Genomic DNA, 56,132 nt, shown 5'->3' with positions numbered 1-56,132 from the left:
ATCGCCGATCCGCCGCTCACCACCGTCCATCAGCCCATAGAGGCTCTCGGACGGGAGATGGCGCGCATGCTCGTCGCGCTCGTCAACGGGCAGGACCCCACCCCGCTGGTCCTCCCCACCCGCCTGGCCGTCCGGGCCAGCGCCTGACTCCACACTGTCCGGGAGGGGCGGGCCCCGGTCCGGACGGGTTGCTCCCGGACGCGGCGCGGGGTGTCCGGGGAGTCGGCCAGGGTGGTCGGGGTCCAGCAGCGGAAGCAGCGACTGCCGTTCGATCCGATGGCTTGGGTACGGGTTGCAGCCCGCCCCTTTTCTTGCTGATGCCGGTCGCGGTGCCGGGTTCACCAGGACGGTCGCGGCCGGCACGCTCAGGACGGATGCCCGGCGAAGACCGAGCTGTTTCAGCGGGCTCATGGTTCTCCTGGTCGGGGCGGGGGTCGGGCGGTGCGGTCGATGGATCGGTTCAGGGTGTGGACACCTCGAACCGCGTGACGCGGACCGCGCCGCCGAGGGCCTGAGTGGCGTGGTTGAAGAGGGCGAACCGGTAGCCCATGAAGAACCGCCAGTCGTTGCCCATGGAGAAGGCGGGTCCGAGACGGGTGAACGTGATGCCGTCGGTGCTGTAGGAGAAGGTCCCGGGGCGCGGTGCACCGGGGCGGATGTCCGCGTTCGCGCGCAGCCAGATGCGGCCGCCGGAAACGGGCGCGCTCGCGGTCTCGGTGCCGGTGCCGGTGGTGTTCCAGTTGCTGTCCATGGTCAGCCCGGTGACCATCACCACCCGTGCCGCACCGCCGTCGCGCTTGAGGCCGATCCAGGCGGAGGAGTCACGCAGCAGCGCAAGCCCGGCCCGGTCGCCGTCCCGCATCGCGGAGTGGTCGAGCTGGACCGTGGCGGTGGAGGTGGGGCCCTGGATGCGGTGCGTGAGGGTGTTGCGGGCCCAGTAGAGGTCGTGGGTGACGGTCGCGGTCCGCAGCGTCAGGCCGTTGCCGACCGACCACTTGGTGTTGTCGGGGTTGTGGTTCCACTCCCATCTCGGCTTCAGGGTCGTACCGTCGAAGGTGTCGACGCCGGTCATCGGGGTGACCTGGCGGGACGGAGTGGGTACGGCCGGACTGGGATACGTGCTGCCCCACGCGCCGTTGACGAGCTGGACGACGGGCCAGCCGTCCGCGGTCCAGGTGACCGGTGCCAGTGCGGGCATGCGGCCGCCGGGGTAGGCGTCGACGAAGGCCATGTAGTACCAGGCGCCGCTCTGCGTCCGCACCAGCCCGCCCTGGTGGGGGACGCCGCCGCCGGGGATCGGTCCGCGCAGGTCGAGGAGGACCTGCCGCATCGTGTACGGGCCGAAGGGGCCGCTCGAGGACTTGAGGATGTACTGGCCGTTCGCGGGGCGGGTCAGGAAGATGTAGTACTGCCCGTTGATCTTGTAGAATCGGGCGCCCTCCAGGGTGCCGACGCTGGACGGTGTCCTGAACACCTCCTGCGTACGGACCTGGTTGTGGCCGTCGGGCGAGAGCTGGGCCACGCTGATGGTGGTGTTGCCGTACGCCACGTAGAGGGTGTCGTCGGTGTCGACGAGCAGGCCGGCGTCGTAGTAGGGGGTGCCGATCGTGGTCAGCCTGTTCCACGGCCCCTCCACCGCGGTGGCGGTGTAGAGGTACGTCCGGGCGAAGTCGATCTGGCCGAGCCAGTAGAAGGTCCTGTTGCTGGGCCGGTAGGCCAGTGACGATGCCCAGATTCCTCTGACATAGCCGCGGGCGCCGTTCAGGTCGTACTTGGAGCCGAAGTCGAGGACGGGTACCGAATGGCCGGCGATCTCCCAGTTCACCAGGTCGTACGACCGCAGAACGGGCGCGCCCGGCGAGTAGTGCATCGTCGAGGCCGAGGCGTAGTAGGTGTCGCCGACGCGAATGATGTCGATGTCCGCGAAGTCCTGCCAGATCACCGGGTTCGTGTACTGCGCCGCGGTCGCGAGGGCGGGCCCAGGGGAGAGGAGGGCGCCGGCGGCCAGGCCGGCGGCGGCCGCGAGCGTGCGGCGACGAGTGAGAAATTGATGCGAACATGACAGATCCATGGAGGTGTTCACCTCGAGTTCATCGGTCGGAGTAGCTCTGCCGCATTCGAAATGTCGAACATGGTGCGACTTGCCGAGCATTCTGGATGATAGGAGGTCGGCGTACCCCGTCAACCCTTCTCGCACAAGTCGTGCGCCGCTTCGAAATGTTCGAAGCGCCTGGTGCGGAGTCGGTGCGCCTCGGCCCTGCTCCCTTGCTGATCACGCGACAAGTCCTGCTGTCCGAGGAGGTGTTGACATGGCCGGTCGCCTCTCTAGTATCCGTGGGGCATCTGAAGTTTCCGAACGGCGATCGAAATTTCGAACCCTCTTCTCTCTTCCCTGCCGAAGGAGTCCCGGTGCCCAGACGATTATGCGGACGACTGTTCCGCCTCATCACGGCCGCCGCGCTGACGGTGACCGCGTCCGTGACGGCCTCGGCGCAGTCCACCGCCACGGCCGCGCCGGGCAGTCCGGCGCTCACCCCACCGCTGGGCTGGAACAGCTGGAACAGCTTCGGGTGCGGGATCACCGAGGCCCAGGTCCGCCAGGCCGCCGACGCGATGGTGTCCTCGGGCATGCGGGATGCCGGCTACCGGTACGTGGTGGTCGACGACTGCTGGTTCGACCCGCAGCGTGACGCGCAGGGCAACCTGCGGGCCAACCCGACGAAGTTCCCGAGCGGGATGAAGGCCCTCGGGGACTACATCCACAGCAAGGGCCTGAAGTTCGGCATCTACCAGGTGCCGGGCGAGCGCACCTGCGCGCAGACCGTGGGCACTTACCCGGGCTCTACGGGCAGCAGGGGCCACGAGGTCCAGGACGCCGCCGCGTTCGCCACGTGGGGGGTCGACTACCTCAAGTACGACTGGTGTTCCTCGAGCGGCACGCGTGACGAGCAGGTCGCGCGGTTCAAGCTGATGCGTGATGCCCTGCGCGCCACCGGTCGGCCGATCGTCTACAGCATCAACCCCAACAGCTTCCACGCCATCACGGGGTCCACGTACAACTGGGGCGAGGTCGCCGACCTGTGGCGGACGACCGAGGACCTGCTCGACATCTGGCAGAACGGCAACACCAACAGCTACCCGATGGGCGTCGGCAACGTCCTGGACGTCAATGCGCCGCTGGCCGCACAGTCCGGTCCGGGGCACTGGAACGACCCCGACATGCTGGTCGTCGGCCGCCCCGGCCTGTCGCTGACCGAGTCCCGCTCCCACTTCGCCCTGTGGGCGCTGATGAGTGCCCCGCTGATGGCCGGCAACGACATCCGCACGATGTCCGCCGACGTCAGCGCGATCCTGCGCAACCCGCGCCTGCTGGCGGTGAACCAGGACTCCCAGGGCGCGGGCGGGCGCAGGGTGCGCGATGACGGCAACACCGAGGTGTTCGCCAAGCCACTGGCGGACGGTTCGGTCGCGGTGGGGCTGTTCAACCGGGGCGAGAGCGCAGCGACGGTCACCACGACGGCCGCCCAGATCGGCCTGAGCGGAGGACCGTTCACCCTCACCGACCTGTGGACCGGCGGCACGTCGAGCACGTCCGGGCAGATCTCGGCGAGCGTCCCCGCGCACGGCGTCGCCGCGTACCGGGTGAGCGGCGGCAGCCCGCTGGCCGCCACCACCTCACGCCTGCGGGGCAACGCCTCCGGCCGCTGCGTGGACGTGGACAACGCCTCCACGGCCGCCGGCGCCGCGACTCTGCTGTGGGACTGCCACACGGCCGCCAACCAGCTGTGGACCACATGGGCGGGCGGCGAGATCCGCGTCTACGGCGACAAGTGCCTGGACGCCTACAACCAGGGCACCACCAACGGCACCCGTGTCATCACCTGGCCCTGCAACGGCCAGAACAACCAGAGGTGGACCGTCGGCTCCGACGGCTCGATCCGCAACGTCCGCTCCGGGCTGTGCCTCGACGCCAACGGGGCCGACACCGCCAACGGGACCCCGCTGGTGCTGTGGGCCTGCAACGGCCAGGCCAACCAGAAGTGGACCCGCGCGTGAGCGACACGGCACTGGGTCATGGCCAGAGCGACAACACCCCGGCCACGGCCTCCCGCACGGCTGCCGCATCCGCCGGCACGGCCGCCCCCGGCTGCGGCGGGACCCCGGGCGTCGGTACATCGGCTTCCAGGCCGGCCACCCACACCGGCAACACCCCCCGGCCGAGCACCTGCACCCTGCACGGCACCGCCTGCGGCTGAGTGCCGTGCCCGCCCGGGAGATCTCCGGGCGGGCACGGTCCCGGCTCGGGACGTCGTGCCCGTCACCGTGGTTCCCGACGCGGTGAGGCAGTGCGTCGTCACAGCGCGGTGAAGCAGGAAGCCCCGGAAGGGTCAGCCGACCCAGGCCGGAATCCCCGGCCTTCAGGCCAGGGAGCACGTCAACCCGCTCCGGCGCATGCCTCCGCCTCTGCCAGGTACCGCGCCACCGGGCCCAGGGTCAGCATTCCGCTAGCGGCGCCGGCGTGTTCTGCACGGGCATCACGCAGGGCAGCCGCAGAGTGTGCGGCGATTCCGCGCTCGCCGAGGCGTACGGCGGCGCGGGCGGTCAGGCACCACATGGCCTCCTGCATGTGGTCACGCGGTGGTTCGGGCACCGCGGCGAGGGCGGTACGGGCCTCCTCGCCCCGGTCCTGGGCGAGCAGCACGAGGGGTCGCGCCCAGGGCCTGTACGGGCCCCAGTCGAGGTGCGGGTCGGTGGGCGCTGGCCGGTCGTGCAGCAGGCGCAGTCCCAGTAGGGCGAGCGGGAACAGGCCGCGGTGCAGCCCCGGCATTCCGGCCGTCCGGAGGGCGTCCTCGGCACAGCGGTAGTGCGCTGCTGCCGTGGCGGCGGTCGGTCCGCCAGGTTCGGCACTGCGGGCGGCTGTGGCCCGGGCCCTAAACCACCCGGTGAGGACGGAGACGAGGGGCGCCTCGGTGGTGGCGGCGAGCTGGTCGGCTGCATGGGCGTGCGAGGTCGCGGCGTCGAGGTCACCGAGGGCCGAGGCGGATTGCAGGCGGACGAGTCGGCCGAGTAGGGCGAAGTTCGGCAGCTCGTGCCGGGTGGCCAGGTCGAGGATCTCGGCGCCGGTCCTGTCCCGTGCCGCCGCGAGCCCGGGGCGGGTGAAGGACTGCAGGAACACCCCGTTGAGGGCGAAGGCCAGTAGGGCGGGATCGGCCAGGTGCCGTGCCAACTCCTGCGCCTGTCGCGCCGCCTGCTGCGCGTGCTTCAGCCCGGTCCCGGACAGATCGGCGCTGCGGCTCTCGACGGCGACCGTGGCCAGGAGGCGGGCGCGCAGGTCGGCGGGGCCGTCTGGGCCAAGCCCGGTGAGCGTGCGCTCGGCAGCCGCGATGACGGCGCGGGACTGCTCGGGGTCGTCGGCACGGCTCCAGAGGGCGGGCACGTCGTAGGCGCCGATGGTCCGGGCGGTCAGAGAGAGGTCTCCCGTGCGTTCCGCCGCATGGATGGCGGCGAGGCGGTCGCGCCGGGAGCGGACGAGGGCGTTGCCACCCGCCAGCGCGAGGGTGCGGGCCAGATCCATGGTGGTGCGCGGGCCGAGCCGGACACCATGGCCGGTCCATGGGGTACGTGCTCCTTCTGGGGGCGCGGCCCCGTTGAGGATGTCCGTCTCCAGGCGCTGAAGGCCGGCGCCGGGGTCGAGTCCGAGTTGGTCAACGAGCATCGCGCGGGCGCGGCGGAGGACGGCCAGTGCGTCGGCCTGGCGGCCCGCGCGGTACAGCGCGCGGGCAAGCAGCTCCCAGGCCGGCTCGCGCCACGGGTGTTCGGCGACATGGGCACCCAGTTCGGCGACGAGACCGGCCCCTTCCCCCGAATCGAGGAGGATGCGGGCGCGCAGTTCCACCCCCTCCAACCTCAATTCCTCCAGTCGGGTCCGCTCGCGCTGCGCCCATGCGGAGCCGGTCACGTCGGCGTAGGCGGGTCCGCGCCAGGTCGCGAGTGCCGCGCTGAGGTCGGTCACCGCGTCGGGGTTGCGGCGGGCTCGGGCGAGGGTGTCCTGGAACCGATGGACGTCCACGTCATCGCGCGGCAGGCGCAGCGCGTAGCCGGGACCTTCGGTGACGATTACGCGCGGCGGATTGCGGGGCGGCCGGTCGGGTTCGAGGGCGCGGCGCAGCGCGGCGACGAACGTACGCAAAGCACCCACGGCGCGGGCTGGCGGATCGGTCCACAGGTCATCGACAAGGGTGTCGGTGGTGACCATCCGTGCCTCGGCGGCGACGAGCCGGGCGAGTACCTCACGATGGCGGGGTCCGCCCAGGTCAACCGGGCTGCTGTCGTCGCGGAGGGCCCGCACCACACCGAGCACGTCGATTCGCATGCCCCCATCCTCCGTGCCAGGGGCCGGTTGCGCCCAACCGTACTGATCGGCTGCTGATTGCCGTCGCCCAAGCTGATCCGGTCAAGTCCCCGGCCCGAAAGGGTGGTCCCTTGTGACGCTCGCTATTCCCGGCTTCGATCACGTCCGTCTGCCCGGTGCGGACGGTGTGGAGCTGGCTGCGGCTGTCGGCGGCAGTGGCAGCCCGGTCGTGCTGTTGCACGGTTTTCCGCAGACCCACCTGATGTGGCGACACGTCGCCGAGCGGCTCGCTGACGAGCATACGGTGATCTGCCCTGACCTGCGGGGTTACGGCGCCAGCAACAAGCCGACGGCCACCGACCCCGACGTGTATGCCAAGCGCACCATGGCCGCCGATGTCGTGACCCTGGCGGCGGCGCTCGGCCACGAGCGCTTTGCCCTCGTCGGCCACGACCGAGGCGCCCTGGTCGCCTTCCGGGCGGGGCTGGACCACCCGGAGACCATCACCCACCTGGGCATCCTCGACATCGTGCCGACGCTCGACATGTGGAACGTCCTGCATGGCGCCTCGGCGGCGGTCGGCTACCACCTCTTCCTCATGGCGCAGCCGCCGGGCCTGCCGGAGGCGATGATCGCAGGCAGCGCGGACGCGTTCTTCGGCTCGTTCCTCGACGCCTGGGCCAACGACCCAACCGCTGTGCCCGAGGATGTGCGTGCCGAGTACTTGCGCGCGAGCGCCGCGGCGGTGACGTCGATCGTCGCGGACTACCGGGCTTCGGCGGGCATCGACGTCCTGCACGACCAGGCGGACCTGGACGCCGGGTCGCAATTGGCCATGCCCGTGACTGTCGTCCAGCAGGACTGGGGCGCGCAGCTGGGCTACGACGCTGCCGGGGTGTGGAAGGCGTGGGCGCCGGACCTGGACCACCGGCTGACCCGCGCCGGGCACTTCATGGCCGAAGAGGCACCCGACGAGATCGCGGCGGCGATCCAGGGCCTGCTGGCCCGCTGAGGCGTTGTCACGTTGTTGGGTGCGTGAGTGTCCGATGGCGCGTCGGGGCGTGGTGGGCCCGCGGCCCGGGCCTGTGTGCAGGCCGTGGTGGGCCGGCCGGCGCCGGTGACCTGCTCCCGGACAGCGAAGCGGAGGGTCATCTCGACGCGGTGGCCGGAGGCTGTCATCAGGTGGCGGCGGGGCCGGAAGTGCGGTGAGATGCCGCTGAACGCGGGCAGGAACCGCTGCGCCCGCCGGCCGAGCAAAAGCCCTCCATCGCGCGTTCCCGCTGCCGGGCGGGCCGGTGGCTGTTCTCCGCCCGGTTGTCGAGGTACTTCGACTGCCGGTGCTCGACGGAGGGCATGACCTCGCGGTGGGCGGCTCGGCAGGAGCGGAGCTCGTCGGTGACGATCACCCGGGGCACCGTGCGCGTCCTCTCGAGCAGCTTACGGAGGAAGCGGCGGGCAGCGGCCCCGTCCCGCCGGTTCTGTATGAGGACGTCGAGCACGCCGCCGTCGGCGTCGACGGCCCGCCGCAGGTCCTTCCGCTCTCCGCCGATCTTGATGAAGACCTCGTCCAGGTGCCATGTGCCGCCGGGCCGGGGCCGCCGTCGGCGCAGGCCGTTCGCGCAGCCCGGCCCGCACTTCGCGCACCAGCGGCGTCATCGTCTCGTGGGAGACGATGACGCCGCGCTCGGGCATCGGTTCCTCGGCCTCGCGGAAGCCGAGCGGGAAGCGGTGGTACAGCCGCACGCAGTGGGAGATGATCTCCACCGGGTACCGGTGGCCCTTGTACGACGGCGCCGCGGACGACACGAGCGAACCCCTCCCCGGCACGATCAACTCCAAGATCACCCCAGGCCGGTCAGCCAACGTGACAACGCCCGACCGGCAAATGGAGGGCGGCGGCGGACGACGGGGGCTGATTATTCGCCCGTCCACCGGTTGCGGTCATGTTCTAATCGCCGGATGACGAAGATCGAATCAGAGCTGATACGACGTTGGCTGAACGGCTGGACCGTGGCTCGCTCCCTGTCCGAGGCCGAGCCGGTCGAGTCCGCCGGGGACGGCCTGCGGTCCAAGTGCGACCAACCCGGCCGCGAGGTCGAGGTGTTCGCGCTCCGTGCGGACGAGGAGCCCGAGTCCTTGGCACGGCTGGCGGCGGCCGTCGCCGCCGCGAGGCAGACCACTTGGCTCACCGTACCTACGCTGCGCCCAGGCACCGTCGAAGCCGTCGTTGGCGCCGCCGGACTGGAGTTGCTCCACCGGTCCGAGTGGTTCATGACGACCGATCTGACCGAGCACCCGCAGCACGCGCCCGCCGCGCCGTACGAGCGCGAGGTTCGCACGGAGGGACCAGTCACGGTCGTCTCCCTCCATGACTCCTCCGGAGATGTAGCGGCGCGCGGCACCATCGCCGTGGTCGGCGCCGATGCGATCGCCGATCGCATCGAGACGGACGCGGCGCATCGGCGACGCGGCCTGGGCCGCGCCATGATGAGCGCTCTGGCAGAGGCCGCCGTGGCCCAGGGCGCCCGTACCGGTCTTCTCATCGCCAGTGAGGAAGGCCAGCGCCTCTACTCCTCCCTCGGCTGGCGCTACGAAGCCCACGTCCTGATCGCCGGGGGCCGGTGGTTCCCTCCAACCGGTAGGACTGGCTCACGCCGGCCGATCCGCCCTTACGCACGGCGCACTCCTGCGGATCCACCGAGCGAAGATGCCCGTACTTACTGCGACTGCCTGTTCCGGCTGTGTTCCGGTTGGCCGTCAATCTCGGCTGCCCCTGCCAGAGACCATCCGCAGGAAGGCGAAGCGTGCTGTCGTACGGGCCGGGCGGTATAGGGAGGATGGCGGTGTCGTAGCCGCCGGAGCGGAGCACGTTGTCCCTGCGGTGCGGGCTGAGCGCGGCGATGTCGTCGGGGTTCACCCCCAGCCTTGGGCGGCCATCTCGCGAAGTGTGCCGGTCATGTCGACGGTGGTGGAGAAGATGATGCTGTTGGCCGCCAAGTCGAGGAACTTGACGACCTTGTCCTGGAGTTCGGGATCGCGGGAGCGCAGGTAGCCGTCTCCGCCGAAGTGCGGCCATTGCGTGTCCCCGTTGTATGCCTCGGCCTTGTTCGTCGCCCTGGTGATCTGCTCGCGCAGCCGCGGGTCCGACAGGTAGCGGAGCAGGACGATCGTCCGGACGGCGCGGCCGACGCGGCCACCTGCGCCGACGGTGTCTTCCCCACCCAGAAGACGGCATCCCCCAGACCGTCCACCCTCTCAATCCGTTCCGCATGCGCCCTGAGACGCCGTTTCCTTTGGTTTGCGTGATGCTGCTGACCGAGGCAGATGTTTGTCAGTGCGGCGTGAGAGCCTCCAGCTATGAGCTACGACTTGGCTGTCTGGGAAGGTGAGCGGCCGGCGGATGACAGGGCCGCCGGGCGGGTCTGGAGGGGCCTGTAGGAGCGCTGTCTCGACAGTGACGACAGTGAGGCTGAGGAGCCTCCGTCCGAACGCATCGCTGCCTACGTTGCCGCGCTTCTTGAGCGGTGGTGCGACATCACGGAGGATGAGGCAGCGTCCTCACCCTGGTCGAGCGGTCCTCTGATCCGCAATGCAAGTGGCCCGGTCATCTACTTCGGGATGAGCTGGAGCATGGCCGAGGAAGCGTCGGCCTACGCGGCAGACCTGGCGAACTCAATGGGGCTGGCCTGTTTCGATGTGCAGCAGAACGGGCTCAGGCCTTGAGCGGGGCGCCCAGTCGGCGGTAGGTGATGAGGGCTGCGGCTATGCCGACGAAGGCGAGGAAGTGTTCGGCCTTGCGTTCGTAGCGGCGGTGCAGGCGGCGGCATCCGGCCAGCCAGGACACTGTCCGTCCGACGACCCAGCGGTGTCGGCCGAGCCGGGTGGACGACTCGATTCCCTTGCGGGCGATCCGGTGGCGGATGCGACGCTCGCGAAGCCATTTCCGCAGGTGGTCGTAGTCGTATCCCTTGTCGGCCTGGAGCTTGGCCGGACGTCGACGGCGGGGTCCGCGGCGGGAGCGGTGGGGGGAGAGGGGAGCGGTGGCGGCCGGGCTGGGCAGGCTGGTCTCGGTGTAGGCGATGCGCTGGCGCAGGCTGAGCCCGAGGTCGTCCACGCTCAGGTAGACGGCATTGTCCCGGATCTGGGTGATGCGCCCCGGCCGGCCGAGCTGCTCACCACGCCGGCCTCCGGGCAGTGGTCGGAGGAACGCTCCTCGACCAAGACCTTCACCGACCCCCGGCTCTGCGCAGCCATCGTCGACCGGCTCACCCCCAACGGCACGGTCATCGAAACCGGCACCGACTCCTAATTCCTTGCTAACGGGCCGGGAAAGCCAGGGTGCTGCCCCAGTCCGCTCGAATGCTTGAACAGCCATTTGGCACGCGGTTGCGGCACTCGTAGAGGAGGTGGCGTCTTCGAGACCCCACGACGGACAACACCACGGGCCTGATCCCTCGTTGGTGTTGGTGGCGCGAGCCCGCCGCATGGTGACCTCTCGTCAAGCCCGAGCCGTCTGAGCTCCGGCAATAGACCGAGGCCCGTGGGGCGCGCTGGTGCCACGAACGGCTAGTGAGGTGGCGGACCGGCCCGCTGGTTGAGTCCTGGGATTAGGTCGCTGCGTGGCCCGCATGTGCTCGTGACCAGCGCAAACACTGGAACATCCGAGGGGGGACATCTTGATTTACTGCGGAATCGACTGGGCAGAACGGACCCACGACGTCGCCCTGGTCGACGGCACCGGCACGCTGGTGGCCAAGCGCCATATCACCGACGATGCGGCCGGCTACCGGCTGCTGCTGGAACTGCTCGCCGAGCACGGCGGCACCGAGGAAAACCCGATCCCTGTGGCGATCGAGACCTCCCGAGGGCTATTGGCAGCTGTGCTGCGGACCGGCAAGCGGAAGGTGTTCGCGAGCAATCCGATGGCCGCGGCCCGCTACCGAGACCGGCATTCGGTTTCGCGCAAGAGGAGCGACCCTGGCGACGCCCTGGTCTTGGCGAACATCCTTCGCACCGACATGCACGCCCACCGAGCACTGCCCAATGACTCCGATCTCGGCCGGGCCATCGCTGTCCTCGCTCGCGCCCAGCAGGACGCCTTGTGGAACCGGCAGCAGATCGCAAACCAGCTCCGCTCCTTATTGCGGGAGTACTATCCGGCCGCCTTGGAGGCCGTCGCCAAGCGGGAGAGCGGTCTGTGCCGTCCCGAGGCGCGCGAGCTGTTGAAGGCGGCCCCGACGCCTTCCCGGGCCGCGCGGCTGACTCGCACGCAGCTGCAGGCCGTCCTGAAGAGGGCGGGCCGCAAGCGCGGCATCGAGGCGGAGGCCAACCGAATGCGTGACGTCCTTCGCGACGAGTGGGTCCACCAGGCACCGCAGATCGAGGACGCGCCGGGCATGCAGATGTTCGCCCTTCTCGTCCAACTAGAGGCGGCCTGCACCGCCACCGACGACCTTGCCAAGGCGGTGGAAGAGACATTTCCTCAGCACCCGGACGCGGAGGTTCTGCTGAGCTTCCCCGGGCTCGGCGTTCAGCTCGCCGCCCGGCTCTTGGCCGGGATCGGGGACGACCGCAGCCGCTTCGCCGACGCCCGTGGGCTGAAGGCCTATGCGGGCTCCTCACCCATCACGAGGGCCTCTGGCAAGAAGTCGGCCATCACGCGGCGGTGGGTGAAGAACGACCGGCTCAACCACACCGGTTACCTCTGGGCCTTCGCATCACTGCGGGCGTCTGCGGGTGCCAACACCCACTACCGGCGACGACGCGAGCACGGCGACTGGCATGCCGCGGCCCAGCGCAACCTCTTCAACCGCATGCTCGGACAGCTTTACTACTGCCTTCAGCGACGCCGGCGCTATGACGAGAGCCTGGCCTTCCCGACCTTGCTCGAAGCCACAGTTTCAGCCGCCGCATAGATCACCGCTGGCCGGGTCCCAGTCAGGGATGACCAGCCCACGGGCACGCAACTGCGGCAGGCAGACCTTCAAGCAGGCTTCCACCGAAGCGGCATCAGTACGCACGAGCAGGTCTTCGTGGAGGGGGAGACCGTTCGCGACGAAGGTCCATGGCCTCACTCCGTCACGCATGCGTTCCGCATCCGCTTTGAACAGCACCGTGACGCCCTGCTCGGCCAGCGCCTCCATGACACGCACCACGTCGACCAACGTTCCACCCCGCCTGTTCGACGAACAGGCGAACCACGCTACACGGCTTCTGCGGTCCCCGACTTGACGGCATGGCAACGTGAGGTGCCTACCGCCTTGCCCAGTCCCGAGCCAGAGCCGAACAGGCAGCCGTGGCCTGAGCCGGCGTTCACACGCCGGGGTGACTCACGCTGCGGCCGCTGCTCCTTGCAGGGCGGCCGCCGCGCCATCGGTGATCGGATCACCGTGCCCGAAGAGCACGGTCTCGACGTCCAGCTCGGCGAGGCGATGCAGGGACTCGACGGCCCGGGGACGGTCGGTGTTGAAGACACCCAGCATGGTCCGGCCGACGTTGGCGACCGCATCACCGGTGAACAGCACCCTCGGCCCGGGCAAGTGCAGGGCGATCGACCCGTCCGTGTGACCTGGCACCGCGACCACCACCGCACCGCCACCGAACGCCAGCACGTCCCCGTCCTCCACCTCCCGGTCCACCCGGCACGGGGGAGCAGGGGGAAGCGGCGGAAGCGCCGCCCGGATCGGCACCTCAAAATCCTCCAGTACCGGCGGCGCCCCGGCCACGTTTCCCCGGATCACCGGCGCCTCCAGCCGATGCGCCACCACCTCCGCCCCGTGCCGGGCAGCCAGTTCGGCGGCTGAGCCCGTGTGGTCCTCGTGCCAGTGCGTCAGCACGATCCGCCGCAGTTCGCCGTCCACCACCCCCTCGATCTGCGCGGCACGGTCCGCCGTCCCGGTGTCGATCAAAGTCAGCCCGTCGTCGTCCCGCCACAGATAAGCCGCCCCCACCGGGAAGCGGAGCATGAACAGCCTCGGCAGTACCTCGATCACATCCATGCCCCCAGCCTGCGCGATCACCCTGACAGCCATACGGCCGTTCGCTGACGGCTCACAACGGTCAAGCCCGCCGACAGGCACCCTGCAGCCGACCGCGGTACAGCCTCCCGCCGACCCTGCGGCGTTGCCGGGACTCACCGACATCTCTGCGACCGAGCACCCCCAGACGTTCCCGCAACGCACCGTCACGCGTTGCCGCTTCCCCTCGACACAATCACTGGCTGCGTCCGCCGGGGCGGTGCGTCAGATCACGGCGAGCCGGTCCACCAGCAGCTTCACCCTGCGCTCGGTGTCCTCCGGCGGGAGCCGTCGTGCCCGGGTCAGGGTGGCCAGTCCGTGCAGGGCCGCCCAGAACACCTCGGTGAACAGTCCCGGGTGGACGCCGTCCCCGGCGACCTCCGCAAGGCTTTCCAGCAGGGCGGCGAAGGCGTCCTTCAGCGGTTCGGGGGTGTCCTCCCTCGCGAACGCCAGACCGCCGTCGAGCTGGAACATGGCGTCGTAGACCGCCGGGTTGCGTTCGGCGAAGTCGAGGTAGGCGCGGGCAAGGGCGATGACCCGGGCGCGCGGGCTGTCCGCGGCGCGGGCCGCGGTCCTCAGCATCACGGCCATCTCGGCGGCGCCTTCGAGAGCGACGGCGCCGATGATCTCGCGCTTGCCGCGGAAGTGGCTGTAGAGGACGGGCTGGCTGTATTCGATGCGTTCGGCGAGCCGGCGGGTGGTGACCGCGTCCCAGCCCTGCTGCTCGGCGAGCTCGCGGGCTGTCGCCACGATGAGGCGTTCGCGCTCCGCCCGTTCGCGTTGCTTGCGTTCCTGTACCGACATGGCCCGATCCTAGCATCGCTAGACAACAGAGCACTGACAGGTCTAGCGTTGCTTTATCGGCTAGCAATGCTAGATCCCAGGAGGGGCATCATGTTCGACGCACTCGAGGTGTTCACCACCGTGGTCGTCGGTGTGATGGTGGGGGTGGAGTTCTCCGTCGCCTTCGTCATCAACCCGATCCTCAACGCACTCCCCGATGACAGTGGCCAACTCGGCCGTGCCCACGGGGGCCGGATGCTCGGCGCCGTGATGCCGGTCTGGTACATCACCTCACTCGTCCTCGTCGCGGTCTGGGCCGTCGCCGGATGGCACCACCACGGCACCGGCCTCGTCGTCACCGCCGGCGCGCTGCTGATTCTCAGCGTGATCATGTCGCTTCTGCTGCTCGTCCCGATCAACAACCGGGGCAAGACGTGGACCCCCGAGAACCGGCCCGAGGACTGGAAGGAGCAGATGAACCGCTGGGACCGCTTCCACTACGTCCGCGTCGCCGTCATCATGGTCGCCTTCGCCCTGCTGGTCGCCGCCCTCGCCTGAGCCCGCGGGCCGACACCGCGCTGGTGGCGCCCGAGTCCCACGCCCTGGCGGCAGCGGGTCACCGAAATCCCGACAGCCGGGAATCCTGCCGCCGCTGAGAGCCCCCACCTGGCAATCCCGACAAGCCGCGCCCCTCGATGGCCCGCGCGGCTCTCGGCTCTGGTTCGCTTGCACGGCGCCCGGCGAAGGGCGGTCGGCGGGTACGCGCCGGCCCGGAAAACCCCGGTGTCGCCGACCGGAACGGTGGCCGCCGGCCGCGGCGCGTCCGATGCTGCCTTCCCCGGCTCCCACCCTCCGGGGAAGGCGCGAACGGTATTCACGAAGGGAGTCATGGATGCGTGCTCGGACGTGTGGCAGACATGACGGCGAAGATCGACACCGAGACCAGGGCCCGGCTCGCCGCCATCGCGGCCGCCCGGGGCACGAGTGTCCGGGCCCTGCTGGCGGACCCGGCCGTCCAGGAGGAGAACCAGCTGCGCCTGGCCGACGCCACCGCGGCGTTCCGCGCGGCCATCGCGCGGCCCGGCACCGCCGAAGCCTTCGACCGTGAATTCGGCGGCCTGCCCTCGGGCGTCGACAGCGCGCGCCGAGTGGCCTGATCTTGGACCTGCACATCGACGTCCGGTGGCTCCTGGACCGGCAAGAGGAACCGCTCGGCGAGGAACTCGCCGTGCGGGACTACTCGGGACTCGTCGCCGCCGTCGCCCGGCACCGCGTGAACACTCCGAGCATCGAGGCCGTGCGCAGCCGCGCTCACCGACGGCGGCCGGGCACGCGCTCGAGCGGGTCGACGGCCTCCCTGACCTGTCGCAGCGAAGGTTGAGCGATTCTCATCGAAGTTTGAGCGATGTCGCGTCGGATCCTGAGCGCCCTACTTGATGTCGCTCGACTGCTCGGGGGAGTGGGAGCGTCGATGGGCTGCGACTCGTTCGCGGGTCGCGCATCGGCGGGAGCAGTAGCGGCGTTCCGGGCCGCTGCCCTGGGTGATGAAGACGTTACGGCAGCTGGGTGATGTGCAGATCCTGCCGGGCGGGCGTTGGCGGTCCCAGACGAGGACGGTCAGGGCCATGCAGGACGAGGCGAGGAGCCACTCGTCCCAGGGGGCGTTGTCGTCGTGGTCGAGGTGGGGATGCCAAGGGGCGTTGCCGCCGTGCGAGGTCAGGCGGAGCGCTCCGGTGTGGTCCTGCAGAAGGCGGTTGAGAGTGGCTGCGGCATCGTCGGCGTGCTCGGCGGCGAAGACTTGCCGCAGCAGGGCCGCGGCTGCGCGCATCCCGGCGACATCGCGGGCGGTGAGGTCGATGGGGTCGGTCTCGCCGTACTCGCGGAGCACGTCGGCGACTCCGGCAGGGTCGGGGCGGTCCTCGGCGAGAGCGTTGATCAGGGCAGCGGTCCGTCGAGCCGTGGTCAGCACGGAGTGCCGGGTGGACCAGTCGTCGCTGTTGGAGAGCACCCGTGGAATGTAACGCATCTTGCTGAGTTTTGGGTTACCTCCGTAACGTCTCGCTGATGAAAAGGCGTTACTCACTCCGTTTGTATCTCGCCGGAGCAGTGGCAGCTCGTGCCGGGGACGAGATGTCGGGACCGGCGCTGATGCTGGCAGCGTTTGCCCTGACCGGATCGACCGTCGAAGCGTCGTCGCTGCTTGCGGGCATCACGATTTCTGCCGCGGTCGGGGGACCGGTACTCGGGGCGCTCCTCGACAGAGCAGGGCGGCCGGGGCTCCTGCTGGCCGTGACCCTCGTGCTGTACGCGGCGGGGCTGGGGATGATTCTCGTGGGGCTCGGCCGGTTGCCGTTCGCCGTCACCATCGTGATCGCCGTGGTGGCAGGGCTGCTGGGGCCTGCTCTGTCGGGCGGCTGGACGGCTCAACTGCCTCGTGTGGTGCTTGGCGACCACCTGCCCCGGGCGAACGCGCTCGATGCCATGACGTTCAGCGTGGCGAGTCTGGCCGGTCCGGCTCTCGCCGGCGGTGTGGCGGAGGCGTTGGGAGCCCCGTCGGCCGTGGTGGTCTCCGTGGTGCTCATCGCCTTGGCGCTGCCCGCCGCATGGATGCTGCCCGCCCGTCCCTCTCGGGCGCGGGGCGCTCAGACGACCTCGGTGATTCGCGACCTTGCTGCCGGAATGCGGGTCATCGTCGGAAGACCGTCTTTGGCCCGGGCGACCCTTACCTCAGTCGTCTCCTGTGTCGCCCAGGGCCTGCTGACGGCGTGCATCCCGCTCTTGGGTGAACGTGTTCTGGGCGGAGCCGGCCGTGGCGCGGTGTTGCTCTCCTGCGCGGCTGTCTCCGCCCTGGCGGCCAACGCCGTACTCGCCCGGTTTCCGCGTGCAGTCGCCCCCGACACGATCATCTGGGCCAGTGCCCTTGTCCAGGCTGCCGCGCTGGCCCTGGCCACGGTGGAGTCACCCGTGGTGCTTGTCGTGGCGGTACTCGTGGTGGGGATCGGTGAAGGACCCCAGCTGGCCGCCTTGTTCGCCATCCGCCACCGGGAGGCCCCAGACCACTTACGAGGCCAGATCTTCACTACTGGCGCCAGTTTGAAAATCACCGGATTCGCCCTGGGGGCAGCGGTTGCCGGGCCCGTCGTGAGCTGGTCTCTTCCAAGTGCCTTGGCCCTCGCGGCGAGTGTGGCGGTCTTCGCGGCGGCGGTCTTCGCGGCGGTGGCCTTCTTCACGATCCCGTCGGCAACCTTCAGCTCGTCTGAGGACCAGGTTCGTTGAGTTCGGTTGTGCCGTCCTCTTCCGACCGCCGGGCGGCGAAGTAGTAGGTCGCGCTCTTCTGCGGCAGGTCGTGCGGGAGATAGGTCCACTGGCAGCCGGTCCGCCCCTGGTGGAGGATCGCGTTCACGATCTCCCGCATGTCGTAGGCGCCCTGGTGGCCGCTGACCGAGCGGTGCCGGTCCTTCCACGCGGTGATCACCGGCTCGATCGACGACCACTGCTCGTCCGATAAGTCGCTCGGGTACGGCTTGCGTCCACTCACCCGGTCACAGCCCAGATCAACAAGCGCGGACCGGCAGATTCTGCCCCGCAGCCACACCGTCAGGCGACAGCAGACCCACTCAAAGAGTCATGAACTCCGCTAAGAGCGTGATTCATCCAAGCCGGGCGTCCCGAGACGGTTGAAGCCGGCGAGGCGCGGCGAGACGACGAAGGGGAAGGATTCGCCATCGGGGGTCTTGAGGGCCGCCACGATGTCATGGTCCGGTGCGCCGAATATCTCGAAGTGCTGCACGGTGCAGTGCTCCATCACCTCCCGGATGTACGGATCCGAGAGCCGCCAGTGGGCGCGGATGGCATCGGAGTCGCGGTAGAGCTGGAAGCTGTGCGCCAGCATCCGCTCCTCGTCGATGAAGACCTCGACCATGAGCTGAGGGCCGTGCTCTTGAGCGAATGCCACCGCCTGCGCGATGGCGCGCCGGAAACCGTCGAGGTGACCGTCCGTGATGCGCATGGTATTGCGGAAGAGAATGGTGCTGCTCTTTGTGATCTCCATGCGCCGAGTGTTGCGCCTCAACCAAGGTTGAGGTCAAGGGTGCGGCCCAGCCGGGGAACCGGCGACACCGAGGCTGCTGATGAAGCCCTGGCGGGCCGCCTCGCGCTCTTCTCCGGCGCGGAGGACCGAACAGCACCTCCCACCCGAACCCAGCGACGAGCCGGACATTGCCTTACGAACCGCCCTCTGAGAAGTCCTAACGAAATGATCTTCGAGGTGATTGCATCACTCCAGGACCGACGATTTGGGGGTGCGGGGTGGCACGGCCGAAGCCGTGGGAAGTCGACGACGAACTGTGGGCGGTGATCGAGCCGCTGCTGCCCAGGATCGAGCGTCGGACCCGGCATCCAGGAGGCGAGCGGCATCCGGACCGACCGGTGTTCCAGGGCATCCTGTTCGTACCGCATACCGGAATTACCTGGGAACATCTGCCGCAGGAACTCGGCTTCGGCTCGGGCATGACATGCTGGCGCCGCCTGGCCGAGTGGGCTGAGGCCGGAGTGCGGCCCCGGCTGCACAAGGCTCTCCTCGCCGAACTGCGCGGCGCGAACGCCCTGGACTTCTCCCGCGCGGCGGTCCACGGCTCCCGCATCCGGGCGTTGAAGGGGGAGCCAAAACCGGACGAAGCCCCGTCGACCGGGGCGGGACGGGCAGTAAGCATCGTCTGATCACTGACGCCACCGGCACCCCGCTCGCTGCCGCCTTGACCGGTGGCAACCGCAACGACGCCACCCAGCTGATCCCGCTCCTCCAGGCCGTGCCGCCGGTGCGGGGCAAGCGTGGCCGGCCCCGGCGCCGCCCGGACGTGATCCTCGCTGACCGCGGCCACGACAAGTACCGCCGTCTGGTCCGGGCCCTCGACGCGAAGCCGCTGATCGCCCGCCGCGGCACCGAACACGGCTCCGGACTCGGCACCCGACGCTGGGTCGTCGAGCGCGCTTTCGCTCACCTGCACTGGTTTCGCCGCCTGCGGATCCGCGGGGAGGTACGCGACGACATCCACGAAGCCTTCCCCACCCTCGGATGCGCTCCCATCTGCTGGAGACGACTGGTGTCACTGCACGCGCAGCAGAGACTTGCGGCTTCCCGCCAACGCTCTCGCACGGCCGGCAGCTGAAACCCGCTTGCGCAGTCGCCCGGCGAGCCGATACCCACCACCCGAGAGACAAGGAGGACACGATGACCGCCCTCGGTTCGCTGAACGAGTTCTGCTGGATGGACCTGAAAGTCCGCGAACCGTCCGGCACCGCCGCCTTCTTGTCGGAGGCACTGGGCTGGTGTCTTGCGGTGGATGAGGAGGACCGGCGCCAGGCCACCAAGACAACCATCGGCGGGTACCAGATCGGCAGTGTCAGCGACCTTGCGAACCCGATCTACCCGCCGGACACACCCGCCCACGTCGCCTACCACCTGGCCGTTGACGACGTCGACTGCCGCACCGAAGCCGCGACGGCAAACGGCGCGCGCCTTGTCGTGGCTCCCTTTGACGCGGGCGATCAGGGCCGTACGGCGACGCTGATCGACCCGGTGGGCGCTGCCTTCTCCCTGTGGCAACCTCATGGGTTCACCGGGTGGAAGTTCCCGCCTCGCTTCGTAGGCGCCCCACACCACATGGTCCTGGCTTGCGGCCAACCGGACCAGGCCCGGGACTTCTACCACCAGTTGACAGGTACTCCTCTGACGGCCGCCGCATTCATCGCGGCGCGCGAACCCATCGCTGTCCCGCGTGGGAACTCTCCGTCGGGGTCGATGATCTGGGTGGTGTCATCTCCCGCGTGCAGATCGGCGGCGGTGGCCGGAGTCCCACTACCTGGATCCGAGAGACCGACCACTCCGTTCTGAGACTGCACAGCCCGGAAGGGCTGTCATTCCGAGTTCACTCTCTGAGGCAATGACGCCAGTACGACTCGCGGTGCCGTCACTCCACCTTGAGTCGGAGGCACCTCATTTCGTCAGCGGTTCCAAACGCCGTCCCGTAAGGGGTGGAGGACGGGACTTGACGTCCTCGACTGAGGTGGGGTTCGTCCAGCGAGGGCTAGGTTGTGCAGCCGGGCCACGCCGAGGATGGCGTGGTGGACGCCGTCGCCGCGTAGTCGGCAGCCGCGGAGGATCTTGTAGGTCTTCATCCTGGAGAAGGCGTGCTCAACACGGGCTCTCACTCGGCGGTGGAGGGTGTTGTCGGCCTGCTGCGCGGGGGTGAGTGGCCGGTCTTTGCGTGGCCAGTGCGGGATGGGAGCAGGAGTACCGCGATAGCCGCCGTCGCCGGGAACGGGTGCGTTCTTCACGGCCCCTTCCACGTCCGATTCGCGGTGGGCGCGGGCGTCGTGGCGGTTGCCGGGCAAGGGGCGTCCGGACGCCACGACCAGCCGGGTATGGGCGTCGATGACGACCTGGTGGTTGGTGGAGTAGTGGCAGTTCTTGCTGGAGGCGGCCGCGCTGCGGTCGCGGGTGGGAACCGGGGTGCCGTCCACGATCAGCACCGTGCCAGCGGATGGCGGCGCCGCACCGGGGCCAGGGCCGGAAGCGGAGCGATGTGGTCGATGCCCCGGTCCGCGGCCGGCTTCGAGATCCCGAACAGAGGCCCGAGCTGCCGCATCGTGAGGTTCGTCCGCCAGTACGCGGCCACCAGCAGTACGCGGCTCTCCCGGGGCAGAGCCCATGGCCGGCCACCGGTGGGCTTGCCGCCACCCCGGCGCCGCACGACCCCGACAAGCTTGCGGAACCGGCGACCGTTAGGTGACTGCGGCGCAGCGCAGGTGCGCCGGGATAGCGCGGCGGGCCGTGCGGGCCGGGCCGGCGGCTGGCCGACCGGGACCGCCGCGTCGACGGCGCCGTCAGGCCCCCTTGCGCACGACCGCGGTGATCTCCGTGCCGAGTTCTTCCGTCATGGGGCCCGGGTCCTCCGTCAGACCGAGGGCCTGGGCGAGCGGGCGGCCGTGCAGGTCCACGACGGACTCGACCAGATCGGCGTAGACGGAGACACAGACCCGGCCGCGCCGCCAGCCCACGGCGCACACCACCGCTCCGGCGACCGCGGCCGGCCACCAGACGGCTCCCAGCAGCAGATACAGCAGCCCCCACCCGGCGAGGCCCGCGGCGGCGTCGAAGGCGGTCGCGGCCAGCCGCACCTCGGCCCGCGTCTCCTCCGGCACGGTCAGCCACAGCCGCGGCCACGCCGTGCCCAAGTCCAGCCCGTATGCCGCGTACACCCGTGCGTCGGTCGCCGCCAGCCGGTCCCCGATCCACAGCGGCCGCGTCGGTTCGGCCAGACAGATGCGGTTGCGCCTGTCGGCGAGACGGTCCAACTCGGCTGCGTCGCCCGCAGGGTCATACGGCCGGCCCGAGTCAGTTTGGCGCGCCGGGTCCACTGGGGGCGCCGGATCACCCGAGTCTCCCGGACCAGCACGGCCCCCCGAGCCCACCCCTGCCTCCCATATCCGGCGGGCGACCGTCTCGCTGTGGTCCGCGTACGCCTGCTGCGCGGCCTCCCAGCGGTGGCTCCGGCGGGCGATCAGGGACGGACCGGGCGGTATCCGGCCCTCGGCGAGCCAGAACAGGCGTACCGCCCGTCCGGCGGCGGTCGCGGCCAGACCCGCGGCCGTGGCCAACAGCAGGAGCAGGGCGGCGGCCATGACGACCGTCAGGGTGCCCTCCCGCGCCAAGTCGGCCGCGGCGCGTCGGCCCGCGTCCGCGAGTGTGCCGACGTCCGCCCAGCCGGTGTGTCCGAGCACCCGCCCGGCCGCCGCGGCGGCGATGAACAGCAGACCGGGAAGGGTCAGCAGGGAGACCCACTTCTCGGCCGCCCGGCGGCCCAGTTCGGCGAGGACGACGTCCATCGTCAGCTCCGCGTCAGCCGCATCGGGACGCCTTCCAGGTGGCAGACCGGCGCGGGCGCGGCCGGCCGGCGGGCCTGCACCCGGGAACACCGTTCGGCGGGGCAGCGGAAGTGCTCGTGCACGGCGTGCCGGCCGAAGCCGCCGATCATCGCGGGACCGACGGGAGCGCTCCGGTCGGTGTCGGAGACGACGGCCATGTCCAGCCGCAGCAGCAGCCGGGACAGCTCCGCGCCGATGTCGCTTCCTTGCCGTGCACCGGCCACCAGTCGCTCCGCCTCCTCGGGAGCGCACACGCGCAGCACCTGGAGCTGGGCGCAGAGGGCGGCCACGGGGTCGGGTGATTGATCCATAGGGTGAACCTATCCCCCGGCCGTGTCCCGCAGTCGTCAAACGCCTCTCGGCAGAGCGAAGTTGTGTCTTAGTGTCGACGCATGGTGCTCCCGATCGCCCGGACCCGGTACGAGGCCGAGACGTACGTCATGGTCAACCCCTGCGTCTGTGGCCAGCGCGCCTTCAGCCCCCAGCACATCGAGGACGTGGCGGCCGGCCGGCACGGGGCGAGCGAGTGGCACGGCGTGTGCCCGGGCTGCGGGCACTCGCGGCTGTTCGTCTTCGGCCGGCCCGCCCGTCCGTACGCCGAGCCGCAGCCCGGTGAGCGGGGACCCGAGTGGCTGTTCGGGGGACCGGAGCCGTCCGAACTCGTCGACCCTGGTTGCTGGATGGCGATCGCCCTCGACTACGTGGACGCTGCCCGGCGCACCCCGCGGATCAAGGGGTCCCTGCCGCTCTTCCGGCCGGTCGTGCACGAACTGTGGTGGTGGGCCGCGGCGACCGTCGCGGAGGCGGCCAAGTTCGTGCCCGGTTCCGCAGACGAGGTGCCAGTGGGGGCCCTCATGTCCGGTGTGGGGCTGCGCACCCACGACACCGCCCCGGCGGGCGCCTTCCGCCGCCGGGCGCTGCGCAGACGTGTCGCCTGCTATCTGAAGGGCCGGGCCGTCGGCGATGAGCAGGGCTGGCGGCGACGTCTGGGGGAGGCGCCGGAGACGCTTGGCCTGCCCGGACCGGTCTGGGTACGGCTGCTGCCGGCGATCCTCGAACGGCTCGCCCAGTTCGAGGCGAGCCGTGACCCGGCGCTGCTGCTCGACGACGAGGCGCTGCTGGAGGCACTGGCCCTGACTGGGCCCAACGCCCTCATCGACCCGGTGACCTTGCAGACCTGCGGGATGCTGCACTGGCAGCGCCACGTCTGCCAGACGCTTGCCGGGGAGCCCGCCGCCGACGACCTGGCCGCCGCACTGCGCTGCTTCCGCCCGCTGCTGGATCTGGAGCGTGCGGCGCCGGCCGGCACCGGCGCGCCGCCCGCGCACGTGCCCCGCCCGCTGCGGCTCGTCCTGGAGTGCCGGGTGGGCTGACGTGCCACCGACTCCGCTGACGCCGTGCCGTGCCCGTGTGCGCCGCAGGACGAGCCGGCGTGCCCGAAGGAGGAGAGAGGAGACGCCTGATGCCGACGCCCCACGCCCCGCTGGTCGACTCCCTGACGAAAGCCGTGCAGCGGCGGGACCGAAACGCCGCCGACGCGGCCGTCGCCGCTCTAGCGCCGTACACGAGCGCGCTCCGCAGGCAGCAGCCACCGGACAGCTCCGCCGCACACGCTCTCGCGGACGCCCTCGACATCGTCGGTGCCCGGTCGCTGCCCGGTGCCGTCGAACTGCTGCTGGCCGCCGTCGAGAACGTGACGTCACCGGACTCCTACCGGGTGCGCGTCCTGCTGCCGTTCGTCACCCGGCTGTCGGACCGGGTGAGGGAGCACCGTGAGCCCGACGCCATGCGGGCGCTGGTCCGCCTCACCGAGGACATCGACCGAATCCCGCACGATCGTGCGGACATCCAGGTGATCACCGGTTACCACCGGGCGCTGGCACGGACGCTGTGGTTCTCGCTCGTCGAGGGAGGCGAGGCCGCCCTGGACCGGGCCGTCGAGGCCTGGCGGGTCGCCGACCGGCGTGCCGAGGCTAACGACTCCGCGGAGCCGTTCCACCTGGAGGTGCTGGGCATGCTCGCCCAGTCCCTGGCCATGCGGGCCGAGGCGACCGGCCGGGCACAGGACCTGGACGAGGCGGTCGCGGCCTGCGAGCGTGCCCTGGAACTGGCCCGGCGCCATGCCCCCGAGCGCTGCCCCGAGTACGAGGAGGCGCTCGCCCGCAACCTGCTGTGGCGCTACGGCCTCCGGGAGGACCGCCGGGATCTCGACCGGGGCGTGCAGCTGGCCGAACGAGCGCTGGAGGCCGACGGTGACGACCCGGACCGGCTGCGCCTCCTCGGCGACCTGCTGCGCCATCTCGGTACCGCCACCACCCGGCAGGAAACCCTGCGCCGAGCGGTCGCCCTGCTGCGCGCCGCCTCCGCTGCCCGGCCCCGGGATCCGCACGTGCGGGCGAGTCTGGCCCTGACGCTGGCGGAGCTGTACGACCTCACCGACGACAGCCGCATGCTCCTGGAGTCGCTCGAGCTCCAGCGTGACGCCGTCCGCGACACCCCGCACGAGGAACCGGTGCGCGTCCGGTACCTGTGCACGCTGGGAGTCGGGCTCCTCCAAAAACACCAGCGGTACGGCGACCTCCCCGCCCTGGACGAGGCGATCGGCGTGCTGCGCGAAGGGCTCGCCGTGGCCGACCCGAGGCACCCGGTGCGCCCGGCCCTGGCCGATGCGCTGGCGAACGCGCTGGAATGGCGGTCCCGCAGCCGTGCCGCGGCGCCCGCCGACCTCAACGAGGCGGTCGAGCTCCAGCAATCGGTGCTGGACGGGCTGCCGGAGTGGTCGCCGAAGCGCGCGCAGGCGGCCGCGCACCTGAGCCAGATACTGCAGCGGGCGCACCAGGCCGACGGCGAGGAGGCGCGCGCCGCCTGGTTCGGCCAGCAGGTGCTCGAGGAGTTCCTGCGGACCGGCACCTTCACGCCGCCGTCCGATCCGCCGCCCGGCGCCGAGGACGTGGCACGGCTGCGCGAGGCGGTCCGGCTGGCCCGCTCGGCACTGGCCGACACCCCGGCCGGTGATCCCGCCCGGGCAGTGCGGCTGGCCAACCTCGGTACGGCATTGCAGAATCTGTACGAGGCGACCCAGGACCCCGACGACCGCGCGCAGGCGATCCGTGTCCTGTCCGCCGCGGCCCGGAACCGGAACGCCAACCCGCACGTGCGGGCCATCGCGGGCCGCTCCTGGGGCCGGCTCGCCGCGGCCGCCGTTGACTGGGCGGGCGCCGCCGAGGGCCACCGGACCGCCGTCCTCGCCTATGCCGAAGTGGGCACGGCCCGGCTGGACGGCGACGATCTGATGTTCAGTCTCAAGGGATATCCGCTGCTGTCCACCCGGGCCGCCGCCACCGTACTGCGGCACGACGGCGACGCCGCGGCAGCGATGGACGTCCTGGAGGCCGGGCGCGGTGTGCTGCTGGCCCGGACGGTGGAGGACGCCGGCACCCCGGCGGGCACCCGTCCGGACGTACCGGCCGTGCCCGGCACGTCCTGCTCGGACCCGGCGGCGGAGGCCGAGGCCGGACCCGTCGTCGCGGTGAACGTCAGCGAGTACGGCTGTGACGCGCTGCTGCTCACCGCGGCCGGCGCGTCGTCCGTGCCGTTGCCCGACCTGTCGGCACCGATCGTCGAGGAGCGGGCCGCCGCCTTCCTGACGGCGCTCCAGATCCTCGGCGGCGGCGACCGGTTCGACCCGCTGGACGTGCACGCAGCGAGCCGTTACGTCGGCCGTACGCTCGCCTGGCTGTGGGACACCGTGGCCGAACCGGTGCTGACGGCCCTGGGCCTGACCCGGGCGTCGGCCGCCGGCGCACCGCTTCCCCGGCTGTGGCTGATGCCGACCGCCGCGCTCGGGTTCCTGCCGCTGCACGCCGCGGGCCACCACACCGCCGGGGACGGCCGCACGCTCATTGACCGCGCGGTGCCCTCCTACACGGTCACCCTGCGCGCCCTGCGCCACGCCCGCCGGGCGGCCGGATCGAGTGGGGCCCGCCGTCCGCTGCGGCCGCTCGCCGTGTGCGTACCACGCGTGCCGGGCGTCCCGGAGCTGCCGGCGGCTGAACAGGAGATTGCAAGTCTGCGAGCGCGGATCACGGGTCTGCGGGTACTGAGCGACGAGGAGGCGCGTCCCGACGCGGTGCGGGCGGCCCTCGCCGAGAGCGACTGGGTCCACTTCGCCTGTCACGCGACCGGCAACCTGGACCGCCCGTCGGCCGGCCGGCTGCATCTGTCCGGCGGCTCGCTTACCGTGGCCGACGTGATGGGCACGCGGACGCCGGGGGCGTTCCTCGCCTACCTGTCCGCCTGCGGCACCGGCCGTCCCGGGGTGGATCTGCCGGACGAGGTCATCCATCTGTCCTCGGCGTTTCAGGCGGCGGGCTATCCGCATGTGATCTCCACGCTGTGGCCGGTGGGGGACCGGGCGGCGGCCGGGATCGCGGAGGAGGTGTACGAGCAGCTGGTCACGGCGGGCTCCGACCCGGCCCGCGCGCTGCACACGGCGGTACGGCGGCTGCGTGATGTGAGGGAGGGCTCCCAGCCCGCCCAGTGGGCCTCCCACATCCACACAGGACCATGACGGCGCACGAGGGACCCGGGTGCCGCGCCTGGGCCGTGTATCGAAAGTAGGTCTTGGGCTGTGAATGATCACGGTTCATGGGTCGGGGAGATCTCACGGACGAGCAGTGGGCGGTGCTGGAACCGCTGTCGCCGAAAGGCGCCAAAACGGGGCGGCCGCCCGTCTGGCCCCGCCGGCAGTTGATCGACGGCATACGGTTCCGGGTTCGGAGCGGTGTTCCGTGGCGGGACGTGCCCGTCGAGTACGGGCCGTGGGGCCGGGTCTGCGACCTGTTCCGCTGGTGGCGCAGCGGGACGGCACCTGGCACCGGATCCTCACCCGGCTCCAGTCCCTGGCCGATGCGGAAGGTGCGATCACGTGGGATCCGAGCGTCGACTCCACGGTCTGTCGCGCCCATCAGCATGCGGCCGGGGCTCACAAGCAGGGCGATCTGCAGAAGGAACCGCCAGGTGGCGTGTTCACCGAGCCTCGTGATCACGGGCTGGGACGCTCGCGCGGCGGATTCACCACCAAGCTGCACCTGGCCGTCGAACAGGGCCAGAAGCCCATGTCGATCGTGGTGACGGCGGGGCAGCGCGGCGACTCGCCGCAGTTCGAACCGGTGCTGGAGAAGGTCCGCGTGCCCCGCGTCGGTCCGGGCCGGTCACGCGTCCGCCCCGATCGGGTGCGGGCCGACAAGGCGTACGCCTCCCGCAGGAACCGCGCCTACCTGCGCCGCCGGGGGGTCCACTGCACCGTCCCGGACAAGGCCGACCAGGCAGGCAACCGCCAGAAGCTCGGCTCGTGCGGCGGCCGGCCGCCGCATTTCGACCCGGTCGACTACCGCGAGCGTCACGCGGTCGAGTGCGGGATCAACCGCCTCAAGCGGCACCGCGCCGTCGCCGCCCGGTACGACGAACTCGCCGTCCGCTACGAGGCGACTGTGCTGGTTGCATCCATCAACGAATGGCTGTGACCGGCACGTGGTCACGCCTCAAGCCCACACCGCTTTGACCACGGCGTGGCCTGCCGAAGCCGCCTGCCCGTAGAACTCTTGCAGGCCCCGGTGATGTTCGAGGTGCTCCTGCCTGGTCCGGCCGAGGGCAGTGAACCTGACATCGACAACGTTCCACAGATCGTCGAAAGGGACAGCCGTAAGGAAACGCGCGGCCCGTGACACTCCAGACGGCTCCAGAAGCATCAGCGGTGGATCGGAGGGGTCCGCATCCGTGCCGTGGGGCACGGGGCGGCCGCCGTAGATCGGCAGTGTCCACGGCTCGTCGGCGTCTGTGCAGAGGGCATCGGCCGCGGCATAGAGGTCGTTGACAGCGTTCCAGCTCTTGTTGATCGAGTGGGCAATGCCTGCTGCGTACTCGGCTTCGTCGTTTTCCCAAGCCTCGGACATGAACGCAGCGAGCCAGGTGTGGTCGTCCCGAATCCCGGACTCCGACACGGCACGAAAATGCAGGTAGATGCTCACGACGACGAATCCCTCAGTTCGACGACCCACCCGTCGGGTCGAACGGACAGAATCTACTTGAGGGCACTGACAGCCATGTGTCGTCGAGATCGGCTCGCGCCATCCGGCAGGACTTCCGGTGCACGGCCCGGAGCCGGCCGGCCCCAGCGCTCGGACACGCAGGGAGGGAGGACTCGATGCACGGCACGACGGTCGCCAGCCGATACTGACTGAAGGAACCGATCGGCAGCGGAAACACCTCAGCCGGTTAGCGCGTCAAGTCGGCTGCTGGAGGCGGTCGAACAGGCGGACCGCTTGGAGCGTCCGCCAGTAGGCTCCGCCGTATGACGAGAACCGGCACGCGTGATGCTCAACTGAACCGGCTGTGGGGCGCCGTGTGCGCCTTCGCCGGGATCTTTTTCCTCGTATGGGCTCTGTCCTGGATCAAGGCGAGCGTGGTCAATGAGGACCTGCAGAACCACTGCGAGGTTCTGCGTACGGCCAGCTTCCCTTTCGAGAAGTCTTGTATGCATGAAGATGGCACGGTCGAGGGCGCGAACGGCTTGGTCTTCGAGGGGATCTTCTTCGGTTCGGCGGCCGCGGTCGCGGCCTGCCTGATAGCCGCCTTCGTGATCGAGGCGAGCCGGAGGAAATAGCACCACACGTGCGCACCCTGCGTCCGGCTCGATGGTTCAGGCTGCAACTGTCTGTACGGACAGGACTGGCAAAGTATCCCTCCACAGCCCACTTCTATCGGTTGGCCGATGCGGGCGTAGGACGGGCGGGTCTGGTGGCGGGTGGGAGCAGGTTGCATGCGCGGGGGGCCATGCTCGGCGGATCGGTATGGGCGTTGACTGTTCTGACGGCGTGCGGTCCCTGTCATTACTACGGGGGAACAGGGCTCCGTGACGCTACGCCGGCCGAAGTCGCCGGGGGCTGGGAGAACGTCGAGGGCGTTCGCGTCGCATTTCGTGAAGACGGAACGGCCCTTCTTGAGAGACTCGACGGTCAGGACTTTGACTTCGAGGACGGCTGGCGCCTCTCCGGTACGGGAACCTGGCAACTGACCGACGCCGATGGTGGACAGAAGGTCAGACTGGCGTTGACGGCCCGGACTCAGGTCGAGAGTCGTTTTCCCTTGACGGCCAATGACCCTCTGGCTCCTGAGCCCCCAACAACCTATTCGCGGTACTTCTACGTGGACCGCGATCAGCACGACGAGTTGAAGCTGTTCTTCTTCTACGGCGATCCTGACGTCGGGAACGCGTATGTGATGACGCGCGAGACAGCGTCATAGCCATTGATTGATCGTTGCGACCCGTACTGTCGCTTCGTAGCGGACGGCGAGTTTTTCGTATCGCGTAGCGACGGCGCGGTGCCGCTTGAGGCGGTTGATCCCGCACTCGACCGCGTGACGCTCGCGGTAGTCGGCCGGGTCGAAATGCGGCGGCAGGCCGCCGCGGGAGCCGAGCTTCTGGCGGTTGCGTGCCTGGTCGGCCTTGTCCGGGACGGTGCAGCGGATTCTGCGCCGGCGCAGGTAGGCGCGGTTCCTGCGGGAGGCGTACGCCTTGTCGGCGCGCACGCGATCGGGGCGGACGCGCGGCCGGCCCGGCCCGATGCGGGGCACGCGGACCTTGTCCAGCACCGGTTCGAACTGCGGCGAGTCGCCGCGCTGCCCTGCCGTCACCACGATCGACATGGGCTTCTGGCCCTGTTCGACGGCCAGGTGCAGCTTGGTGGTGAACCCGCCGCGCGAGCGTCCCAGTCCGTGATCAGGCCAAAGTCGCTCCACCGACCTCAGCTGTCAGTGGCAGTCGAAGCGCCAGTCCCACGGGAGGCCGGGGCACTGGCGGCAGTGGAAGAAGTAGACGCCGCCGCAGTCGCCCAGCTGTATGTCGCCGGTGATGGTCAGAAGGTGCTCCATGCGGTGCCCGCTCTCGCAGTTCGGCCAGTCGGCGGGCTGCGTCCAGGCAGGCCAGCCGCCGACCTTCGTCCCGACGACGTGGGAGTCGGGCGGCCACAAGGCGCCGCCCGTCGGCGACCCGAGACGGGGTTCCCAGGTCTCCCGCATGTCCTCGGGCAGATCATGCCAGCTCGGGAAGTCCTCCGCGGTCGTCGGGGACAACGTGGACGGTTCCGGCATGTTGTCCTCGTCGTACTCCCCCTCGCTCACCTCGGGGATCTCGGACAGCAGCCCACGGGCCATGACCTCCGCCTCGTTGCGCCAGTACAACTGCGGCATCACTAGCAGCCTGGGATCCTGCTCGTGCATCAGCGCGCACCACACCAGCTGTAGCAAGTCCTTTCCCTCCGGGAACTCCAGCCCCGGCACGTCCCGGGCGAACAGTTGGAGGATCGGCACCATCGGCACCGCGCCCGGGACGATCTCGGTCCTGTTGGACAGGTCGGGGCCGAACGTCCAGTGGTCTTCCTGCGCGCAGTATGGCCACGGCTCGTCCGCGGGCCACAGCAGTTTGCCTCCCAGCGAGCTCTCCCGCGCGCCGGGGTCGCCGGGCTCCGGGTTGAGGAGGGTGGTTTCCCGGGCGAGGCCCGCGTACTCCGATGTCAGGGTGCGTGGATCCTGCGCGGGCGGCTCGGGTGTGTCTGCGGGCATCGTGGCTCCTCCGGCGTACGAAGATCGACGGGACGCTGCGGCCACGTTAGTGCCTGCCACCGACAACCCCGTACAGCATTGAAGTACAGCAACCCCTACGACCACGAACGGCTGTCAGCCACCGGTACCGACGTCCTGACCAGCCCGCGAAACCTCAACGACCGCCCGGCCCATAGTTCGCATCGAGGGGTCCGAGGCACGGTCCCGCGGCCGTGCCACTCCCGTGTCAGAACGGACAGGGACTCACGGGGAACCGGGATCTGCGGGGGTAAGCTCGGCCGGACTCTGCCCACGGCACGGAATGCGCAGGTCACACGTGTGATCGCCCAACCTCACTCCTAACGAGCCGGTGCGTGACAGCGGGTGAGGCCGTGTTTGCCTGATCGGGGTCGCGGTCAGGCGTTGGCGGTGTGGTCGGAGACGAGGCCGGCGATGGCCCGGTAGGTGGCGGGGAGGGTCTCGCGCCGGTGGGTCCACCGGGTCAGCTGCTTCCGACGTTTGTGATCGGCGAGGGCGTGTTCGACGCTGGTGCGTCGGGACGAGTGCTGGTGGCGGGCTCGTAGGCGGGCTTCGTGGACCTCGGGCGGGCTGATCTTGTTCGCTTTTCTTGGTGGCGTGACCGCCTGGCCGGGGTGGTCGCGCCTGAGGCCGAGGTAGCCGTCGTCGAGGAGCACTTCCACGTCGGGGAAGGGCCGGAAGCACACGGCGATGCCTTCGTTGCGTGTGGCGGTCGCGTCGTGCATTCGCCCTGGTCGCATGGCATCAGCCCAGAGCGTGCGCCCTTGGTGGTCGGCGATGACCGTGGCCTTCATCGTGTTCTGCTTCTTCTTGCCGGACGCGAACGCCTGTCGCCCGCCGCGGCCGGCGGGCGGCCTGCGGACCTGAACCTCGGTGGCGTCCAGGCGTAGTTCGCTCCCCTCCGCCTGGGCATGGGCGAACACATCGGCCAGGGTCCGAAGCCGCAGGCCGGGGCGGTCGGGGACCGCACGCCCCCGCTCGGCCAGGAGCCCGCGTACTTCTGCGATCGCGCGGGTGACGGTGGAGCGGTCGACGCCCAACAGCAGCCCCAGCACTGCGTGCGGCAGGTCATGTCGCAGATGGATCAGCGTGGCGACCAGCCGGTCGATGAACACCAGCTGGTGGCGGACGCCGGCACCCGCGGCCCGCTTGCGGGCTCCGCCCCGCGCAGCAGGGCGACGACCTTCGCAGTCGGTCTCCCACGGCACCGCCAATTCCTCGATCAAGCAGACCAGGTGACTCCGCGAGATGCCCGTGAACAGCCGATGCGTCAGCACCACCCGACTGACCATGATCGCCACAGCCGGATCATGCCACCCACCTGGCGCGGCGCCTCACCCGCTATCACGCACCAGCTCGTTAGGAGCGCAGCTTGTCCGTGACCACCACCCGCGGCACCACGCGGGTCCTCTTCAGCAGGCGGCGCGGGAAACGCCGGGCCGCGGCCTTGTCCCGCCGGTCCCGCACGAGGATGTCCAGCACGTCGCCGTCCTGGCCGACAGCCCGCCACGGACACCCCGGCGCGCCGTTGATCTCGGTGAAGGCCTCGTCCAGATGCCATGTGCCGCCGGGCCGGGGCCGGCGGCGACGCGGTCCGTCGGCGTAGGCCCGGCCGGACCTGGCGCACCACCGCCGGACCGTCTCACAGGAGGCGATCACACCGCGCCGGAGCACCACCTCCTCACCTCCTCCGCCTCACGGAGGCCGAGCGGGAACCGGAAGTACAGCCGTACACCGTGGGAGAGCACCTCGGCCGGGTACCGGTGCCCCCTGTACGACGCCGACGCCCTCCCCACGGACGATCCCCCTCCCCGTGATCGATCCGAAGATCGTCCCACCCGGTCGATCAACGTGACAGTGCCGCTCGCACCCCTCTGACTGCGCACTGGCCGCGCGGTCAGGTTGGGGCTCTCCCCGGGTGGTGGACACGCTGATACTGGATCTGCTTGATCTGGAGGAAGCGAGAAGACCGCCGATCGCTGCACAAGAGGTGCTTACCCGCCACACGACGGTGATCGATCACGAGCTTGTCGGGCTGTGGCTGGTCTGTCTCAGAGGGGTCGTTGCGTGCGGGGTGCTTCGAGACCGACCAGGGTTTCTGCCTGGCCGGGGTCGAAGGGGGTGGGGCCGTGCCAGTGGAGCAGGACGACGGTGGCGTCGTCGGCGAGTTGCTCGTGGTGGTAGTCGGTGATGCTTCCCACCAGGCGGCGCAGTGTCTCGGGGACGGGCATGCCTTGGTTGAGGTGGCTGGTGACGAAGTTTATGAAGTGACGCAGACCGAATTCTTCACCGCCGGGATTGCGGGCCTCGGTGATTCCGTCGGTGTAGAGCACGAGCCGGTCACCGGGATGAAGCTGCCGTGTGCACATGGTGATCTCCAGCCCGAGGTCGGTGCCCATCGGAGGGCCGGGATCGCAGTGGAGCTCTATGATCCCGCCTTCCTCAGGGATGAGGACTGGAGGATGATGCCCGCGATTGACCCAGCTGAGGACGCCGGTGTGGCTGTCGAGGTCGGCCAGCACGGCGGTGACGTACCGGCCGGTGAACTGCTCGATCAAAGTCCGCTCGATCGCCTTGCTGGTCTCGGCCAGCGAGGCTCCTTGGCGTCGCTGGTTGCGGCATGCGGCCACCGCAAGGTTGGCGGTGTTCCCGGCCGCTGTGTCGTGGCCCATCGCGTCGAAGATCCCCAGGTGGACCACGTCATCGGCAACCGCATAGTCGAAGGTGTCACCGCTGATCTGATAGGCGGGCTCCAGGGCGGCGCTGAGTACGACACGGTCGCTGGCGAAAGTCAGCGGCGGCATCAGGTGCCACTGCATCTCCGCGGCCACATTCATCGGTCGGCTGCGCACCAGTCGGGGATAGGAGTCGCTCAGCGACCGCTTGCTCACCACCAGCAGGGCTACCAGATCCGCGAGAGAGCGCATGTCCTCCATGGTTCGCAGGGTCCTATCCGAGGTGGTGATGTGCAGTACTCCCAGCCGTTCGGCGCCATTGCGCATCGGCACCCACCACTCGTTCGGCTGCCCTCCTTGCGGTGTCCGGTCAGCGGGAAGGGTCTGTCCGCTCTGAAACGCCCTGCCCGGCACGGCTTCCTCGACCGCTAGCTGGGTGGGCCAGCCCTCGGGGGCCTGCTCGGCGTCCGGACCGTGCCCCGTCAGCAGGCGCAGGGTTGTCTGCTGCAGGTCGGCCAGATAGATCTGCACCTCGTCGAAACCGCTGCCGACGGCGTGCTCGGCCACACAGGACGGCAACTGCTCGAAGGTGAGCAGATGGCTGGCGGCGAGCAGTCCTGCGAGCATGGACTGTTGGCCAGAGCCCTCATCCATGGCGAAGAACCTTCCCGCGGCAGGCCAATGCGGTGCACCGTTGACTTCAAGTATCCGCCCACAACGCAGGGCCGGGGCGTGCCAGTGGTGTGAGGCTGGAACTGTGATCGAGGTCCTGACGGCCGTGATCGCAGTGGTGCGCAGTCCGGTGCCTCAGGGCTGAGCCCCTCGGGCGGTTTTGCGCAAGGGGTGCCGCTCGTGTGCATTCAGCCGGTGGCTGCGCAGCACGTGGGGCTGGTGTGCGTAGTCGGTACGCCATCAGGTCGGTGGTGGCCGGGCACCTGCGCATTCCGGCTCCAGCCACTGCGTAGCGGTGCTGGGACCGGCCCGCGGGGTGCGGCGTGCTCGGCCGGCTGCGGGGGTTTGAGGCCGGCGGGGGCGGTGGGGGTGGCAGGGAGGCGTTCGGCGGGGAGGAGCGGGCGGGGTGCGGGCGGCCGTTCGGGTGGGAGGTCTGTATGGCGGGGACCGGTGCCCAGAAGCAACGAGGGGCCATCGGGCGTTTGTCTCCCCTCACGCCCGATCGGGCGGAGGGGCTTCGGATCGTGAGGCCCGGTTGGGGCGGTGTGCGGCCGTGCAGCTGCTGCGCGGCCGGCCGCGCAATGGTCCGCGCAGTGTGTTGACCTGCTGTGGTCGGGCCCGTGGTTGGGGGTCCTGATAATCCGTGGTCGGGTCTGCGCGATGCCTGACCGTGGCCCTGACCACAGTGGCGGGGGGGGGGAGAGAGAGACCGGGAGCGCGGCCAGCCAGTCTGCTGTCGGGGTTCTGAACGGGTTGCCAGACGGGTGCGGCGGGGCCGTGCTGGAGCAGGCCGATCACCGGTACCGCGAGGACGGGGACGGTGCACAGGAACGCGGCCAGCGTGTGGCTTGGGCCGCCCGTGTGCAGGGGGCCGCCCATTTCCTTGGGCACGCCGGCCCAGGGCGGTGCGGAAGCACGGCCGTCTGGTGGCGAGTCCTCCGAGGGCGTGTTCTCGGAGGACTCGGCGGGGCTGCTTCCCAACCCCGCTCTGGGCGGGTAACCACCACTCACGGATCGCAACCGGGGGAGCGAACAGGCAAGGTGTGGTGGTCTTGTGCAGCGGGGGGTGTGGGGGCGGATCAGCCGGTCAAGGCCTGCTCGAGGGTGGGGTGGCAGGCGATCAGCGTCGATGCCGAGGAGCTGCAGGACCGGTGGCTGGGCGCCGGCGATGCGCAGCCGGCCCTTGCAGGCGAGCGCCTGATGACGGGCACGCTCTGCCCACCGTACCGGCCGTGCCCGGGCAGCTCACGCGGTCCTTCACCCGCGATCTCGAGCAGCGGGAAGCCGGCCCGTACGCGCCGATCCGGCCTGCCGCGCCACCACGCGCCCCACGGCGTGGGAGCCGGTGCTCGTGCACGAGCACACCAGATGGAGCGGCTGACAGGGGACGGTGCCAGATGGCGGCACCGCCCCCTGTGCCATGGGCACATCTGCGGCTTCAAGGGCACCCGGGCGGGCCGGGAACGGCCAGACGCCCCGGACGCGGGCCCGGGACGTTGGAACTTTGCTCCTACTGGCTGGGCCACAGCAGTCGGGGCCTCACAGATCGGTCCAGGGGCGGGGTGTGCCGCCGGTCAGGGGCGTCCACACGTCCCGGGCGGGGCCGTGCTGTTCGAGGTCCTCGAGGACAGCGGCTCCCCGCGGCACCTTGCGGGTGAGCGCGACGACCGGGGGGTGCTGGGCGGCCCTCGCCTGCAGATCGCTGATCCTGCCCTGCAGCCTGGTACGGGAGGCACCGGGGAGGACGAACAGCACGCGGGGGAGGACCGGATACCGGCGCAGCCAGCCGGGCTCCGCGGCGGCGGGCCTGCGCCGGCCGACGGGCTGGGCCTCGTACTGATCCGTGCAGCCGGGCGTACCCGATCAGCTTCACCGCCAGGCGCTCACCGCTCATGGTGGCGCGGTCGACCTCCACGGATGCGCGCAGCTTGCGCCGCTGCTCCCCCTGACGACGGTGCAGTACATGACGGCGTCGGCCACCGCTCGCTCCCCTTCGCCGAGGGAGTGCGACACCTCGGGCGTCCAGTCCCGGGGCCGTGCTCGTGCCCGAGCCGGCGGGCATCGGCCGCGAAGACCGGATGGGCGCGCACCACGGTCAGGGGGTGCGCTGTCTTCAGCGACGCCGCCGTGGTGGAGGTGATCGGGGCAGGGCGGCCGCCCCCGCAGGACCGGCAGGTCCCTCGTCAGGCGCGCGCCGTCGGGGTGAGGTACCAGGCGTGGGTGGGGGGAGCGGTCCGAGCCGGGCAGCACCGTGTAGTCGACGAAGCAGTGGGAGCGCAGCTTGTTCGGGGCGCGGGAGATCAGCTGCCGGGTGCCGTCCGGGCGCAGCATCCGGCGCAGCCGGCGGGTGGCGGCGATGCGGTGGCCGGCACAAAACCGGCCGCCGGCCGCTGGGGAGGTCCGCTGCGGGCCGGCGCCGGCCGGTGTGCAGCCACCGTCCGGCGTCCGGCCGTGCTCCTGACCGGGTTCCGGCCCTGGCGGGCGTGAATGACCGCCATGCTGAGGGGCGACACCGGTGAGCGAGGGGGGAGTGGAGGAAGACGCTCGCCATGCGGCGAGGACATGCGCAGCTTCGCCGTGGACCCGTGCCGGTCTGGAAGCCGAACGCTCCTCGCTCACGTGCGTACGGCGGTCAGGCCGCCACGAGTTCCTCGGCGAGGAACTTCTCCACGAACTCCCGCGCGCGACGGTCGAAAGCCGCGTACTGCGCCTCTCGCTCGGTGCCCGTGACCGCGTCGCCGACCAGGAGGTTGCCTTCGGCGTCGACGCGCTGAGGGCGCTCCTCCGCGTCGGTGAGCAGGCCGACGGTGGAGCGGGAGAAGCCGCAGTAATAGGCGATGCCCTCGCTCAGATTGGTCTCGAGGACGGTCTGCATTCCCTCCACGACGGGATCGTCGGCAGTGGCGCCGGCCAGACCCAGCCACAGGATGCGCTTGCCGGCGAGGCGGGGCTTGCTGCGGCCGTAGGCGAACCCGTAGTTCCACACGCGGTCGATCCAGCCTTTGAGGATGGCGGGCACGTTCTGCCAGTACACCGGGAAGACGGCGACGACGGCATCGGCGTCGAGGATGCGCTGCATGTGGGCGTGCACTTCGTCCGAGTACCTCTTCTCCCGGTCGCCCCAGTCCGGCTGGTCCGCCACGTTCATCCGGGGGTCGAACCCCTCGGCGTGCAGGTCGAGCAGGTCGACGCGGTGGCCGGCGGCTTCGAGCCGGGCGGCGGCACGGCGGGCCGTGTGCGCGGTGAGGGAATCGGTGCGGTGGTGTGCGACGACGACGAGGGCTGTCCTGGCGCGGCTGTCGTGCTGCGTCACGGTGTCTCCCGGCTGGTCTCGGTCGGTCCGATGAACGAGTCCAGTACAGCCGCGACGGTGTAGATGATCCATGGGAGAAACGCTCCGGAACATAGGAGATCGTCTACGGTGTCTTCCATGGATCCTTTGAGTTCGTTGCTGAGCGGCATCCGGGCCGAGGGGTCGGTCGTCAGCCGCGCCGTACTGGCGGTGCCCTGGACCATCCGCTTCGCCGACGCCGCGCCGCTCACCATGATCAGCGTGCTGCGGGGCGGGGGCACCTTGCTGCTGCCCGACGGAACGGAACGAGCGATCGGAGCGGGCGACACCGCCATCGTGCGCGGACCCGAACCGTTCCACCTCGCGGACCACCCCACCACCGTGCACGGCTCCCACGCCGCTTACGAGATCGCCTGTTTCACCGAGAGCGCCGAGTGCGGCGCCCAGGAACTCGGCGGTATCCACTGGGGCACCGACTCGGAGGAGGCGACCGCGCTGATCGTGGGCGCCTACCGCGCCTCGGGTCACCGCCACGAGCGGCTCCTGCGTGCCCTGCCGCCCGTCCTGGTGGTCGAGGAGGACGCCGAGGTCTGTGCCTGGCTGGAGACGGCCGCCGCCGACGCCGCCCATCGCTCGGCCGGTTCGCAGGCGCTGATGGACCGGCTCCTCGACTGGGCCCTGGTGTGCACGCTGCGCAGCTGGTTCGACAAGGCGGGCGCCGACGCGCCCAGCTGGTACCGGGGCCTCGCCGACCCGGTCCTCGCGCCCGCCCTGCAGTCCTTCCACGACCGGCCCGCCGAACCCTGGACGGTGGCCTCCTTGGCCGCTCGAGCCGGCGTCTCCCGGGCGCTGTTCGCCAAGCGCTTCACCCGGCTGATGGGCCGCCCGCCCCTCACCTACCTCACCGAATGCCGCATGGACGAGGCCGAGGCGCTGCTGTCCGACACCGACCTCGGCATCGCCCAGATCGCCAGGTCCGTCGGCTATGCCGACGCTTTCGGCTTCAGCGCCGCGTTCAAACGCCACAAGGGCCTGAGCCCCAGTACCTACCGCGCCGCAGTGGCCGCGACGGGGTCGGGTTCTCTCGCGTCGAGACAACCGGCGGCGCGGTAGGCGAGGAACACGATCACCGCGCGTACCTGCCTGCGGCGGTTGACAGGAGTTGCGCAAGGAGCCGCACGCCGAGGCTCGGAATGCTTGACTGAGCGTCGGGTGGGAGCGGGCAGGGGGAGGGTGCGGGGGACGAGAACACCGCGGGCGGTCCGCGACGACCGGCGGCCGTGTCGGTCCATGCGGCGGGCCGGCGAACGCAAGGCCCAGGAATCCGAGGAACGAACAGGCCACCGGAACTGAGGTGACGACTCCCTCGGCGCGGCACCGGCGGAACTCGACCTATGTGTCGGCCGCCCGTGGACGCCCGGCGCCTTGCGGCCATCCCTCCAGGCGCCGAGTCGTACGTGCGCGACGTCAAGGAGGTACGGCGCGGAGCCGACGAACCCGGACAGGAAGCCCTCGTCCTGAGTGTGCTCCAGCGCCTCGATCGCGCGGGCCTTGTGAACACCACCAAGGATGATGACGGCTGGTCGCGGCTCGCCGTCCCCGAGAGTCTGCACGAACGCCTGACGTCACGCCGGTCGGCGGAGCAACGGGATGCCGGACCTGAGCCGAATGCGGCCCGGCGTCGAGCCGACCCCGGTCGAGCAGTACCGGCAGACCGGCCGGTCCTGGGCATACGAATCCTGACCAGACGGCGGGCAACCGTGCCCCACGGCGAAGGTTGAGATCCTCACTCCGGGCCCCCTCCCGCCTCACCCCGGGAGCCGTTCCAGCCTCTGCCGTCGGCCGAGGCAGGTCTTTTCCGCTCCCACCTGACTATGACTCGCGGCCGGTGGTGAGGGACCGTACCGCCTGGGCACAGGCCGCCCACCGCCTGCCGTCCCTGCTGCGGACGACTTTGACCGGTGTTTCCGTGCACGCCGTCCCGTGCCAGGTGCAGCGGGCCTCCCGGAAGGACACGCTCTGCGGATCGAGCCCCTCCGGGAAGTCCGGCCAGGAGCCGGGCGACCCGAGGACGTGGGACTTGTCGCTCGGGGGTGGCAGGGCGGTGGCCTCCCGAGTGCCCTCGGCCTCTTCCGCCGCCTGGTCACCGAGCTTCGCCGGGGCGGGACTCACGCTCACCGCGAGGCAGCGGAACTCACCGCTTACGCCCTCCACTTGAGCGTAAGGTCGCCAGTCGAGGGTGTACGTGCCGCGCAAGGTGCACGTGTGGGGCTTGTAGGCGCCCTCGGCCCAGAGCAGGGTGCCGGTGAGCACACGGCCCTGGTGGATCCTGAAGTCCTCGTCCCGCGTGCGTTTGCGGGCCGCAGCCGGCGGGGTCCACAGGGACGGGTCATTGGTGAGCAGCACCGCCAGGCCGTTCTCGTCCGGTTGGCTGCAGAAGCGCTCCAGCCGGACCATGTCGCGTACGAAGTGCAGACGGGCGAGGTCCATGGCGGCGTGGTTCCGCAGGGCGTAGTCCTCGGGCGGTGTGCCCGCAGTGCCGGTCCAGCGCCGGGTGGGGTACTTGAACTCGATGGCCGTGCGACCTGGGGAGCCGAGACACAGGAGGTCCAGGCGTTCCACCCGGCCGTTGTGCCTCCGCGGCACTTCCAGTCTGGAGCGTACCTCGGGTGCCAGTTCCCAGAGCAGCTGGGCGAAGCTGTGCTGCAGGTCCGCCTCGGAATGGAAGACGGGGCGGCGCTGGGCCAGCTCGTCGAGGACCGCGCTGAGCGGTACCTGCCCGGCGACTGTCGGGCCGCCGGGCGGCGGTGTGGTCGTCATCGGATCAGTGAACACGGTCCCGGGGCTGGCCGGTCCGGCCTTGACCGAATCCGCGCAGCGCGGCTCACCAGTCGTGCATCGTGCCGTCCGCCAGGCGGTTGACGGGGAGGTAGGCCGGTTCGTAGGGGTGGTGCGCCGCTGCCTCTGTGTCGAGGTCGACGCCGAGTCCGGGGGTGTCGGAGGGGTGCAGGAGGCCGTCCTTGAAGGTGAAGGCCGTGCGGAAGACCTCCAGGGTGCGGTCGGAGTGCTGCATGTACTCCTGGATGCCGAAGTTGTGGATCGCCAGGTCCAGGTGCAGGGCGGCGGCCATGCCGACGGGTGAGATGTCGGTGGGGCCGTGCATGCCGGACTTGATGCCGAACACGTCGGCGAGGTCGAGGAGTTTGCGCATCGCGGTGATGCCGCCGGTGTGGGTGACGGCGGAGCGCACGTAGTCGATCAGGCGCTCGCTGAGCAGGGTGGTGTAGTCGTACACCGAGTTGAAGACCTCGCCGATGGCCAGCGGGGTGGTGGTGTGCTGGCGGATCAGGCGCAGGGCCGCCTGGTCCTCGGCGGGGGTGGCGTCCTCCAGCCAGAACAAGTCGTAGGGCTCCAGCGCCTTGCCGAGCCGGGCGGCCTGGATGGGGGTCATGCGGTGGTGGCCGTCGTGCAGCAGCGGCAGTTCGGGGCCGAACTCCGCCCGGACGGCCTCGAAGACGGCCGGGACGTGCCGCAAATAGGCCCTGGTGTCCCAGGTCTCGGTCACCGGGAGGGGGATGCCGCCGGCGGCCGCGCGGCGGGCGGGCTCGTAGTCGTAGCGGTCCGCGCCGTCCGTGCCGGCGGCTGCGACCCCGTACACCGGGCCCAGGCCGGGGATGCCGCTCTGGATGCGGATGGCGCGGTAGCCCTGCTCCAGGTGGGCCCGTACGGAGTCGAGGAGTTCGGGGACGTCGCGGCCTGAGGCGTGGCCGTAGGCCAGGGCGCCGGTGCGGGACGCCCCGCCCAGGAGTTGGTAGAGCGGCATGCCGGCGCACTTGGCCTTGATGTCCCACAGGGCGGTGTCGACGGCTGCGACGGCCGCCATGGTGACGGGCCCGCGCCGCCAGTACGCGCCCCGGTACAGGTACTGCCAGGTGTCCTCGATACGGGTGGCGTCACTCCCGAGAAGGAGGGGGACGACGTGGTTCTCCAGGTAGGACTGGACGGCCAGTTCGCGGCCGTTGAGCGTGGCGTCGCCGAGGCCGGTGACACCGTCCTCAGTGGTGAGGCGCAGGGTGACGAAGTTGCGTCCCGGGCTGGTGACAATCACCTCGGCCGACACGATCCTCATGGCAGGGTCCCCTCTTCACAGTCGCGGTCGTGGATGCCTTGCGCTCAGAGCTCCCCGGCCGCCCGTCTTCGCGCATGGCCGGCCAGTGCCGTCTGCACCTCCGCCACGATCCGCTCCACCAGCAGCGTCGCGTCGACGGTCATGCCGGCCTCGTCGTCCTGGAGCGGCTCCAGGTCCTCGAATTGCGAGTCCACCAGCGAGACCGGCATGAAGTGCCCCTGTCTGCCTCCGACCCGGGCGACGGCCTCTTCCCGGTCGAGCTCCAGGTGCACGAAGAAGGCGTCGGGGCGGGCCACCCGCAGCAGTTCGCGGTAGATCCGGCGTAGGGACGAGCAGGTGATCACCAGCCCTTCCTCCGGGCTGGCGCCCTTCATCCGCTCGGCGACGGCGGCCAGCCACGGGCTGCGCATGCTGTCGTCGAGGCGTGTGCCGGCCTTCATGGCCTCCACGTTGCGCCGCGGGTGGAGCCGGTCGCCCTCCTCGAACGGTGCCCCCAGTGACTCCGCCAGGTACTCGCCGACGGTGGTCTTGCCGCAGCCGCTGACCCCCATCACGACGACGGGGCGCGCCGGGGGCGGACCAGCGCGGCGAGGGCGTCCCGGAAGCCCTCGCGGTACGCGGCGGGCAGCCCGCGCGGGTCGAACTGTGCCAGCCCCTCCCGCAGCCGGTCGAGGACGGCGGGGTCCTGGAGCCGCCCGCCGCGGATCTCGGCGAGAATGGCCTCCGCGAACGCCTCGGCGGCCGTGGCCCGTCCCTGGTCGACGGCGTAGGCGAGCCCCATGTGCAGCCACATGGCGATCGGCAGCGGCCGTACGGGATAGCTCTGCACGGTGTCGGAGCCGGTCAGGGACCGTGCCGAGGCGGCCCGCTCCCCGGGGCGGCCGCCGGCCCAGTCCCGGTCGATGCGGTGGTTGAGGGCCATGGTGACGGGGTGGGAGAAGTGCAGGAACAGCTCGTTACGGGAGCCGGCGAGCAGGGTGCGGTGGAAGGCGGCGTCGACGTCCCGGAACCGCTGGCGGACCGCGGCACCCTCCCGCGGCCGTTCGAAGTCGGGTTCCCGGCTGAGGGCGAGCAGGGTGCGGGCGTAGCTGGTGAGGTCGTGGCAGATCTCCGCGGACCTGCTCTGCGCCGCCAGCCGGGCCGCGCGGGGTTCGATGACCTCGCGCAGTTCCGTCAGGGACCGCATCTGGCTGTCGGGGGCGACTTCCAGGCGCCAGGCGATCACGTCGGCGTCCAGGAGGTCCCAGCGCTCCAGCGGCTGGACGGTGGCCCCGATGCGGGGCTGGAGGGTGAGCAGGCCCTTCTGGTGCAGGGTCTGCAGGGCCTCACGGGCCATCGGGCGGGTGACGCCGAACTCCTGCACGACGGCGTCGACGGTCAGGTGCCGGTCGCGGGGCTTGGCGCCCTCGACGATCTGGCAGCCGAGGCGGGCCACGACCTGGGCGGTGGAGCCCCGGAGGGCGTCGTCGGTGTCCACGGGTGGGTCCGATGCGGGACCAGTCATGGCCCGAAGACTAGGTCACGGAGCCTTTGTGGTCTGCGGTGCGGACACCGCTTCCGGGAGTGCGAGGCCGGGTGCGAGAGCGCGGAGGGCGGGACAGGCGCACGCCGGGGCGTACGAAGGCCAGTGAATACCCTTTCGTGCCCCCGCGCGGTCCGTGATGCCATATCAGTCGCCTTCTCTGATAGCGCTCAGATGGGTACGGTGACCATCATTCGAGAGGTGCAGGTGGCGCCGGGCACGGCCGGGTGGGTCGCAGGACGGGCCTCATCGGGACCGGCGCCGGCGCGCGGCGGTCCGCAGGAGAGGGCCGCCCCGTCCCGTCCTGACACAGCGGCAGGAGAGCCGTATGTCCGAACCGTCCCCGCCCACGCCCACGCCGGACCGGCTGTCGTTGCGGTGGGCCCTCATCCTCCTGGCCGCGGTGGTGGCGGGACTGCTGGCCGGGCTGCTCACCTACGCCCAGTCCGGCGACTGGCCCGGCTCGTTACTGGCGGCCCTCGGCGCGAGCGGGGCGGCCCTCGTCGCCCTGCCCCTGCTGCTGTGAGCCCGAGGGGCACCGGGCTCCGCCGGACGGTCCTCGACCGCCGCCCCTGTGTCGTTCAGAAATGTGTCGCTGCAGGTCGTAGAGGTCTGGTGGCGCTCAGGGCCGCCCGGGGCGATGCCGTGGGCGATTGTCTCGCTGGTGTACCGGGTGACGACGCGGTCGGAGTCGTGGACGAAGTGGGGCCGGGCGTCGAGGGCACGCGCGTGGGTGACCTCGTCTTCGGCCCGGGCGGAGTCAGCGACACCACCGCGCAGTTCGCAGTGCTGAGCGCGTGGAGCACCGTCCCCTCCGGCTGGTCGACCGAACAGGCCGCCGCGGCCGGCCTCGCCTCGGCCACCGCGGCGGGCGTCGTTGCCGTCCTCGGCGACCTCGAGGGGCGGACCCTGCTGATCGAGGGAGCCTCCGGCGCGGTGGGCAGTGCCGTTGCCGCCTTCGCACTGGCCGCAGGGGCGGTGGTGATCGGCACCGCCCGTCAGGCCAACCACGCCCACCTCACCGGCCTGGGGGTCCAGGCGACGACGTACGGCCCGGGGCTGGACGAACGGGTCGCAGCTCTGGCCCCGGCCGGCATCGACGCGGCCGTTCACGCCGCACCGTCGGCCTCGCTGCCGGACCTCCTGGACATCGTCGGCGACCCCGCCCGCGTCGTCACGGTCATCGACACCGAGGGCGCTGCACGGCTGGGGCTGCGCAAGATCGATGCCCGCAACGACTCCACCCTCCTGCAGCAGGCCGCCGGCCTCGGCCGTCGAGGGCTGTACACCCCCCGCGTCGAGCACGTCCTGCCGCTGGCCTCCGTCGCCGAAGCCCACACGCTCGCCCAGAGCGGCAGCGGCAAGGCCGTCATCACCCTGCCCTGAGCGCCGCGGCGAACCGTACGCCGCCCGACCACCCGCGACACCGAGGCGGCCCGCCGCGCGCACTTCCCGCTGACCGGCCCCGCGATGTCTTGAGCACCCACGGCTCAGGCCGTCCCACCCTCTGCCGAAGGAGTACTGGTGATCACCATCGCCGGCCGGGTCCACGTCGACCCACGTGACGTCACGGACTTCATCACCGAAGCCGGAGCCACCCACCCGATCGCCGCGGCGAACCCTGGCCACGTCCCGCCGAGTTTCTGCATCGACGACCTCGGCTCCGGAACCGTCACGGTCCTGGAGCGGTGGACGTCGCGGGAGGCGTTGGCCACGCACCTGAGCACGCCGCAGGTCCAGCAGACCTTCGCCCAGTGGGCTTCGCGTATGCGCAACGAGGTACGGATGTTCGACGCCTGCAACGAACGCGATCCCCGCGCTGAGCTCGACGTTTGACCTCGCCCCTCACCCGACCTGCCGCCGCGCCCGCGACGCTGCTCGCGCCGCGGGCCGGGGCCTTCGGGCACGGAGGCGCACTTACGGGAGGACGATGTTGCGGCCGGGTCCGCCTTCGAGGGCGTCCTTCCCGGTGCCGCCACAGACGAGGTCGTCGCCGCCTTCGCCGTCCAGTGTGTCGTTGCCGGGGCCGCCGAGGACGATGTCGCGGCCGTCCCCGCCCATGGCGTGGTCGTCGCCGGGGCCGGCGTGCACGGTGTCGTCACCGCCGTAGCCCTCGATCATGTCGTCGCCCCGGCCGCCCCACATCTGCTGGTTGCTGCTGTCACCCATCAGGTGGTCCATGCCGTCGCCGCCGTGCAGGGCCGCGGGTCCCATGACCATGTCGTTCCCCGCGTCACCCAGCACCGTGCGTGCGGTGTGGGCGTGCAGTTCGTCGTCGCCGGGGCCGCCGCTGACGGTGCCGATCCCGGGGGTGAAGGCGGCGATCGTGTCGCTGCCGTCGCCGAGGAAGACGTCGATCCTGTCGGGCCGGGGGCTGTCGGCGGGCAGTTCGCAGACGACGGAGGTGGTGTCCTCGGGTCTGGAGTACGCACAGTGGTCGCCCGGTTCGAGCGGGACCACGTCGCTGAAGCCGATCCGCCGGATCCCGTCACTGGTGTACATGGAGAATATGTTGAGGTTGTTGGTCTGTCCTGCAGCGGCGGTGAAGACGATCGACTGAGTTGCCCAGTCGGCTCCGACGCGGGCCTCCGCCTCGGCGGCAGTGGCGGCGGCTGCCGGGCCGACGGCGAGGCCGGCGGTTAACAGGGCCACGGCGACCGCGCTGACGGCGGCTCGGTTTCGGTTCATGAGACCTCATCTCGGTGGAGTGACGGTGGACCGACCTGCTTGGCGTGGTGCTGCCGGGGACCGGGCGGACCCGGTCGTCAAGGCAGTCTCCCCTGCTGGTCCGGATCTGCAAGACCGCGAATCGACGCGGCGTCATGGTAAGCCGATGTCCCTCCGGATGTGAGGGTCGGACTTCTTCGGGCAGGCATGTTCCCGGTGTCGCCGTGGCAGGATTCGCCAGCTCAATTCCGGCCTGGTGGAAGTGAGTCGGCCGACGCAGTCGGTGGTCGGGATTGTCGGAGGAGCGGAAGGCGGCTGCCCGGGTGCGGACGGGGGAGCTTCGCCCTCGGGCGGAACGAATCGCGGTCGGATGCGCCGAGGCGGAAGCGGTGGCGGAGCGCCGGGTGCTCGACCGGGAGGAACTCGTCGAGGCCCTGGGCGCTCCGGCCGTGGCGGGAGTGCCCGCTGCGGGTGCGCGGGGCGGTATCGGCGTTGGCCGAAGAGGCCCTTGGTGCGGGGGCTGTCGTGGCGCACCGGCACGAGGCGGTGACCGTGGAGGTGCTCGCGGTGGACCACCGACGGATCGTCGGGCTGATGGCCGCTATGTGGGCGAGGGCGGAGGGCTCGGCGGGGAACCATCGTCCGTGGGGAACCGGCGACGGCCGAGCCGCAGCCCTCGCCACCCGCTCACCGCGGGGCAGCCCTGTCCGGAACAGTCGTGTCGGCGAACGTGGAACGGACCCGGGCGTGATCAGCCAGGCCTCCCCGTGGCCTGGCTGACGGTCCACCGGGAAGTCTTCCGGCACCTGGTCCACGAGCGTCTTGGGGCCGCGGCGGCGGCCCGGGTGAGTCGGAGCGCGCCGAGACCGATCTGCGTTGCCGACGGCTTCCCTCGCCACGGCATCCATGCTCCAGTGCCGTCGGTTCGGATCCGGGGAGTACGCGCGTTCCCGCTGCGTGCCATCGGCCGCCTTCCCCGCCCGATGCGCCCTACAGCCACAGCTCCCACCAGGCGACTTGCCCGGCGAGGCCGACTCGGGTGTACGGAAGCGCGCCATCGGGACCGGGATCTCGCGTGTGGTGGAGCCGGACAGCCCTCACGCCGGAACCAGGTCCCGATGCCATGCTGCGAACGCCCCTCCCCGGCATCGCCCGCACACCGGCCCAGGCCGGATCCTCGCTTTCCGGTCCTGGGAACGGTTCTGACTCCCGGCTCACGGCAGATCCCCTGCTCGCCGCCCACCCCTGTAATCAACTTTGTTTGTTTCATTGACATTTCACTCAGGATACGTACCGTTGGGAGCGCTCCCATGGCAGTCCTGCAACTGGAAGGAGTCCCCCCACATGCGCACACAGAGTCCGTTAACCGGGCGCTCGCGGTCGTTCCTCCGCCGGCCTCTCCAGGCACTCGTCATGGTGTTCGCCGTGGTTGTCGGCGCACTGGCCTGGTCGACCCCCGCCCAGGCTCACGGCACCATCGTCAACCCCGCCTCCCGCGCGTACCAGTGCTGGAAGACGTGGGGCAGCAACCACACGAGCCCGGCCATGCAGACCGAAGACCCCATGTGTTACCAGGCGTTCCAGGCCAACCCCGACACCATGTGGAACTGGATGAGCGCGCTCCGCGACGGCCTCGGTGGCCAGTTCCAGGCGCGGACCCCCGACGGGACGCTCTGCAGCAACAACCTCTCGAGGAACGCCAGCCTGGACAAGCCCGGGCAGTGGAAGACGACCAACATCAGCAACAACTTCACGGTCCAGCTGTACGACCAGGCGTCCCACGGTGCCGACTACTTCAGGGTCTACGTGAGCAAGCAGGGCTTCAACCCCAAGACCCAGACCCTGGGCTGGGGCAACCTCGACTTCATCACGCAGACCGGCCGCTTCGCCCCGGCGCAGGACATCAGGTTCAACGTCAACACCTCCGGCTACACCGGACACCACATCCTGTTCGTGATCTGGCAGGCCTCGCACCTCGACCAGGCCTACATGTGGTGCAGCGACGTGAACTTCGGCTGAGCCGGAGAGCGCCACACACGGCACCGGCCTCTGCCGGGCGCCGGTGACCCGCCGCCCGGCCGACCGAGCTCCGTCGGGGCAGGGGACCCATTCGGTCACCCTGCCCCGGCGGGGTTTCCTGCGCTCCTGGTGTGAACACACGCGATCGCGCGGCAGCCGCACGGCAGCCGGCTCCCCACCGTCTCGTCGTACGGCTCCGACACTCGACGGCCATGGAGAATCCTCGGCACCGTCAGCCCACCGGGGCGTATCGCGCCGCCCGGCGTCCCCGGGCCGCCCGGGCTTCCCCCGCCGCCGGCAGCTCCCGGAGACCTCATGCCCTGACGAAGCTCCCTTCCGGAGCACGCCTCACTTACGACATGGGGAACGATTGCCGGTGAGGGGACGGCTGGCCGCTCAGGGATGCCCTGCATCGAGCGGCAAAACACGATGGAAGACGACCATGGCTCGGCCGGGGCCGTTGCAGTCATCGACGATCTCCGCGTCGAAACGGGAGCCTCGGCCGGCAAGCCGCCGAGAACTTCGCGCAGTTGCCCCACCGTCAGTTCCACGGTCTCGTGCCGGCAGCGCTCTGCCGCCACGTCATCGGCCACGCCGCAGAGGCCACCGGCGGCCGGGAGCCGCCGGTGGCCTCTGTGCACGGGGTCGTTTCGGGATGTCTTCGAGGGGTTGTGTCATGTCGTGTGGGGGTGCCCCCGCCCAAGGGCGGGGGCACCCCACGGGACACGACGGCTTGCCCTGGGACGGGCTGTGGCGGTCGTGGGTCTGTCAGGCGTGCGCGTGTCCGCGGCGGTGTCCGCGACCGGTGATCATCCGGTACAGCGCCAGGAGGATGACGGATCCGATGATGGCCGCGATCCAGGTGGACAGGTCGAAGAAGCCGTCGATGGAATCGACCCCGAAGATCACCTTGCCGAGGAACCCTCCGAGAAGTCCTCCGGCGATACCGATGAGCATGGTGATGATGATTCCGCCCGGGTCCTTGCCCGGCATGAGCGCCTTGGCGATGGCGCCGGCGAGCAGGCCGATGAAGATCCACGCGATGATGCCCATTACAGACCCTCCTTGCTGTCGGTTGGTCGACCGTGTTTCCCGAGAACGCGTCTTGTAACGGGTCCGCGCGTGGTTGGTGTTGAAGTGCGGGGAATTTGCGGGGGCCGGGTGTTCACCTGCGCCGTGCCGGTCCCGGGCCGGTGGTCTGCTGGTGGGGCAGCGGGTCGGTGTCGGCCCGGGACGGTCGACCGTGTGGCCGGCTGCCGGCTTCGGCACGCCGAACGCGGGGCGGGCTGTGGCGTGGTGAGGTGCGTTCACCGATGTGTGGTCACCGGCGGCGCGTGTTCCTCCAGGGGCGGGCTCCAGGACGGCTGCGGTGCTGTGGTCGCACCGGCCGTCACGGGATCACACCGACTGAAACGGCGCCTCGGTGTGGGGGTGGGGGTAGGGGTCGGGGAGGTCGAAGGCGTCGGTGAGGGTGGTGAGGTGGGGGGCGAGGTGGTGGGTGAGGGTGGTGTGGGTGTGGGGGAGGTGGTGGATGTGTTCGGGGGTGAGGTGGTGGTGGGCGAGGAGGTCGCCGGTGTGGGGGGTGATTTGGGTGTGGAGGAAGAGGAGGCAGAGGTGGGTGAGGAGGTCGTGGGTTTCGGGGTCGGTGGTGTGGTGGAGGGCGTGGAGGTAGGCGTCGGTGGTGGTGAGGGCGGTGTGGGCGGTGAGCATGTGGAGGGCGGCGGGGGCGGCGGTGTTCCAGCGGGCGGTGGGGTCGTTGGGGGGCCTTGGCGTAGGGCGGTGCGGGCGCGGGTGTGCCACAGGTCGCGGGTGCGGGCGAGGAGGTGGCGCAGGAAGTGGGGGTCGGTGAGTTGGTGGGGGCCGGTGGGGGGTGGGGGGTGTGGGGTCGGGGGTGTGGTGGAAGAGGAGTTCGGCGGCGGTTTTGGTCCAGATGACGAGGTTGTCGCCTTCGGCGGTGATGGTGCCTTCGATGTAGGCGGGGAAGGCGGACAGGGGGTTGGTGGGCAGGAGGGCGTGGGCGCCGCAGCGTTCGCGGCATTCGGTGGTGATGGTGCGGGCCTGCCAGGTGTTCCAGGCTTTGGTGAGGGCGACGAGGCGTTCGGCGTCGGCGCGGTCGGCGGGGGTGTGGCGGGCCCAGCGGTCGGTGGCGGTGCGGTGCAGGAAGGTCATGCCGTAGGCGGTGGCCAGGGCGGTGAGGAGCCGGCCGTGGTGGGTGCGGTGGGTGTTGAGGGGATGCGCTGGCCGGGGCGGGGGCCGCTGACGTGGCGGTGCTGGCCGTGGCGGACGGCGATGGCGAGGGCGGCGCGGGTGGCGCCGACGGCGGCGGCGCTCATGCAGAGTTTGCCGGTGGTGACGCGGTTGATGGAGTGCAGGAATCGTTTGCGGGGGTTGCCCAGGGTGCTGGTGAGGGTGCCGGTGTGGTCGAGGCGGCCGTGTTCGGCTTCGAGGAGGGCCTGGCGGGGCAGGCGGACGTGGTCGAAGGCGGTCAGGCAGTGGTCGACGGGGGCGTCGGGGCGCAGGGGCAGGGGGGTGACGCGGATGCCGGGCAGCGGTCCGTGGTCGTCGCTGAGGGGGGTGAGGAAGAGGAAGACGCCGTGGTCGCGGCCGCCGGTGAGGAGGCGGGCGGCGACCAGGGCGGTCTTGGGGCCGCCGGTGGTGCTGGTGTTGGGCATGAATTTCCGGGCGCCGGGGTGGGGGGTGTGCAGGACGAACTCGTCGGTGCGGGGGTCGAGTTCGGCGGTGGTCTCCAGGGCGAAGCTGTCGTTGCCGTGGTCGACCTCGGTGCACAGGAACGTTCCGGTGCGCTGCAGGGAGGTGAAGGGTGACAGGTCGCGCCGGTCGTCCGGGTGGTCCAGGAGGCTGCCGAGGAAGAGGTTGTAGTGGATGCTGGCGAGGGTGCACAGGCCGCCGCCGCCGTCCGCGATCGCGGTCCATTCGTGCAGGGCGGCCAGCAGGTGGGGGTCGCGGGCCAGTCGGGCGGGGTCGTCGAGGGTGTCGTTGACCAGGCGGAGGCGTTCGTAGGACCGGGCGACCTGCTGGGCGGGGGACAGGTCCGGGCGGGGGCGGAACGTTTCGCCGGCGATGAGCCGGCGCCAGGGGGCGTGGATGCGGTTGCGTTCGCTGCGGGGGCCGAACAGCAGGCGGGTCAGCTCCCGGGCGGGGGTCAGGGCGAGCGGCGCGAAGCGGTCGAAGGCCGGGCCGCCGGGGGCCGGGCCGCCGGGGGCCGGGCGCTGTCCGCCCGGGCCGCGCTGGGCCGGGAAGGCGGGTGTGGCGCCGGGTGCTGTGGAGCGTTCCTCGGGCTGGACTGTCACAAGGACCATGGCCCTCTCCCCGTTGTCGCAGTTCCGGAAGGCGTGCCGTGCGGTGAGCCAAGAAGATACGGACCTACCGGTTTTCTTACAAGTCAAAGATGAGCAAAACGAGACCGCCGCTGTGGCGGCTTCGGGCCCGGCCGGGTAGCGGAATGCCCGCTTCGGGCGGGGAGGGGCCCGTTATATCCGGCCGGTGCGGGCGGACGCCGGTCAAACGGAAACCGTCCGCTGGGTTTTCTTCAGGTGCGCGGCATCCGGGGAAACCCGCCCGGAGGGGCGTTCCCGGCGTCCGGCCCGCCGCTTGATCCGGGCCGGGGCGGATGGGAGGATACGAACCTGTCGGTTTCTTTCCGGGGTCTTCCCGGTGGCGGAGGTGGGCGGTGGCGTTGCAGGAACGCGCGGTCAGGACGCGCCATTCCATCCTGGTCGCCGCCGCCGCGGTGTTCGCCGAGGTGGGGTACGAGGCGGCGACGATCTCGGAGATCCTGCAGCGGGCCAGTGTCACCAAGGGGGCCCTGTACTTCCACTTCTCCTCCAAGGAGGAGCTGGCCCAGGAGGTGCTGGCGCACCAGCTGGCCTCGGCGCCGCCGCTGCCCGCGCGCCGGCTGGCGCTGCAGGAGGGGCTGGACGCCACCTTCCTGCTGGCCCACCTGCTGAGCACCGGTGATCCGCTGGTGCGCGGCAGCATCCGGCTCACGGTCGACCAGGGCTCTCCGCAGGACGGCCTGGACCGGCAGGTGCCGATGGCGGCGTGGCTGCAGCACAACGTCGCCCTGCTCACCCGGGCCAGGGACAACGGCGAGCTGCTGCCGCACGTCGACATCGAGGACGCCGCGCGGGTGTTCGTGGCGGCCTTCACCGGGTGCCAGATCCTGTCGAAGATCATGACCGGGCACGCCGACCTCGCCGAGCGGGTGTCCTCCATCGAGCGGCACCTGATGTCCAGCATCGCGGTGCCGGCGGTGCTCATCCGGCTCGACATGGCGCCGGACCGCGGCGCCCGGGTCTACGAACAGGCCCTGCAGCTGCGCCGGGAGGCCGGGGCGGTGGCCGTCGACTGACGCCGCACCCCCTCGGTTTCCTCAATCCGGGCCGCGGTCCGGCCGGGGCGCGCACGGGCACGTCGCAACACAACTGGGCAAGGCCGAACCTGGGGGAGTGCCGAAATGGGAACGACTGCCTGTCCTTACGCCCTGGACGTGACGGGGCGCGACCTCGCCGCGGAGGCGGCGATGCTGCGGGAGCAGGGGCCCGCGGTGCGGGTGGAGCTGCCCGGCGGGGTGCTCGCCTGGGCGGTGGTGGGCCGCGCCCACGTGGAGCGGCTGCTCACCGACCGCCGGGTCTCCCGGGACGCGCGCCGGCACTGGCCCGCGTTCATCGCCGGGGAGATCACCCACGAGTGGCCGCTGTATCCGTGGGTGGCCAACGAGAACATGCTCTTCTCCTACGGGCAGGACCACGCCCGGCTGCGCCGGCTGATCGCCGGGGCGTTCACCGCGCGCCGCTCGCGCGACCAGCGGCCCACGGTGCGGCGCATCGCGGCGGACCTCCTGGACGACCTGGCCGGCACGCCGGCCGGGACCGCGGTGGACCTGCGCACCGCCTACGCCGAACTGCTGCCGCTGCGGGTCATCTGCGAGCTGTACGGCGTGCCCCGCGGCGCCGCCGCCGACGAGCTGAGCTCCGCCCTGCACGCGGTCTTCTGCAGCACCCTGAGCGCCGAGGAGATGACCGCCGCGCGCCTGCGCGCCTACGGGCTGCTCGCCCAGCTGGTGGCGGCCAAGCGCAAGGAGCCGGTGACGACCTGACCACCTCGCTGATCGACGCGCGGGACAGGGAGGACCGCCTCACCGAGGACGAACTGCTCGGCACGCTCTTCATGATGATCGCCGCGGGCCAGGACACCACCGCCGTCCTGATCACCAATGCCGTCGCGGCCCTGCTGACCCACCCCGAGCAGCTCGAGCACGTCCGCGCCGGCCGCGCCGGCTGGAGCGACGTGATCGACGAGACCCTGCGGGTGCACACGCCCCCGGCGTTCGCGCCCATGCGGTTCGCCGTCGAGGACATCGACCTGGACGGCGTGCTGATCAGACAGGGCGACCCCATCGTCGTCGGGTTCCACGCGGCGGGACTGGAACCGCAGCGGCACGGGCCCGACGCCGGCCGCTTCGACCTGCTGCGCGACCGCAGCGCCGGCCACCTCGGCTTCGGCCACGGCACCCACCGGTGCCTGGGCGCCCCGCTCGCCGAGATCGAGGCCGGCGTCGCCTTCGCCGAACTCTTCGCCCGCTACCCGGACCTGAGGCTGGCCTGCGCACCGCAGGACCTCCAGCCGATGCCCACCTTCATGCTCCACGGCCACCGCTCGCTGCCCGTGCTGCTCGGCCCCTGACACCCACCGCGTCCGCCGCCCCCCGGGGGGGGGCGGGGCGGCGGACACGGCCGGACGGCACCCCACCCACCCGCCCCGCCCGCACGGGAAGGGCGGGCGGCGAGAGGGGCGGGGCGGCGGGGGCGGGGCCGCACGGCGCCCGGCCCCGCACCACCGCCCCGGCACCCCTGCCGGCCCCCGCGGGCCCCGGCGGGTGCCCGCGGCGCTCCGGCACCCCGGGGACCGTCCCGGACACGGGCACGAGCGGCCCGCAACCGGCCCGCAACCGGCCCGGGACCGGACGCGCGGGACCGGCCCGGACGGCCGCGCGCACCGCGCCGGCACCCGGGCCGCCCGCGTCCGCCGGGGCCCCGCCGCCGGACGCACCCCCTTTCCCCCCGCAACCGCCGCCCGGTACCGCGGTGCGCCCGGCGGCGGGCGCGGACGGCGGTACGGCGCCCGGGCACGCGGCGCGCCCGGCGGCGCGCCGGCGCCGGTGCGCACCGCGTCCGCAGGCGCCACCCCGCCCGGCGGACCGGGGCGGCGCGCGGCGCCGGCCCGGTGCCCGCCGGGCACCGGCGCGTCCGCCGGGGGAGGGGCGCCGGCCGGGCGCCGTGCGGGGCCGGGGAGCACCGCCGGCGCGGCCGCTCCCTCCCGGCGCCGGCCGCGCAGCGGCCCGCGGGCACCTGCGGGACCGGCCGGCGCCCGCAGCCTCCCGGCCGCGGGCGCGGCGTGAGGGCGGCCCGGGCGAAGGCGGCACGCCCCGCCGCGGCAAGGGGCCCGCGGCCGGCACCGCACGGCGAGCGGACGCGCCCCCTGCTGCCGCCGGCCGGCCGCGCCGGAAAGACCCGGCGGGCCCCGGCCTCGGCACGGGCCTCCGCCCGGCGCCCGGTGCCGGGCGGAGCCCCGCCGGCGGGACGCGGGCGCGCCCCTCCGCCCGCCCCGGCCCGCCCTCGCCGTCCCGCCCGCCCCGGCCCGCCCGCCCCCGTCGTCCCGCCCGCCCCGGCCCGCCCGCCCCGTCGTCCCGCCCGCCCGGCCCGCCCTCGCCGCCCCGGCCCGCCCTCGCCGTCCCGCCCGCCCCGGCCCGCCCGCCCCCGTCGTCCGGCCTGCCCGGGTGCCCGCCCCCGCCGCTCCCGGCCGCGCCCCGGCCGGGCGGGGCGCGGCCGGGAGCGGCGGGGAAGTTCCGGCCGGGACCGTCCGGACGGTCTCGACCGGTTCGAGAGCGGCCCTTGAGCGCGGTGGCCGACGGTTGCGGGGAGCTTCGACAAGAGGGGAGGCGGCCGGATGGACAGCCCGCACGCCGTACTTCGTGTGGAGCGGGGCCGGGCCACGCGCGAGGAGCTGGCCGCGGTCACCGCCGTGCTGGTCTCGCTGCTGGCCGCGCGGGAGGCGGACACCGGTTCCGGGCCGGCGCCCGGATCGGCGCCGTGGCGCCCCGAGCGGGCCGCCGAGGCCTACCGCTCCCCCTACAACTGGCAGTAGGTCCGCGGGGCGCCTGCCCTGGTACATTCGTGTGCGCGCCAACAAACCGTCCTAGCGGTTTGTTGCCGGGAGGCAGTGTCGGCCGCACCGCGAGGAGGGAGTTGTCCAGTGACGGTCATCGAGGACGGGCCCCGGGTGGCGGCGCGGGCGGCGAGCACGCGCGAGCGCGCGGCCGAGCTGGAGGCGGTGCGCGCGCAGGCGCTGGCCGGACCGGGCGAGAGGGCGACGGCGGCACAGCACGCCAAGGGCAAGCTGACCGCGCGCGAGCGCATCGGGCTGCTGCTGGATGCGGGCTCCTTTTGCGAGGTGGAGCAGTTGCGCCGGCACCGGGCCACCGGGTTCGGCCTGGAGGAGAAGAAGCCGTACACCGACGGTGTGATCACCGGCTGGGGCACGGTGGAGGGCCGCACGGTCTTCGTCTACGCCCACGACTTCAGGATCTTCGGCGGCGCGCTGGGCGAGGCCCACGCCACCAAGATCCACAAGATCATGGACATGGCCATCGCGGCGGGCGCGCCGCTGGTGTCGCTGAACGACGGCGCCGGCGCCCGCATCCAGGAGGGCGTCTCGGCGCTGGCCGGCTACGGCGGCATCTTCCAGCGCAACACCAGGGCGTCCGGGGTGATCCCGCAGATCTCGGTGATGCTCGGCCCGTGCGCGGGCGGCGCGGCCTACAGCCCCGCCCTGACGGACTTCGTGTTCATGGTCCGCGACACCTCGCAGATGTTCATCACCGGCCCCGACGTGGTGAAGGCCGTCACCGGCGAGGAGATCACCCAGAACGGGCTGGGCGGCGCCGACGTGCACGCCGAGACCTCCGGGGTGTGCCACTTCGCCTACGACGACGAGGAGAGCTGCCTGGCGGAGGTGCGCTACCTGCTGTCGCTGCTGCCGCAGAACAACCGCGCCTTCCCGCCCTGCGTGCCGTGCACCGACCCCCAGACCCGGCGGTCCGGGGCGCTGCTGGACGTGGTGCCGGCCGACGGCAACCGGCCCTACGACATGGCCGAGGTCATCGAGGAGATCGTCGACGACGGCGAGTACCTGGAGGTCCACGAGCGCTGGGCGCGCAACGTCATCTGCGCGCTGGCCCGGATGGGCGGCCAGGTCGTGGGCGTCGTCGCCAACCAGCCCCGGGTGCTGGCCGGGGTGCTGGACATCGCCGCGTCCGAGAAGGCCGCCCGCTTCGTGCAGATGTGCGACGCGTTCAACATCCCGATCCTCACCCTCCTGGACGTGCCCGGCTTCCTGCCGGGCGTCGACCAGGAGCAC

At 71.1% G+C, this 56,132-nt stretch carries 46 protein-coding genes and 11 pseudogenes (1 of these 57 running past the window's edge); 28 read left to right on the top strand and 29 right to left on the bottom strand.

Going from position 1 to position 56,132, the window contains the following annotated elements; translation table 11 throughout:
- Positions 1–147, top strand: the final stretch of a protein-coding gene (locus GL259_RS01375) for a LacI family DNA-binding transcriptional regulator (RefSeq protein ID WP_166461419.1). It extends 867 nt beyond the left edge of the window; the window shows 147 of its 1,014 coding nt (coding positions 868–1,014); its start codon lies off the left edge, out of view; its stop codon occupies positions 145–147.
- A gap of 313 nt (positions 148–460) precedes the next feature.
- Here GL259_RS01375 and GL259_RS01370 read toward each other — a convergent pair whose 3' ends face one another.
- Positions 461–2,071: a glycoside hydrolase 43 family protein gene (locus GL259_RS01370; RefSeq protein ID WP_159528499.1), complete on the bottom strand. Its 1,611-nt coding sequence runs from the start codon at positions 2,069–2,071 to the stop codon at positions 461–463.
- Positions 2,072–2,409: 338 nt separating this feature from the next.
- Between GL259_RS01370 and GL259_RS01365 the strand changes: the two genes are divergently transcribed.
- Positions 2,410–4,056, top strand: coding sequence for a ricin-type beta-trefoil lectin domain protein (locus tag GL259_RS01365; RefSeq protein ID WP_159528497.1), 1,647 nt, complete (start codon positions 2,410–2,412; stop codon positions 4,054–4,056).
- Between the two features lie 379 nt (positions 4,057–4,435).
- On the opposite strand, the gene GL259_RS01360 is transcribed toward GL259_RS01365, so the two are convergent.
- Positions 4,436–6,373 carry an AfsR/SARP family transcriptional regulator gene (locus tag GL259_RS01360; protein WP_159528495.1) on the bottom strand — a complete coding sequence of 646 codons (1,938 nt, stop codon included), beginning with the start codon at positions 6,371–6,373 and terminating at the stop codon, positions 4,436–4,438.
- A 112-nt stretch (positions 6,374–6,485) separates the two neighbouring features.
- On the opposite strand from GL259_RS01360, the gene GL259_RS01355 reads away from it, so the two are divergent.
- On the top strand, positions 6,486–7,364 hold the full coding sequence (locus GL259_RS01355; protein WP_159528493.1) for an alpha/beta hydrolase: 879 nt from the start codon (positions 6,486–6,488) through the stop codon (positions 7,362–7,364).
- An 89-nt stretch (positions 7,365–7,453) separates the two neighbouring features.
- Here the strand turns inward: GL259_RS01355 and GL259_RS01350 are convergent.
- Positions 7,454–8,158: pseudogene (locus GL259_RS01350) on the bottom strand (IS6 family transposase); the annotation flags it as partial.
- 153 nt (positions 8,159–8,311) lie between these two features.
- On the opposite strand from GL259_RS01350, the gene GL259_RS01345 reads away from it, so the two are divergent.
- Both GL259_RS01345 and GL259_RS38240 read left to right on the top strand, forming a co-directional pair.
- Entirely contained in the window at positions 8,312–9,184 is an 873-nt protein-coding gene (locus GL259_RS01345) for a GNAT family N-acetyltransferase (RefSeq protein WP_243762178.1), read from the top strand.
- Between the two features lie 525 nt (positions 9,185–9,709).
- Positions 9,710–10,075: pseudogene (locus tag GL259_RS38240) on the top strand (hypothetical protein).
- Here GL259_RS38240 and GL259_RS01330 read toward each other — a convergent pair.
- A pseudogene (locus tag GL259_RS01330) lies at positions 10,065–10,367 on the bottom strand (transposase); the annotation flags it as partial. The pseudogenes GL259_RS38240 and GL259_RS01330 sit on opposite strands and share 11 nt — an antisense overlap.
- A gap of 201 nt (positions 10,368–10,568) precedes the next feature.
- Here GL259_RS01330 and GL259_RS38235 point away from each other — a divergent pair.
- Positions 10,569–10,661, top strand: a pseudogene (locus GL259_RS38235) (AAA family ATPase); the annotation flags it as partial.
- A 364-nt stretch (positions 10,662–11,025) separates the two neighbouring features.
- Positions 11,026–12,267 (top strand): IS110 family transposase, encoded by a 1,242-nt coding sequence (locus tag GL259_RS01325; protein ID WP_208026586.1) that lies wholly within the window; start codon positions 11,026–11,028, stop codon positions 12,265–12,267.
- Here GL259_RS01325 and GL259_RS01320 read toward each other — a convergent pair.
- From GL259_RS01320 to GL259_RS01310, 3 genes are all read right to left on the bottom strand, one after another.
- Complete coding sequence (locus GL259_RS01320; protein WP_243762523.1) at positions 12,253–12,507, bottom strand: hypothetical protein; 255 nt, start codon at positions 12,505–12,507, stop codon at positions 12,253–12,255. The two genes, GL259_RS01325 and GL259_RS01320, sit on opposite strands and share 15 nt — an antisense overlap.
- 174 nt (positions 12,508–12,681) lie before the next feature.
- Positions 12,682–13,350 (bottom strand): MBL fold metallo-hydrolase, encoded by a 669-nt coding sequence (locus GL259_RS01315; RefSeq protein WP_159528486.1) that lies wholly within the window; start codon positions 13,348–13,350, stop codon positions 12,682–12,684.
- A gap of 243 nt (positions 13,351–13,593) precedes the next feature.
- Positions 13,594–14,172 (bottom strand): TetR/AcrR family transcriptional regulator, encoded by a 579-nt coding sequence (locus GL259_RS01310; protein WP_159528484.1) that lies wholly within the window; start codon positions 14,170–14,172, stop codon positions 13,594–13,596.
- Positions 14,173–14,262: 90 nt separating this feature from the next.
- On the opposite strand from GL259_RS01310, the gene GL259_RS01305 reads away from it, so the two are divergent.
- The 3 genes and pseudogenes from GL259_RS01305 to GL259_RS01295 all read left to right on the top strand — a co-directional run.
- Positions 14,263–14,709 (top strand): DUF1772 domain-containing protein, encoded by a 447-nt coding sequence (locus GL259_RS01305; protein ID WP_159528482.1) that lies wholly within the window; start codon positions 14,263–14,265, stop codon positions 14,707–14,709.
- Between the two features lie 338 nt (positions 14,710–15,047).
- Entirely contained in the window at positions 15,048–15,308 is a 261-nt protein-coding gene (locus GL259_RS01300) for an antitoxin MazE7 (protein ID WP_243762177.1), read from the top strand.
- A 2-nt stretch (positions 15,309–15,310) separates the two neighbouring features.
- Positions 15,311–15,445: pseudogene (locus GL259_RS01295) on the top strand (toxin Doc); the annotation flags it as partial.
- A gap of 135 nt (positions 15,446–15,580) precedes the next feature.
- Here GL259_RS01295 and GL259_RS01290 read toward each other — a convergent pair.
- Positions 15,581–16,177, bottom strand: coding sequence for a CGNR zinc finger domain-containing protein (locus tag GL259_RS01290; RefSeq protein ID WP_159528480.1), 597 nt, complete (start codon positions 16,175–16,177; stop codon positions 15,581–15,583).
- Positions 16,178–16,215: 38 nt separating this feature from the next.
- Here GL259_RS01290 and GL259_RS01285 point away from each other — a divergent pair, with 38 nt between their 5' ends.
- Positions 16,216–17,427: an MFS transporter gene (locus GL259_RS01285; protein WP_159528478.1), complete on the top strand. Its 1,212-nt coding sequence runs from the start codon at positions 16,216–16,218 to the stop codon at positions 17,425–17,427.
- A 40-nt stretch (positions 17,428–17,467) separates the two neighbouring features.
- Here the strand turns inward: GL259_RS01285 and GL259_RS01280 are convergent.
- A pseudogene (locus tag GL259_RS01280) lies at positions 17,468–17,626 on the bottom strand (transposase); the annotation flags it as partial.
- A gap of 162 nt (positions 17,627–17,788) precedes the next feature.
- Positions 17,789–18,202 (bottom strand): hypothetical protein, encoded by a 414-nt coding sequence (locus GL259_RS01275; protein WP_159528476.1) that lies wholly within the window; start codon positions 18,200–18,202, stop codon positions 17,789–17,791.
- Between the two features lie 257 nt (positions 18,203–18,459).
- On the opposite strand from GL259_RS01275, the gene GL259_RS01270 reads away from it, so the two are divergent.
- Both GL259_RS01270 and GL259_RS01265 read left to right on the top strand, forming a co-directional pair.
- Positions 18,460–19,319 (top strand): IS5 family transposase gene (locus GL259_RS01270; RefSeq protein WP_159528474.1). Its coding sequence is split into 2 segments (ribosomal slippage): positions 18,460–18,805 and positions 18,805–19,319, totalling 861 coding nucleotides; the frame shifts between segments, so codons are not numbered across the junction.
- Between the two features lie 62 nt (positions 19,320–19,381).
- Positions 19,382–20,044, top strand: coding sequence for a VOC family protein (locus GL259_RS01265; RefSeq protein ID WP_243762176.1), 663 nt, complete (start codon positions 19,382–19,384; stop codon positions 20,042–20,044).
- Positions 20,045–20,226: 182 nt separating this feature from the next.
- Here the strand turns inward: GL259_RS01265 and GL259_RS01260 are convergent.
- The 3 genes and pseudogenes from GL259_RS01260 to GL259_RS01250 form a co-directional block, all read right to left on the bottom strand.
- A pseudogene (locus tag GL259_RS01260) lies at positions 20,227–20,951 on the bottom strand (transposase); the annotation flags it as partial.
- Between the two features lie 85 nt (positions 20,952–21,036).
- Complete coding sequence (locus GL259_RS01255) at positions 21,037–22,038, bottom strand: hypothetical protein (protein WP_159528472.1); 1,002 nt, start codon at positions 22,036–22,038, stop codon at positions 21,037–21,039.
- A gap of 2 nt (positions 22,039–22,040) precedes the next feature.
- A complete protein-coding gene (locus GL259_RS01250; RefSeq protein ID WP_159528470.1) occupies positions 22,041–22,388 on the bottom strand; it encodes a hypothetical protein in 348 nt (115 codons plus the stop codon).
- 81 nt (positions 22,389–22,469) lie between these two features.
- On the opposite strand from GL259_RS01250, the gene GL259_RS01245 reads away from it, so the two are divergent.
- The 3 genes from GL259_RS01245 to GL259_RS01235 all read left to right on the top strand — a co-directional run bounded on the left by GL259_RS01245 (position 22,470) and on the right by GL259_RS01235 (position 27,602).
- Positions 22,470–23,450, top strand: coding sequence for a hypothetical protein (locus GL259_RS01245; RefSeq protein ID WP_159528468.1), 981 nt, complete (start codon positions 22,470–22,472; stop codon positions 23,448–23,450).
- Between the two features lie 89 nt (positions 23,451–23,539).
- Complete coding sequence (locus GL259_RS01240) at positions 23,540–26,647, top strand: CHAT domain-containing protein (RefSeq protein WP_159528466.1); 3,108 nt, start codon at positions 23,540–23,542, stop codon at positions 26,645–26,647.
- 77 nt (positions 26,648–26,724) lie between these two features.
- Positions 26,725–27,602 (top strand): IS5 family transposase gene (locus tag GL259_RS01235; RefSeq protein ID WP_159528464.1). Its coding sequence is split into 2 segments (ribosomal slippage): positions 26,725–26,937 and positions 26,940–27,602, totalling 876 coding nucleotides; the frame shifts between segments, so codons are not numbered across the junction.
- A gap of 18 nt (positions 27,603–27,620) precedes the next feature.
- On the opposite strand, the gene GL259_RS01230 is transcribed toward GL259_RS01235, so the two are convergent.
- Positions 27,621–28,106 (bottom strand): DUF1877 family protein, encoded by a 486-nt coding sequence (locus GL259_RS01230; protein WP_159528462.1) that lies wholly within the window; start codon positions 28,104–28,106, stop codon positions 27,621–27,623.
- Between the two features lie 323 nt (positions 28,107–28,429).
- Here GL259_RS01230 and GL259_RS01225 point away from each other — a divergent pair, with 323 nt between their 5' ends.
- Positions 28,430–28,741, top strand: a complete 312-nt coding sequence (locus tag GL259_RS01225; protein WP_159528460.1) for a hypothetical protein — start codon at positions 28,430–28,432, stop codon at positions 28,739–28,741.
- Positions 28,742–28,749: 8 nt separating this feature from the next.
- Complete coding sequence (locus GL259_RS01220) at positions 28,750–29,382, top strand: hypothetical protein (protein WP_243762175.1); 633 nt, start codon at positions 28,750–28,752, stop codon at positions 29,380–29,382.
- Here GL259_RS01220 and GL259_RS01215 read toward each other — a convergent pair.
- The 7 genes and pseudogenes from GL259_RS01215 to GL259_RS01185 form a co-directional block, all read right to left on the bottom strand.
- Positions 29,377–29,862, bottom strand: a pseudogene (locus GL259_RS01215) (IS5 family transposase); the annotation flags it as partial. The gene GL259_RS01220 and the pseudogene GL259_RS01215 overlap by 6 nt on opposite strands.
- 27 nt (positions 29,863–29,889) lie before the next feature.
- On the bottom strand, positions 29,890–30,699 hold the full coding sequence (locus GL259_RS01210) for a DUF1963 domain-containing protein (protein WP_159528458.1): 810 nt from the start codon (positions 30,697–30,699) through the stop codon (positions 29,890–29,892).
- A gap of 395 nt (positions 30,700–31,094) precedes the next feature.
- Entirely contained in the window at positions 31,095–32,009 is a 915-nt protein-coding gene (locus tag GL259_RS01205) for a transposase family protein (RefSeq protein WP_208026584.1), read from the bottom strand.
- A 70-nt stretch (positions 32,010–32,079) separates the two neighbouring features.
- Positions 32,080–32,513, bottom strand: a pseudogene (locus tag GL259_RS01200) (DDE-type integrase/transposase/recombinase); the annotation flags it as partial.
- A 255-nt stretch (positions 32,514–32,768) separates the two neighbouring features.
- Positions 32,769–34,046, bottom strand: coding sequence for a PP2C family protein-serine/threonine phosphatase (locus GL259_RS01195; protein WP_159528456.1), 1,278 nt, complete (start codon positions 34,044–34,046; stop codon positions 32,769–32,771).
- Between the two features lie 1,557 nt (positions 34,047–35,603).
- A pseudogene (locus GL259_RS01190) lies at positions 35,604–36,395 on the bottom strand (replication-relaxation family protein).
- A 301-nt stretch (positions 36,396–36,696) separates the two neighbouring features.
- Positions 36,697–37,377, bottom strand: a complete 681-nt coding sequence (locus GL259_RS01185) for an NAD(P)H oxidoreductase (protein WP_159528454.1) — start codon at positions 37,375–37,377, stop codon at positions 36,697–36,699.
- Positions 37,378–37,485: 108 nt separating this feature from the next.
- Between GL259_RS01185 and GL259_RS01180 the strand changes: the two genes are divergently transcribed.
- Entirely contained in the window at positions 37,486–38,469 is a 984-nt protein-coding gene (locus GL259_RS01180; RefSeq protein WP_159528452.1) for an AraC family transcriptional regulator, read from the top strand.
- A gap of 759 nt (positions 38,470–39,228) precedes the next feature.
- Here GL259_RS01180 and GL259_RS01175 read toward each other — a convergent pair.
- From GL259_RS01175 to GL259_RS01160, 4 genes are all read right to left on the bottom strand, one after another.
- Positions 39,229–40,176 (bottom strand): hypothetical protein, encoded by a 948-nt coding sequence (locus tag GL259_RS01175; RefSeq protein WP_208026395.1) that lies wholly within the window; start codon positions 40,174–40,176, stop codon positions 39,229–39,231.
- Between the two features lie 64 nt (positions 40,177–40,240).
- Positions 40,241–41,485 (bottom strand): D-mannonate dehydratase ManD, encoded by a 1,245-nt coding sequence (gene manD, locus GL259_RS01170; RefSeq protein ID WP_159528450.1) that lies wholly within the window; start codon positions 41,483–41,485, stop codon positions 40,241–40,243.
- 44 nt (positions 41,486–41,529) lie between these two features.
- A complete protein-coding gene (locus tag GL259_RS01165) occupies positions 41,530–42,036 on the bottom strand; it encodes a gluconokinase (RefSeq protein WP_159528448.1) in 507 nt (168 codons plus the stop codon).
- Positions 42,036–42,989, bottom strand: coding sequence for an FCD domain-containing protein (locus tag GL259_RS01160; RefSeq protein ID WP_159528446.1), 954 nt, complete (start codon positions 42,987–42,989; stop codon positions 42,036–42,038). The genes GL259_RS01165 and GL259_RS01160 overlap by 1 nt, the downstream gene beginning before the upstream one ends.
- Positions 42,990–43,335: 346 nt before the next feature.
- On the opposite strand from GL259_RS01160, the gene GL259_RS01155 reads away from it, so the two are divergent.
- The 3 genes and pseudogenes from GL259_RS01155 to GL259_RS01145 all read left to right on the top strand — a co-directional run bounded on the left by GL259_RS01155 (position 43,336) and on the right by GL259_RS01145 (position 44,843).
- Positions 43,336–43,533, top strand: a complete 198-nt coding sequence (locus GL259_RS01155; RefSeq protein ID WP_159528444.1) for a hypothetical protein — start codon at positions 43,336–43,338, stop codon at positions 43,531–43,533.
- A 140-nt stretch (positions 43,534–43,673) separates the two neighbouring features.
- A pseudogene (locus GL259_RS01150) lies at positions 43,674–44,393 on the top strand (NADP-dependent oxidoreductase); the annotation flags it as partial.
- A 138-nt stretch (positions 44,394–44,531) separates the two neighbouring features.
- Positions 44,532–44,843, top strand: coding sequence for an antibiotic biosynthesis monooxygenase (locus GL259_RS01145; protein ID WP_159528442.1), 312 nt, complete (start codon positions 44,532–44,534; stop codon positions 44,841–44,843).
- Positions 44,844–44,924: 81 nt separating this feature from the next.
- Here the strand turns inward: GL259_RS01145 and GL259_RS01140 are convergent, their stop codons facing one another.
- Positions 44,925–45,695 carry a calcium-binding protein gene (locus GL259_RS01140; protein WP_159528440.1) on the bottom strand — a complete coding sequence of 257 codons (771 nt, stop codon included), beginning with the start codon at positions 45,693–45,695 and terminating at the stop codon, positions 44,925–44,927.
- Positions 45,696–47,087: 1,392 nt separating this feature from the next.
- Between GL259_RS01140 and GL259_RS01135 the strand changes: the two genes are divergently transcribed.
- The gene (locus tag GL259_RS01135; RefSeq protein WP_159528438.1) at positions 47,088–47,693 is read left to right on the top strand and encodes a lytic polysaccharide monooxygenase; all 606 of its coding nucleotides are present in this window, start codon (positions 47,088–47,090) and stop codon (positions 47,691–47,693) included.
- Positions 47,694–48,461: 768 nt separating this feature from the next.
- Here the strand turns inward: GL259_RS01135 and GL259_RS01130 are convergent.
- The 3 genes from GL259_RS01130 to GL259_RS38225 form a co-directional block, all read right to left on the bottom strand.
- The gene (locus GL259_RS01130; RefSeq protein ID WP_159528436.1) at positions 48,462–48,746 is read right to left on the bottom strand and encodes a GlsB/YeaQ/YmgE family stress response membrane protein; all 285 of its coding nucleotides are present in this window, start codon (positions 48,744–48,746) and stop codon (positions 48,462–48,464) included.
- A gap of 345 nt (positions 48,747–49,091) precedes the next feature.
- Positions 49,092–49,862, bottom strand: a complete 771-nt coding sequence (locus GL259_RS38230) for an acyl-CoA dehydrogenase (RefSeq protein ID WP_243762174.1) — start codon at positions 49,860–49,862, stop codon at positions 49,092–49,094.
- Entirely contained in the window at positions 49,859–51,013 is a 1,155-nt protein-coding gene (locus GL259_RS38225; RefSeq protein ID WP_243762173.1) for a hypothetical protein, read from the bottom strand. The genes GL259_RS38230 and GL259_RS38225 overlap by 4 nt, the downstream gene beginning before the upstream one ends.
- Positions 51,014–51,384: 371 nt before the next feature.
- Between GL259_RS38225 and GL259_RS01120 the strand changes: the two genes are divergently transcribed.
- The 5 genes from GL259_RS01120 to GL259_RS01105 form a co-directional block, all read left to right on the top strand.
- Positions 51,385–52,065, top strand: a complete 681-nt coding sequence (locus GL259_RS01120) for a ScbR family autoregulator-binding transcription factor (RefSeq protein ID WP_159528433.1) — start codon at positions 51,385–51,387, stop codon at positions 52,063–52,065.
- A 105-nt stretch (positions 52,066–52,170) separates the two neighbouring features.
- Positions 52,171–52,812, top strand: coding sequence for a hypothetical protein (locus GL259_RS39470; protein WP_347814603.1), 642 nt, complete (start codon positions 52,171–52,173; stop codon positions 52,810–52,812).
- Entirely contained in the window at positions 52,707–53,399 is a 693-nt protein-coding gene (locus GL259_RS39465) for a cytochrome P450 (protein ID WP_347814644.1), read from the top strand. The genes GL259_RS39470 and GL259_RS39465 overlap by 106 nt, the downstream gene beginning before the upstream one ends.
- 1,263 nt (positions 53,400–54,662) lie before the next feature.
- Entirely contained in the window at positions 54,663–54,860 is a 198-nt protein-coding gene (locus tag GL259_RS01110; protein WP_159528431.1) for an acyl-CoA carboxylase subunit epsilon, read from the top strand.
- A gap of 117 nt (positions 54,861–54,977) precedes the next feature.
- The coding region (locus GL259_RS01105) for an acyl-CoA carboxylase subunit beta (protein ID WP_159538264.1) at positions 54,978–56,132 on the top strand (1,155 nt) is incomplete at its 3' end.

The organism is Streptomyces sp. Tu 3180, assembly GCF_009852415.1.
Lineage (GTDB): Bacteria > Actinomycetota > Actinomycetes > Streptomycetales > Streptomycetaceae > Streptomyces.
Note: the sequence above shows the minus strand (reverse complement) of the source record. Positions and strands in the feature narration are given on the sequence as shown.

What these genes read in the sequence shown, in the direction of transcription:
- GL259_RS01370 (WP_159528499.1), bottom strand. Translation starts at nt 2,071, where the DNA reads ATGGATCTGTCATGTTCGCATCAATTTCTCACTCGTCGCCGCACGCTC.
- GL259_RS01360 (WP_159528495.1), bottom strand. Translation starts at nt 6,373, where the DNA reads ATGCGAATCGACGTGCTCGGTGTGGTGCGGGCCCTCCGCGACGACAGC.
- GL259_RS01345 (WP_243762178.1), top strand. Translation starts at nt 8,312, where the DNA reads ATGACGAAGATCGAATCAGAGCTGATACGACGTTGGCTGAACGGCTGG.
- GL259_RS01315 (WP_159528486.1), bottom strand. Translation starts at nt 13,350, where the DNA reads ATGGATGTGATCGAGGTACTGCCGAGGCTGTTCATGCTCCGCTTCCCG.
- GL259_RS01310 (WP_159528484.1), bottom strand. Translation starts at nt 14,172, where the DNA reads ATGTCGGTACAGGAACGCAAGCAACGCGAACGGGCGGAGCGCGAACGC.
- GL259_RS01305 (WP_159528482.1), top strand. Translation starts at nt 14,263, where the DNA reads ATGTTCGACGCACTCGAGGTGTTCACCACCGTGGTCGTCGGTGTGATG.
- GL259_RS01290 (WP_159528480.1), bottom strand. Translation starts at nt 16,177, where the DNA reads ATGCGTTACATTCCACGGGTGCTCTCCAACAGCGACGACTGGTCCACC.
- GL259_RS01285 (WP_159528478.1), top strand. Translation starts at nt 16,216, where the DNA reads ATGAAAAGGCGTTACTCACTCCGTTTGTATCTCGCCGGAGCAGTGGCA.
- GL259_RS01275 (WP_159528476.1), bottom strand. Translation starts at nt 18,202, where the DNA reads ATGGAGATCACAAAGAGCAGCACCATTCTCTTCCGCAATACCATGCGC.
- GL259_RS01265 (WP_243762176.1), top strand. Translation starts at nt 19,382, where the DNA reads ATGACCGCCCTCGGTTCGCTGAACGAGTTCTGCTGGATGGACCTGAAA.
- GL259_RS01255 (WP_159528472.1), bottom strand. Translation starts at nt 22,038, where the DNA reads ATGGACGTCGTCCTCGCCGAACTGGGCCGCCGGGCGGCCGAGAAGTGG.
- GL259_RS01250 (WP_159528470.1), bottom strand. Translation starts at nt 22,388, where the DNA reads ATGGATCAATCACCCGACCCCGTGGCCGCCCTCTGCGCCCAGCTCCAG.
- GL259_RS01245 (WP_159528468.1), top strand. Translation starts at nt 22,470, where the DNA reads ATGGTGCTCCCGATCGCCCGGACCCGGTACGAGGCCGAGACGTACGTC.
- GL259_RS01240 (WP_159528466.1), top strand. Translation starts at nt 23,540, where the DNA reads ATGCCGACGCCCCACGCCCCGCTGGTCGACTCCCTGACGAAAGCCGTG.
- GL259_RS01225 (WP_159528460.1), top strand. Translation starts at nt 28,430, where the DNA reads ATGACGAGAACCGGCACGCGTGATGCTCAACTGAACCGGCTGTGGGGC.
- GL259_RS01210 (WP_159528458.1), bottom strand. Translation starts at nt 30,699, where the DNA reads ATGCCCGCAGACACACCCGAGCCGCCCGCGCAGGATCCACGCACCCTG.
- GL259_RS01205 (WP_208026584.1), bottom strand. Translation starts at nt 32,009, where the DNA reads ATGGTCAGTCGGGTGGTGCTGACGCATCGGCTGTTCACGGGCATCTCG.
- GL259_RS01195 (WP_159528456.1), bottom strand. Translation starts at nt 34,046, where the DNA reads ATGGATGAGGGCTCTGGCCAACAGTCCATGCTCGCAGGACTGCTCGCC.
- GL259_RS01175 (WP_208026395.1), bottom strand. Translation starts at nt 40,176, where the DNA reads ATGACGACCACACCGCCGCCCGGCGGCCCGACAGTCGCCGGGCAGGTA.
- manD (WP_159528450.1), bottom strand. Translation starts at nt 41,485, where the DNA reads ATGAGGATCGTGTCGGCCGAGGTGATTGTCACCAGCCCGGGACGCAAC.
- GL259_RS01165 (WP_159528448.1), bottom strand. Translation starts at nt 42,036, where the DNA reads ATGGGGGTCAGCGGCTGCGGCAAGACCACCGTCGGCGAGTACCTGGCG.
- GL259_RS01160 (WP_159528446.1), bottom strand. Translation starts at nt 42,989, where the DNA reads ATGACTGGTCCCGCATCGGACCCACCCGTGGACACCGACGACGCCCTC.
- GL259_RS01155 (WP_159528444.1), top strand. Translation starts at nt 43,336, where the DNA reads ATGTCCGAACCGTCCCCGCCCACGCCCACGCCGGACCGGCTGTCGTTG.
- GL259_RS01140 (WP_159528440.1), bottom strand. Translation starts at nt 45,695, where the DNA reads ATGAACCGAAACCGAGCCGCCGTCAGCGCGGTCGCCGTGGCCCTGTTA.
- GL259_RS01135 (WP_159528438.1), top strand. Translation starts at nt 47,088, where the DNA reads ATGGTGTTCGCCGTGGTTGTCGGCGCACTGGCCTGGTCGACCCCCGCC.
- GL259_RS01130 (WP_159528436.1), bottom strand. Translation starts at nt 48,746, where the DNA reads ATGGGCATCATCGCGTGGATCTTCATCGGCCTGCTCGCCGGCGCCATC.
- GL259_RS38230 (WP_243762174.1), bottom strand. Translation starts at nt 49,862, where the DNA reads ATGACCTTCCTGCACCGCACCGCCACCGACCGCTGGGCCCGCCACACC.
- GL259_RS38225 (WP_243762173.1), bottom strand. Translation starts at nt 51,013, where the DNA reads ATGGTCCTTGTGACAGTCCAGCCCGAGGAACGCTCCACAGCACCCGGC.
- GL259_RS39470 (WP_347814603.1), top strand. Translation starts at nt 52,171, where the DNA reads ATGGGAACGACTGCCTGTCCTTACGCCCTGGACGTGACGGGGCGCGAC.
- GL259_RS01110 (WP_159528431.1), top strand. Translation starts at nt 54,663, where the DNA reads ATGGACAGCCCGCACGCCGTACTTCGTGTGGAGCGGGGCCGGGCCACG.